Source organism: Chromobacterium sp. FG89, assembly GCF_057808735.1.
On the sequence record NZ_JBMDIQ010000013.1, the window covers coordinates 1 to 55,997 of the forward strand.

Below are 55,997 nucleotides of genomic sequence, written 5' to 3' on the forward strand. Positions count from 1 at the left end.
TCGAAAATCAGATTATTCGAGAAGTCTTATCTGGGAAATGGATGAAAAGTTTAGGCAAACCGTGAAAAAATTTTAGTAAAGCCCTATTCCGACACCTCTCACCCCCTCAGCCGGCCGCTGACGCCGCCGGGCGGGTTCAGGCTCCATTCGCTGATCAGCACCATGCCGTCGGCGGCGGCCACCAGGAGGCTCAGCGCATTGGACAGGATCAAGGAGCCCGGCGGGTAAGCGTGGCTCTCTCGCCAGCCTTGCGCGCGGTGCACGTGCACGGTGACGCCGTTGACCGCGGCCAGGCATTCGAAGTCGCCGAAGGCGCGCACTCGGCGCATGACGTCCTCCACCGGCAGGCTGAAATCCAGCACCCGTTCTTCGTCCCGCCACAGCGGCCAATAGCTGCTGTTTTCGCCTTGCGGCTGGGCCTGATCCCATAAGGAGGCGAAGTCGCCGGCCACTCGCCCCGCCAGCCGGTACAACGCCAGTTGCAGTTTCGCGTCCAGCGATTCATGGGTTTCGTCCGGCCTCAAGGCGAACTGCTCCTGCGCCAGCACATCGCCGGCGTCCATTTCCCGGGTCAATTGGTGACAGCTGCAGCCCCATTGCCTATGGCCGTCCAGGATCGCCTTCACCATGGGGTAAGGCCCGCGGCCGATGGGCAGCGGCGACGGATGGAAGTTGACCGCGTAATTCAGATAAGGCTCCCAGTCCGGCACCCGCCAGTTGTAGCTGGCCACCAGCAGGACTTCGCAATCCTGCTCCGCCAGCTCCAGCAAATCGCGCTCGCGCATCCGCGACAGCTGCACCGGCACGCCCAGGCGCTCCGCCGCCGCCAGCGACTCCTTGTGGTGATGCATGCGATGGTCCACCCGGGTGCAGAACAACTTCAACGGCTGCCAGCCGGCGTGCAGGAACACGTCCAGCACCGGCTTGAAGCGATCGGACAAGGTAATGGCAAAACGCATGACGGCATCCCGGCGGTTCAGAGGGCTGACTTGTTTATAACAAGACCATCCGAACGAGACTGATTGTCTCACGGAAATTAACAGAATCTCTCCGCAAGGCTGGCACGCCGTTTGCAACTGGCAACGGGTCAAGCCCTTGTTCTGACGCGAAAACAGGCCAAACTCGCCGCCAGACGGCAATTCTCTCCGCCACGGCGGCATGGATTGCCGCCCGCGCCGGCAAAACGTCAGAACCAGGCCGGCAATGGAAGTCGAGCTGCTCCGTGAGGCTCACGACCGACAACTCCATCATGACTTTGCGGGAGAACATTCATGTCAGTCAGCAATACCAGCGGCATCGACGCCGGCGGCAACGCCTGGCAACAACGTAAAGCCGTTCACCAGCAGCGCCGCCAGGATTTCCAGACCATGATCAACGACGTGCGGCAAGGCGATCTGGGCGGCGCGCAGCAAGCCCTCGCCAGCCTGCAGTCCGCGGCGTCCGGCGGCGCGACAAGCGGCTCAAACGCCGCCAACGCCGGCGGCCAGGACTTCGCCAGCCTGATCAACTCCATGCAGACCGACGGCAGCGTCGCCGCCGCCGGCGACGCGTCAGCCAGCAATGCCGGCGGCAACGGCGATCTGGCCGTGCTGTTCCAGCAGATGCTGAGCCAGTTGCAGGCGGCCAGCTTCGGCGGTTCGGGCAATAGCGACGCCGACGACGCCTTAAGCGCGCTGAGCGGCGCCTCCTCGGCCTCATCGCCCAACTCGCTGTTCAACAACCTGGGCCAGGATCTGGGCAGCGGCGACCTTAAGCAGGCGCAGCAGGATTACCAGCAGTTGCAGCAAAGCTTGCAGACGGCGGCGCAAAACCAGCCGCCTCACCATCGCCACCATCACCATGGCGGCGCTCAGGTTCAGGCGGCGCTGGCGGCCTACCAGGCCAATAGCGGCGACGCCGGCCAGACTCAAGCTTCCGCGGGCTGAGCGCCCTTTTCCCGCCGGACCTCGGTTTAAGCCGGGTCCGGCTTATTATTTTTACCGTTGAAATGAAAATCCATTCCACGCCGATAACGCCGCCCGCCCTCTCCCCAAGGCCCCGCGCCGCGGACACCGCCGCCTTCGACCCCGAGCTTGCGCCGGCCGCCCCGGAGCCGACGCCGGAGCCCGCTCAAACCAGCCGTCCACGCCTAGACATGGCGACGCTGGTCCGGCTGCTGCTGATGCAAATGCAGCTCAAGCTCAGCCAGTCCGGCGACGCCGCCGAGGACACGCTCAAACTCGCCACCGGACAAGACGCGCCGGCGTCTTCGTCCGGTTCACTGATAGACGACGCCGGCCAGGCCGCCGCCGCCGACGCGCAAGCCGCCGCAGTTCAAGCCGGCGGTGAAGCCATGCCGCAGACGGCCGCGTCCAGCGCGGCCCTGCAGGCCTACGCCGGCGCGGGCGCCCCGCCCGGCAAGCCGCTGAGCAGCGCCTGAGCGCGCGCCTGTACCTCTATCTACGCCACTGTGCTAACCTGCCTTATTGGCGGCGACGCCCCGTCCGCGCTTCCGCGCGCGCGGCCCGCCGCCCGACCGCCGGCCCGATAGCGGGCCGCTTGTTTACGCAGGATCTGGCGCGCCAATGAAATTGCACTTCACCAAAATGCACGGCCTCGGCAACGACTTCATGGTTGTCGACGGCGTGAGTCAAACCATTCCCTTGAGCGCGGAGCGCATCCGTCAGCTGGGGGATCGCCACTTCGGCATCGGCTTCGATCAATTACTGCTGGTGGAGCCCCCGCGCTCTCCGGACAACGATTTCCGCTACCGCATCTTCAATAACGACGGCGGCGAGGTGGAGCAATGCGGCAACGGCGCGCGCTGCTTCGCCAAATTCGTGTCCGACCGCGGCCTCACCGCCAAATCGCGGATCCGGGTGGAAACCGCCAAGGGCGTGATCGCGCCGGAGTATCTGGGCGACGGCCAGGCCCGGGTGGACATGGGCCGGCCGCGCTTCGCTCCGGACGAGATTCCGTTCCAGGCCGAGCGCGAGGCGGTATGCCACGATTTGCAAGTCGAGGATGCGACCTTGTCGGTCAGCGTGGTGTCGATGGGGAACCCCCACGCGGTGCAGGTAGTCGCAGATGTAGCCTTGGCTCCGGTGACGCGCGTCGGCGCGGCCATCGAAAACCATCCCCGCTTCCCGGAACGGGTCAACGCCGGCTTCATGCAGGTGCTCGCCCGCGATGAAATCCGTCTGCGCGTGTTCGAACGCGGCGCCGGCGAAACGCTGGCCTGCGGCACCGGCGCCTGCGCGGCGGTGGTGGCCGGCATCCGCCGCGGCCTGCTGGACCGGCGCGTGCGGGTGCACACCCGCGGCGGCGAACTGACGGTGGAATGGCCGGCCGACGACGCCGCGGTCACCATGACCGGCCCCGCCGTCACCGTGTTCCAGGGCGAAATCGAGATTTAACGGCCCGCCGCCGGCAAACGGCGGCGGGCTCGCAACAACAACACAGCCGTATAGGGGGTTATGAATCATGCAGACAGATGATGTGCTGGCGTTTTTGGACCAACACCCGGACTTTCTCGCCCACCATGCCGAAAGACTCGGCCTGAAGCCGGGCGGCGCGCCGCAAGACCGCGTGGTGGTCTCGCTGGCGGAACGCCAAATGCTGGACCTGAAGGACCGCAACCGCCAGTTGGAATCGCGTTTGCAGCAGTTGATCCGCCACAGCGAAGCCAACGACCGCATCATCGCCAGCGCCCATCAATTGGCGCTGACGCTGCAAGCCTGCCTGAGCCTGCAAGACGTGCTGAACGCGCTGCCCGCCTGCTTCGCCGAGCATTTCAAGCTGAAGCGCGTGGCGCTGCGGCTGTGGCATCCGGCGGCGGAGTCCGCCGGCCCGGCCTACGACGCCCGCAGCGAGGTGGCCGCGCTGGCGCGCAATCTGTCCGCGCCCTATTGCGGCCCCTACGTCAACGACGACGTGCTGGCCTGGTTCCCGGCCGCGCCGGTATTGCAGTCCTTCGCCCAACTGGCGCTGCGCGACAGCAAGGGTCAGGCCTTCGGCCTGCTGGCGCTGGCGTCGGACGATCCGCAACGCTTCACCTTCGACATGCACACCCACTACCTGGCCCAGATAGGCGAGCAGGTGTCCGCCGTCCTGGTCCGCGTACTGGAGGCTCAATGACGGCGACGCCCACCGGTTGGTTCCTGCTCGTTCTGGTCGCGCTGTTCTACCTGCACATTCTGTGGCGCTTGATCGCCAGCCGCGACGGCATCGCCCAGCTATGCTTCGCGGCGTCCTTCTTCATCCTGGCGCTGATCTTCCGCGCGGACCCCTTCCTCACCGTGCTGTCGCCGGTGTTGCTGCCCTTCTGTTACGCCTACGCCTGGCTGGGCATCGCCGCCGTGCTGTGGTCCGCCAGCAGCTTGCGGGTCAGCCGGCTTGGCCTGGCCTTCCCCGAACGCCAGCCGCAGCTGGCGGCGCTGATGGCCAGCCAGCTCAGCCTGCATCTGGGCATCGTCGCTTTTTCACGCTTGCTGGACTGGCGGCCGCTGCTGTCCTACCTGATGGCTCCGCCGCTGATCATGGTCGTCAGCTACGCCTGTTACCGCGCGCTCTTGTACGTGATGCGCCGTCAGCCGGAAGCGCGTCTGCCCTGGACGGTGTTCGGCGGCATGACCGTGATCAGCCCCCTGCTGGTGATGTGGCTGTCCGATTGGCTGGCCCCCATCGTGCTGGGCCTGACCTGATCCCCCGCAACGGCGTCCATAAAAAAACCCGAGTCTTTCGACTCGGGTTTTTTTGACGTCGGACAAGCGCTCCGGCGCTTTATCGAATCCACTTACTTCTTGCCGGCTTCGATGGTGATGTTCAGCTGCAGATCGTCGCCCACCGCCGGCGCGTAAGCGCCCACGCCGAACTCGCTGCGCTTGATGGTGGCGGTGGCGTCGGCACCGCACCACGGCTTCTTGGCCATCGGATGGGAATCCACGCACTTGAAGTTGGTCACCGTCAGCGTCACCGGCTTGGTCACGCCGTGCAGGCTCAGTTGACCGTCCACCGCCGCCAGCTTGTCGCCGTTGAAGGTGAATTTGTCGGATTTGAACGTGATGGTCGGGTACTTCTCAACGTCCAGGAAGTCCGGGCTGGCGATGTGCTTGTCGCGCGCCGCCCAGCCGCTGTCGTGGCTGGCGGTCTTGATCACGATGTCCACCGAACCGGTTTTCTTGGCCTGGTCCAGCACCACGGTGCCTTTGGTGTCGTTGAAACGGCCGCTCAGCGTGGAAAAGCCCAGGTGGCTCAGCGAGTAGCCGGCATGGGTGTGCGAGCTGTCCACTTCGTAAGTGACCGGGGCGGCTTGCGCGCTGCCCAGCACGCCCAGCGTCATCACGGCGGCAAACAGAGTCTTCATTTTGGTCGTCACGTCGGTTTTCTCCAGGGTAAAGAAAGGCAAGATCACTTGCCGGTCAGAACGAATTTGTATTTGACGGTCACCAGATCGGCGATCGCCTCGGTGTCGTCCCAAGCGCCGTCGCCCACCTTGAACTGCAGGCGTTGCAGCGGGAAGCTGCCTTGCAGCGTGGTTTCATTGCCCGCGCTGGCGGCGGTGAAGGTGGACACCACCTCGCGGCTGACGCCCTTCAGGCTCAGGGTGCCGCGGGTTTCAAACTTGCCGCCGCCCAGAGCCTTCACCGATTTGGCGGTGAAGGTAGCCTTGGGCAGGCTGGCGATATTGAAGAAGGACGCGCCGCGCACCGTGGTGTTGCCGTCGGCGCTGCCCACGTCCACGCTGCCCAGGTCCACGGTGAACACCGCCTTGGTGGCCTCCGGCTTGGCGGCGTCGAAGCTGACGTTGGCGGCGAAGCTCTTGAAGCGGCCTTCGGTGGGCACGTTCATCTGCTTGAAGGTAAAGCCCAGCGTGCTCTTGGCCGCGTTCAGCGTTTGCGCGGCCTGGGCCGGCGCCATGGCCAGCGCCACGGCGGCGCTCAGGGCGAGGGAAGTCAGAAATTTCATGCTTGAGGATCTCCTTTGCGACAGGACGGCAACATCCGCGCCAGTGTGGCGTCGCGATCGATAAAGTGATGTTTCAATGCCGCCAGCGCGTGCAGGCCGACAATGGCGACGATGGCGTAAGCCATCAGCGCGTGGCTCCAGCCCAGCACATGGCCCAGCGCTTCGTTCTTGTCCACCAGGTCCGGCAGTTGCACCAGGTTGAACCACACCACCGGGTAGCCCTTGGCCGAGCTCATCAGCCAGCCCACCAAGGGCATGGCCAACATCAGCGCGTACAACAGCACGTGGATCAGACCGGCGGCCTTGAGCTGCCAGGCCGGCTGCCCGGGCAAAGGCGCCGGCGCGCCGCGGCGCGCGCGCCAGACCAGGCGCAGCACGGCCAGCGCCAGCACGCTGATGCCCACCCATTTGTGCCAGGCGATCAAAGAGGCTTTCAGTTTGAAACTGGCCGGCGAAGTGATTTGCATGCTGTTGAAATACCAGCCCATGATCAGGGCGGCAATGATCAACAGCGCAATCAGCCAGTGCAGGGCTATCTGTGTCGGACTGTAGCGTTGCATCGAATTCCTTATTACAAATGAGCGGCAGATTAAAACTTATCATGCCCGTTAATCATAAAAGCGCGCCCATTGCCGTCATAGCGAAATTATTAGCGCAAAAGATTCAAATTTTCTGAACAACCACCTGGCGACGCAATGGCAGTTGAGATTGGGAATCACTATGAATAACAAACGACGGCAAGGTTCCCGTATGCGATATAAAACAAAAAACCGCCAGGGGCAAAGCCCGCTGGCGGTTTCCGACCTGGCTCAAAAGCCGGTCAACGGCTCTTGACGAAGGGAATGCCTATCGCTTTGGGCGCCACCGCGCGGCCGACGAAGCCCGCCAGCAGCAAGACGGTCAGCACATAGGGAATCACCGCGATGGCCTGGGACGGGATCTGGCCGATGCCCGGCAGCGCCACGCCTTCCAGACGGATCTGGATGGCGTCGGCGAAAGCGAACACCAGGCAGCCCAGCACCGCCGGCAGCGGCTTCCATTTGCCGAAAATCAACGCGGCCAGCGCCAGGAAGCCCTTGCCCGCCGTCATTTCCTTGATGAAGCTGCCGGTCTGGTACACGGACAGATAGGTGCCGGCGATGCCGCACAACACGCCGCCCCAGAACAAGGCGGTGTAGCGCACCCTGGCCACCGAAATGCCGGCGGTGTCCGCCGCGTGCGGGTTCTCGCCCACGGCGCGCAGACGCAGGCCGAAGCGGCTCTTGTACAACACCCAGGCCACCAGCGGCACGATCAGGAACAGAGTCAGATACACCAGGATGCTGTGGCCGGACAGCAGCTTGCTGTACAGCTGGCCCAGCAACGGCACCTCGCGCAGCTCATGGGCGAACGGCAGCGCGATCTCGTGGAAGCGGCCTTCGTCCGGCAGCTGCGGGGTATTGCCGCCCTGCTGGAACCAGGCCAGGCCCAGCACCGGGGTGATGCCGGAAGCGACGGTGTTGAGCGCCATGCCGGAAATCAGCTGATTGCCGTTGTAGGTGACGGACACGAAGGCGTGGATCATCGCCATCGCCACCGAGGCGGCGATGCCGCAGGCCATGCCTATCCACGGGTTCTGAGTGGCGAAGGCCGCGGCGGCCGCGGCAAAGGCCGCCACCAACATCTTGCCTTCCAGGCTGATGTCCACCACGCCGGAACGTTCGGAGAACATGCCGGCCATCGCGGCCAGGATCAGCGGCGTGGCCACGCGCAGCGTGGAATCGAGCAGACTGAAGAAGATTTCCATTATTTGTCGTCCTTGCGCTTGAACAGGCCGGCGATGAACGGCTCGAACAGGTTTTCCAGCGCGCCGCAGAACAGGATGATCAGACCCTGGATGAAGATGATCATCTCGCGGGTGATCATCGGCTTCTCGAAGGACAGATCGGAGCCGCCCTGGGTCAAAGCGCCGAACAACAGCGCGGACAGGATGATGCCCACCGGGTGGTTGCGCCCCATCAGCGCCACGGCGATGCCGACAAAGCCCACGCCGTTGGTGAACATCACGTTCATGCGGTGGGCGGAACCCATCAGCTCGTTGACCGCGGCCAGACCGGACAACGCGCCGGACACGCACATGGCGAGGATGATGACGCGGCTGACGCTCATGCCGGCGTAGCGGGCGGCCGGTTCGCTGGTGCCCACGGTGCGCAGTTCGAAGCCCCAGCGGCTATGCCACACCACCAGGTAGAACAGCGCGGCGGCCAGCAAGGACATCACGAAGCTCAGGTTCAGCGGCGAGGTGGGAATCTCCACGCCAAAGCGCGCCGCCACTTCATGGATGGCGGGAATCCAGGCCGCCTGGCCGAATTCGCGCGTGGTCGGGTTCTGCGAGCCGGCCTCGATCAAGTGATGGCTGATCAGGTACAACATCAAGGAGTAAGCGATGAAGTTGAACATGATGGTGGTCACCACGATGTGGCTGCCCCGCTTGGCCTGTAACCAGCCCGGCACGAAGGCCCAGGCCGCGCCGAAGCCCATCGCCGCCAGGATGGCCAGCGGCACCAGCACCGCCGGCGGCAGGCTGTGGTCGAAGCCCAGCACCACCAGGGTGACTCCCAGGCCGGCCAGATAGGTCTGGCCTTCGCCGCCGATATTGAACAGGCCGGCGTGGAAGGCGGTGGCCACCGCGAGACCGGTGAAGATGAAGCCGGTGGTGTAGAACAGCGTATAGCCTATGCCCTCGCCGTAGCCGAAGGCGCCGTTGATCAGCAGCTTCAGGCATTCCCAAGGGTCTTCGCCTATCAGCCAGGTGACCAGGCCGGTCACCAGCAGCGCCGCCATCAGATTAAGCGCCGGCAGCACCGTCAGCTGCGCCCAGCGCGGCAAGGTGGAAGGTTGTCCGAATTTCAATGCTTGTGCCCCCCCATCAGCAGGCCCAGCGAAATGGTGTCGGCGTCCTTGGCCGCCACTTCGCCGGAGATCTGTCCGCCGGCCATGACCAGGATGCGGTCGGCCAGCGCCAGGATTTCTTCTAATTCAACCGAGACCAGCAAAATGGCCTTGCCCTCGTCGCGCAGTTCCACCAGCCGCTTGTGAATGAATTCAATCGCGCCGATGTCGACGCCGCGCGTCGGCTGGCCGATCAGCAACAGGTCCGGATTGGCGTGGATTTCACGCGCCAGCACCACTTTCTGCTGATTGCCGCCGGAGAGCAGGCCCACGCGCAGCAGCGGATTGCCCGGGCGGATGTCGAATTGCTGGATGAAGTCGCGGGTGCGCGCCAGCAGCCGCTTGCGCGAATACCAGGGGCCGCGGCCCAGGCCGGTTTCGCCGTGATAGCCGAGAATGGCGTTTTCATAGCTGGAGAAGGCCTTGACCAGGCCCTCGCGCGAGCGGTCTTCCGGCACATGGGCGATGCCCAGCCTGCGGTAGAGCGCGGCGCGCGGCTCGCCGCCGCAACGGCGGCGCAGCAGGTCCTCGCCCTTGTAGACCATCTCGCCGGCGCTGGGCTCCAGCATGCCGGCCAGCACTTCCAACAGTTCGGACTGGCCGTTGCCGGACACGCCGGCGATGCCGACGATCTCGCCGGCGCGCACTTCGAAATTCAACTGGTCCAGCAGCTTGACCGCGCGCGCGTCGGTCAGGCACAGATTCTTGACGCTGAGCACCGCCGCGCCCGGCTCGCGCTCGGCCTTGTCCACTTTCAGGCTGACCTTGCGGCCCACCATCAGGTCCGCCAGCTTTTCCTTGTCCACGTCGCAGGTGGCGACATTGGCCACCACGGTGCCGGCGCGCATCACGCTGACGCCGTCGGTGATGTCCATCACCTCGCGCAGCTTGTGGGTGATCAGGATCACGGTCTTGCCCTGCGCTTTCAGCGAACGCAGGATGTGGAACAGGTGATCGGCTTCCTGCGGCGTCAGCACCGCGGTGGGCTCGTCCAGAATCAGCACGTCGGCGCCGCGGTACAGCGCCTTGAGGATTTCCACCCTTTGCTGCAGGCCCACGCCCAGATCGCCCACCAGCGCGTCCGGATCCACCTCCAGCGAGTAATTGCGGTTGAGCTCTTTCAGATGCTCGCGGGCCTCGTCCAGCCCCTTTTTTAGCACCAGGCCGCCTTCGGCGCCCAGCACGATGTTTTCCAGCACGGTAAAGGTGTCCACCAGCATGAAATGCTGATGCACCATACCTATCCCCAGCTCAATCGCCTCTTGGCTGTTGCGGATAGGCGCTTCCTTGCCGTTCACCCGGATGGAGCCGCTGTCGGCCTGGTAATAGCCGTACAGAATGCTCATCAACGTGGATTTACCGGCCCCGTTTTCGCCGATGACGCCATGGACGGTGCCCTTGGCGATTTTCATCGAGACGTCGCGGTTGGCTTTGACGGCACCAAAACTCTTGTTGATGCCCGCCAGCTCAATGGCAAACTCGGTCATGCTTATTCATATTCCCTGGTTAGGGTCAACCTGATTCCGCTCCGGCATGAACAAACAGGCACGATGGAATGCATCGTGCCTGCGTCCCCGAAACGGATCAGGGAAAACTCAGCTCAGCTTATTGCATCGGGCAACTGTTGTTGGCGCGGTAATCCACCACCTTGATCTTGCCGCCGATGATGTCCGCCTTGGCCGCGTTGATCTTCTTCTCCATCGCCGGAGTGATCACTTTGCGGTTGTTGGCGTCCAGCGCCCAATCCACGCCGGCCTCCTTCAGGCCCAGCACCTTGACTTCCGGCTTCCAGGAACCGTTCTTGGCGTCCTTGAAGGTGTTGAACACCGCCACGTCCACGCGCTTGACCATGGAGGTCAGCACCGAACCCGGGTACAGATGGTTCTGGTTGCTGTCCACGCCGATGGAGTACTTGCCGGCGGCCTTGGCAGCTTGCAGCACGCCCAGGCCGGTGCCGCCGGCGGCGGCGAACACCACGTCCACGCCGCGGTCGAACTGGCTCTTGGCCAGCTCAGTGCCACGCGCCGGGTCGTTGAAGGCCTGCGGCGTGGTGCCGGTCATGTTCTGGATCACGCTGGCGTTCTTGTTGGTGAACTTCACGCCCTGCACATAGCCACAGCCGAAGGCGCGGATCAGCGGCACGTCCATGCCGCCGACAAAGCCCACCTTGCCGCTCTTGGAGGCCATCGCCGCGGCCACGCCGGTCAGGAAGGCGCCTTCTTGTTCCTTGAACACGATGCTCTGAACGTTGGAACCTTTTGCCACGGCGTCGATCAGAGTGAACTTGACCTTGGGGAACTCCTTGGCCACGGTTTCCACCGCCTGGGTGAAGGAGAAGCCGATGGCCACCACGATGTCGGCGTCGCGGCGCGCCATATTGCGCAGCAGCTGTTCTTTCTGGGCTTCGGACGCGATCTGGCCGTCGCGGTAGTTGATCTTGAATTCCTTCTTGAAACGCTCGGCGCCGTTGTACGCGGACTCGTTGAAGCTCTTGTCAAACTTGCCGGCCATGTCGTAGACCACGGCGGGCGAGAATTCTTTGGCGAAGGCGGAAGTGGACAACACCGCGGCCGCTACGGCAAAGCTCATTCGTTTCAGCTGGATTTTCATCTCTATGACTCTATGGAGTTTGTTGGTCAACCCGCACGTCGATCACCCCCTGTGGTTCCCGTGTCGTGCAGCGAAGCAAAGCGCCCGCCAACCCTTTGTCATGTAGCGTCGCAACTACACGCCTGGTTGCGCGGATGCGGTCCTGCCGCCATCCCGTGGCAAACGGGATCGCAATCGGCACAGACGCCGCCCTGTCATTCTTGTTTGAGCGCGGCGAATTGTAATGACGCACCCATGGCCTGTAAACAACTTCCTCTCTACTTTGAAATATCATGTCGCAACGAAAGCCGGCAAAGCCCGAGTCCGCGCACAAAAACGCCAATAGCATGACAAACCGCTGTTGTTTTCGCGTAATGGAAGCGTAAGACATAAAACTACAGCACAAGGGCATCGCCCGTCGCCCGCGCGCCTTCCAAAGCCGGCCGGCAACGCCTACAATGCCGGCCTTCCCCACCCGCTTCAAGCCGCCCCATGCTGCCCATTCTTTACCGCGACGACCGGCTGATCGCCATTCACAAGCCCTCCGGCCTGCTGGTGCATCGCACCGCGCTGGACCGCAACGAAACCCGCTTCGCCGTGCAGCTGCTGCGCGACCAGATCGGCCAGCGGGTCTACCCGGTGCACCGGCTGGACAAGGGCACTTCCGGCGTGCTGCTGTTCGCGCTGGACAAGGATATGTGCCGCGAAATGAGCTGGCAGTTCGAACGCCAGCAGGTGGACAAGCGCTATATCGCCGTGGTCCGCGGCTACAGCGACGACGCCGGACGCATCGACTACCCCTTGAGCCGGCGCCCGGACGATCTGGAATGGATAGGCGAAACCGTGGACACCGCGCCGCAGGCCGCCGTCACCGACTACCGCACGCTGGCGCGCATCGAACTGCCGATCGAGGTGGAACGCTACCCCAGCAGCCGCTACAGCCTGCTGGAGCTAACGCCTCACACCGGCCGCCGCCACCAGCTGCGCCGTCATCTGAAGCACATCGCCCACCCCATCATCGGCGACGCCACCCACGGCAAGGGCCGCCACAATCGCATGTTCGCCGAACATTTCGGCAGCCGGCGCCTGCTGCTGGCCTGCGTCGCAATGCGGCTGAGCCACCCTGACAGCGGGCAGCCGCTCTGGCTGCAAGCGCCGCCGGCCGACGATTTCATGCAGCTTGCGGAACAACTGGGCTGGCGCGCCGCGCTGGAGGACGCGCTGCGCGGCCACGCCGAATCCGGTACAATTCGCGGCTGACGAACGCCATACCCCGCAGCCATGCTTAGTTACCGCCACGCCTTCCACGCCGGCAACCACGCCGACGTGCTCAAGCATCTGATCCAGATCGAGCTCCTGAACTACCTGGGCCAGAAAGCCAAGCCCTACTGGTATATCGACACCCATGCCGGCGCCGGCGCCTACTCGCTGGTGGAAGGTTACGCCACCAAGAACGCCGAATTCGAATCCGGCATCGCCCGCCTATGGCGGCGCGACGACCTGCCGGAAGCCGTCGCCAACTACGTCGACGTGGTGCGCAGCCTGAACGCCGACGGCGAACTCAAGCTCTACCCCGGCTCGCCCTGGTGCGCGGCGGAAGTGATGCCGGCCAGCGACAAGCTGCGCCTGTTCGAGCTGCACCCCACCGACCACCAGCTGCTGGCCGACACCTTCGCCGACGCCGGCCGCCGCGTGCAAATCCAGCAGGCCAACGGCTTCGAGGCGATCAAGGCGATTCTGCCGCCGCCGCCGCGCCGCGCGCTGGTGCTGATCGACCCGCCCTACGAGGACAAGCGCGATTACCAGCACGTGATCACCGCGCTGAAGGAAAGCCTGAAACGCTTCGCCACCGGCGTCTACGCGGTCTGGTATCCCTGCCTGCAGCGTGCCGAGATGAAGGAACTGCCCAAGGAAATGAAGAAGCTGGGCGCCAAGAACTGGCTGCGCGCCGAATTGCACGTGCAAAAGCCGTCCAGCGACGGCTTCGGCATGCACGGCAGCGGCATGTTCATCCTCAACGCGCCGTGGACGCTGCCGCAGACGCTGCGCGAAGTGCTGCCCTACCTCGCCCAGCATCTGGCGCAGGACGCCGGCGCCAGCTATGTGCTGGAAACCGGCGGTGACCTTTAAAGAACCTATTTACGATCTGCTGCGCGTCGTGGAGCGTTACACGGTGAGTACGGCTTCAGAATGCTCATGTACCTCTTGTACACTCCGCTTCTTCAACCGTTTTCGCCTTGTCTCCCCTTAGCTCGCGAGATCGTAAACAGGCCCTAAGCCCCAGCGAGAACCCATCGATGGCAAAACTCTTTTTCCGCTACGCCGCGATGAACAGCGGCAAGAGCACCCAGCTGCTGCAAATCGCCAACAACTACGAATCCATGGGCAAGACCGTGGCGCTGTTCACCAGCGCGATGGACGACCGCTACGGCTTCGGCAAGATCACCTCCCGCCTCAATCTGCAGCGCGACGCCCGCACCTTCTCGCCGGAGCTGAACTTCCTGGCCGAGGATTTCGGCCAGACCGCCTGCATCCTGATCGACGAAGCCCAGTTCATCACCCCGGAGCAGGTGCACCAGTTGCATGAGCTGGCCCATACCCGCAACATCCCGGTGATCTGCTTCGGCCTGCGCACCGATTTCCGCGGCGAACCCTTCGTCGGCTCCGGCATGCTGCTGGCGCTGGCCGATGAAATCGAAGAGATCAAGACCATTTGCGAATGTGGCAAAAAAGCCACCATGCACATTCGCATCGACGCCGACGGCCGCCGCGTCAAGGAAGGCCCGCAGGTGGAAATCGGCGGCAACGCCCGCTACCGCGCGGTTTGCGCCCGCTGCTTCTACCGGCTCTGAAGCCGCCGCCCGCCCGCCGAAACCCGCCCGCCTCAGCGGGCTTTTTTGCGCCCGCCGCCGGCGCGCTCAAAAAAAACTTGCCCTGGGCTTTGATAATGTACACAATCAAATCTGCTTGCATTACAGAGGATTAGCCAATGAGCCATGGGGGCAAACGCAGCGGCGCCGGCCGCAAGTCCAGCTACGGCGGCGACAAGACCGTCGCCCTCCGCGTGCCGGAACCGTTGAAACCGGTGCTGGAAGACTGGCTGCGCGATTACCGCAGCTGGCGCACCGCCCACAACGCCCAGGCCGACGACGTGCGCACCCTGGCGCGCCACCTCAGCGAGTTGTCGCTGCCGCTGTTCGCCAACAGCGTGCCGGCCGGCTCGCCGGTGGCGGCGGACGATCTCAAGGAAGACGACGTGGACCTCAACGCCAGGCTGGCGCCGCGGCCTGGCAGCACCTTCCTCGTCACGGTCAAGGGCGAATCCATGTTGGGCGCCGGCATCCACGACGGCGACCTGCTGGTGGTGGACCGCGCGACGGAGGCGCGCAACGGCAAGGTTGTAGTAGCGGCGCTCAATGGCGAACTGACGGTGAAGCGGCTGGAAAAAACCGCCAAGGGCATCCGCCTGCTGCCGGAAAACCCGGAATTTCAGCCGATTCCGGTGCCGGAAGACGCCGCCTTCCATATCTGGGGCGTCGTCACCAACGTCATCCACAAAGTGGACTGAACCTTCGGGAGAACACCATGGAACACACTCAAGCGCAGTACGACAGCATCAAGATGAAGTTCATGGACTGGCGCCGGCTGCCGCGCGCCTTCCGCGCGGTGATCCAGGGCCAGCCGCAAGTGCTGGTCAGCCGCCCGGGGCGAGACTTCTACGTGCCGGTGCAGTTTGTTTAGCCACCTTTATTAGCCACGGAAACACACGGAAGACACGGCAAAAGACAACTCCTTCGGCCAGGAAACCCACGAAACCTTCCACCGTCTTTGGTCCGTGTTTTTCCGTGTGTTTCCATGGCAAAAGCAACCACAGACCTTGCCTGCTCCCGTGGCCTTCCGTGGCAAAAGACGTTCCCCCCCTTAAGAGCGGCTAACATTGTCAGTTTCACGGCTGAGGCAAGGCGCGCCGACGCAGGCAGTACTTGAGTACGACAAGTCGGCGCAACGCAGCATCAGGGGTTTGTTAGCCGCTCTAAGCAAGCGTCACGCTTAATTGGCCTCGCCCACATCCGGCCCGCGCATCGCGTCCGCAGGCATGTTCAAACGCTCCACCTGGGCGCGCGCCGCGGCGAAGGCCGGGCCGGCCAGCTCCGCCGCCCAATCCGCCGCCTTGCCGGCCATGCGCTCCAGCCGCCGCGCCAGTTCCGGCTGCGCCGGCGGCCGCAGATGGGCCAGAATCAGATCGGTCTGCCGGGGATCGTTGCAGACCAGCACCATATCGCAACCAGCGGCCAAGGCCACGTCGGCGCGCTGAACAAAGTCGCCGGCGCCGGCCGCGCCCTCCATGTCCAAGGCGTCGGAGAAGATCACGCCGTCAAAACCCAGCCGGCCGCGCAGCACCTGCTGCAGCCACACCGGCGAGAAACCGGCCGGCTGCGCGTCCACCGCCGGGTACAGAACATGCGCCGGCATCACCGAGCCCATGCCGGCGGCCGCCAGGCGGCCGAAGGGCACCAGATCGTCCGCCTCCAGCTCGGCCAGGCTGCGGCCGTCCTCCGGCATCAGATGATGGCTGTCGCCCTCGACGAAGCCATGGCCGGGAAAGTGCTTGCCGCAAGTGGACATGCCGCCGCGCGCCAGGCCGCGCTGCAGCGCCTCGGCCAACTCGGCCACAATGGCCGGATCGCGGTGGAAGCTGCGGTTGCCTATCACCGCGCAGCGCCCCCAATCCAGGTCCAGCACCGGGGTGAAGGACAGGTCGACGCCGCAGGCGGACAGCTCGGCGGCCAACACATAGCCCACGTTCTCCGCCTGCTCCAAGGCCGCCGCGCGGTCCTGCTCCCACATCCTGCCCAGCACCTGCATCGGCGGCAGACGGGTGAAGCCGTCGAGGAAGCGCTGCACCCGGCCGCCCTCGTGATCCACCGCAATCAGCAGATGCGGGCTGCGCAAGGCGCGGATTTCCGCGGTCAGCGCCTTCAGCTGTTCGATGTCCTGGAAATTGCGGCGAAACAGGATCACCCCGCCCACCAGCGGATGCGCCAAGCGCTGTTTCTCTTCGTCCGTCAGCCGCAGGCCGGCCACGCCCGCCATTACCGGCCCGCGCGGCAAGGCCGCGCTCTGTTGAGTCTGCTGCATCGGTTTGCTCTCTCTCTTAGAACCTGTTTACGATCCGCAACGCCTTGTGGAGCGTTACACGGTGAGCACGTCTTCAAAATGCCCATGTACCGTGTGTACACTCCGCTTTTTCAGCCGCAACGCCTTGTCTCGCCCTTGCTCGCGAGATCGTAAACACGTTCTTAGCCGGGCGCGGGGCGCTCCAGCACCACAAAAGCCAGCGCGTGGCCGCGTTCGTCGCTGATGGACAGATGACGCGCGCCCACGCCGCGCCGGCTTAAAAATTCTTCCAATTCTGGGCTTAGCGCCAATAGCGGCTTACCCCATTCATCATGCTCGACCCAGATCGCCGTCAGCAACACCGGCGCGCGCACCCCGGTGCCCAGCGCCTTGGCCAGAGCCTCCTTGACCGCGAAGCGCTTGGCCAGAAAGCGCGCCGGATCGGCGCTGTCGGCGAAAGCCCGCCGCTCGGCCGGGGCCAGCATGTGCCGCCCCAGCTTGAAGCCCCAGCGCTGGAACATCCCCCGCATGCGCTCGATGTCCACCAGATCGGTGCCTATGCCGTAAATCATCGTCCGCCCTCTCCGCGTCCGCTCAGCCAAAAAGCGCGGGACAGCCACAGCAGCAGACAGGGCAGCCAGACGTAAAGCAGCTCCGAACTCAGCACACGCAGCCCCTTGGGGCCCAGCCAGCGGCCGGGCGTCAGCGGCGAGCCTTCGATAGGCCGCCAATCAAACAAGAAGCGCCCCGGATGCCAGGGCATCGCCAAAGCCGGGCCATGGGTGGCGTCGGTCCACATGTCCAGCAAGGCGTGGGAGACCACCGCCAGGCTCAGCACGACAAAAGCGCGTAGCGGCCCCAGCCCCATCCGCGACCACCAGCGGTGCCCGAGCGCGGCCAGCACGCCGCCGGCGATCAAGGCCAGCGTCAGCGAATGAGAGACGCCGCGATGCCCCCAGGGGCTGGCATAGGGAATGCCCAGCTTGAAAGTGATCACGTCCAGATCCGGCAGCATCGCCGCCGCGCCGCACAGCAGCAGCCAGCCGGCCATGCCGGGCGCGCGCAGCGGACACGGCGCGCACAGGCCGGCCAGCGTCGCGCCGGCCAGGGCGTGGGTGACGACGGTGGGCACCGGAATCAGCCGCGCGCGGCCGCCATCAGCGCCTTCATCTCCTTCACCGCCTCGGCGAAGCCGACGAACAGCGCCTGGGCGACGATGGCGTGGCCGATATTCAGTTCCGCGATCTGCGGAATGGCGGCGATCGGCTGCACATTGTGGTAGTTGAGACCGTGGCCGGCGTTGACCACCATACCCAGCTCGGCGGCGAAGGCGGCGGCGTCGCGGATGCGCGCCAGCTCGGCGTCGCGCGCCGCGGCGTCATGGGCGTCGGCGTAAGCGCCGGTGTGCAATTCCACCACGCGCGCGCCGGCGTCCCAGGCGCGCTGGATCTGCGCGCGGTCCGGATCAATGAAGATGGACACGCGGATGCCGGCGTCCAGCAGGCTGCGAGTGTAGCGGCTGACATCGGCGAAATGGCCGATGGCGTCCAGGCCGCCCTCGGTGGTGACTTCCTCGCGCTTTTCCGGCACCAGGCACACGTCTTCCGGCTTCACCGCCAGCGCATTGGCCAGCATTTCCTCGGTCATCGCCATTTCCAGGTTGACCCGGGTCTTGACCACCTGGCGCATCGCCACCACGTCGGCGTCCTGAATGTGACGGCGATCCTCGCGCAGATGCAGGGTGATCAGGTCGGCGCCGGCGGTTTCCGCCACCAGCGCGGCCTCCACCGGGCTGGGATAACGGGTGCCGCGCGCCTGGCGCAAGGTGGCGACGTGATCGATGTTTACGCCCAACAGAATCATATTCACTCCCGATAGCTTAGCCTCAATCCGACAGCGAATTGACGGCCTGTAACAGTTCGCGCGAAGCCAGCGGCTCCTCGCCCAATAAAGCGGTCAACCATACTCGCATCAGCGCCCGCGCTTCAAGCCGGGTGGCCGCAGCCGCGTAATCGTCGGCCTCTATCGCCAGCAGGCTGGCGCCGCTGAGCCGCAGCCCGCGCTCCAGGCTCTGGCCGGCGTCGCGCTCCGGCGCGGCGTTGCCCTGGCACCAATAATCAAGCCCGGCGTCCACGTCCGCGCCGTCGCCGTCGCGCAGCAGGCTGGGCGCGTAGCCCAACACCTGGATCAGCCGCAATTCGTAGCGGCGCAGCACCGCGGCCAGACCGCCTTGCCGCGCCAGGCCGCGCACCGCCGCGTCGTAAACGGCGAAGGCGCGCGGTTCGGGGTCGTCGCGCGCGGTCAGCTTCATCATCAATTCGTTCAGATAAAAGCCGCAGATCAGCGGCAGGCCGGACAGCTGCGGCACGCCGCCGTCCCAGTCTGCGCTGTGCAGGGTGCGCAGTTCGCCCTTGCCGAACCAGGACAGGGTCAAGGGCTGGAAAGGCAGCAGTAGGCCGCGCAGATCGGCCCGCGGCCGCCGCGCGCCGCGCGCCACCACCGAAAAACGGCCGTGCTCGCGGCTGAGCACCTCCACCAGCAAACTGGTTTCCCGGTAGGGCTGCGCGTGCAGCACATAGGCCGGCTGGCGATCCACCCTGCCCGGCTGGCTCATCCGGCGCCCCCGGCCGCCGGCCGCGGGCACACCGCGGCCGCGCTCACATTGAAGGCGAACACCCGATACCAGGCTTCCGGTCCGTAGCGCTGGGCGATCAGGCGCTCCGCGCACTGACGCCAGGCGGCGATGGCCTCGACGCTGTCCCAGTAGGACACGGTGTCCCGTCCCGGCTCTCCGCGCTCCAGGCCCAGGAAGCCGGCCTGACAGGCCGCCAGCCGGGCAATGCGCTCCAGCAAGTCGCGGCTGCCGGGCAAGTCCTGCCCTTGCTGCAGAGAAAAAATCACCGTCCAACAGGACGGCGCCAAATGATAGTGCATGAGGGCTTCAGTCCAGGCCGAATTCCCGCAGGAAGCGAACGTCGTCGGCCCAGCCGGATTTGACCTTGACCCAGACCTGCAGGAAGACCTTGCCGTCGAACAATTTTTCCATGTCCATCCGCGCCTCGGTGGAGATTTTCTTCAGCTTCTCCCCGCCGCGGCCGATGACGATGGGCTTCTGGTTTTCCTTGTCCACCAGCACGCCGATATGGATGCGGCGCAGCTCGCCGTCCATTTCGAACATTTCCACTTCCACGTTCATTTCGTACGGCAGCTCTTCGCCCAGGTAGCGGAACAGCTTCTCGCGCACAATCTCGGCGGCCAGGAAGCGTTCGCTCTTGTCGGTGACCATGTCTTCCGGATACAGCGGCATCGATTCCGGCAGATGCGGACGCACTTGCTCCAGCAGCTCGCTCAGGCGCTGGCCGTGCTTGGCGCTGACCACTTCCACGCCGGCGAAGGCGAATTCCGCCTGCACCTCGGCGATGAAGGCCTGCAGCGCGTCGCGGTCCTTGGCCTTGTCCAGTTTGTTCACCACCAGGATCACCGGGGTACGCTTGGGCAGCAAGGCCATCACTTCGTGGTCCGCGCCGGTGAAGCGCATCGCCTCCAGCACGAACAGCACGCAATCGACGCTGCCCAGCGAGTCCTTGACGCTCTTGTTCAGGGTTTCGTTGAGCGCGCCCTTGTGAAAGGTCTGGAAACCCGGGGTGTCGACGAAGACGAACTGGGCGTTGTTCTCGGTGTGGATGCCGGTGACGCGGTGACGCGTGGTTTGCGCCTTCTTGGACGTGATGCTGATCTTCTGGCCGATCAGATGGTTCATCAGCGTGGACTTGCCGACGTTGGGACGGCCGACGATGGCGACGAAGCCGCAGTGATATTGGATGTCAGTCATATACGTTTCTTGCTCGCAGCGAGTTTTTGTTCCAGCAGGATCAGCGCCGCTTCGGCGGCCTGCTGTTCGGCGGCGCGGCGGCTGCCGCCTTCGCCGGTGGAGCCTATCGCCAGCTCGCCCAGGTCGCATTCCACGCGGAACCATTGCTCATGGGCTTCGCCGCTTTGCGACAGTATCCGGTATTTGGGCAAGGCCAGCTTGCGCGCCTGCAGCGCTTCTTGCAAACGGGTCTTGGCGTCCTTGGCCTGGCGGCTGGTGTCGATGGAGGACACGCGTTCGGCGTAGAGCCTGCGCACCACTTGCTCGGCGCGCAGAAAATCGGAGTCGAAGCTGACCGCGGCGAAAGTGGCTTCCAGCGCGTCGGCGAGGATGGACGGACGGTTGAAACCGCCGCTTTTCAGCTCGCCCTCGCCCAGGTACAGGTAATCGCCCAGCTTCAGTTCGTGGGCGATTTCGGCCAGGGTGTTCTGGTTGACCAGATTGGCGCGCAGCCGCGACAGCTCGCCCTCGGTCAGCTTGGGAAATTGATCGAACAGCATGCGGGCGACGGTGTAATTGAGGATGCTGTCGCCCACGAATTCGAAACGCTCGTTGTTGCCGGCGCCGTAACTGCGATGCGTCAAGGCTTGACGCAGCAACTCCGGCTTCTGAAATGCGTAATCCAGCGCCTGACTCAGGCGCCGGAATCTATTGTCGGTTGGTATCACTTGGCTTATTGCGGGGGCTGGCCCGCTTGGGTATCGAATTTGAACAGCAGGCTGACATTGGAGAACAAGGGCACTTCGCGCTGATAAGCGGCGCGGATGTACACGTAATTGCCGCCGGTCACCACCACCAGGTTTTCACCCTTGATCGAGGCGATGCCGGCCACGGCGGCCCGCTGATTGAAATCCCGGCGAACGGATAGCTCGCCGACATTGCTTTGAGCGGACAAGGCGGTGATCGCCTGGCGCACCTCGGCGTACTCCGAGTACACCGGCATCACCTTCATGCCCAGCACGAGGATCGCGCCCAGCACGATCATCACCAGCAGTACGGAAAACAGCGACAGGCCCTTCTGACGACTGAAATGCATAATGCGCTCCGAGCTTGCGATCTTGCGTTTATCAGTGAATGGTTTTGCCGATGCGGGACAGGTCGCCAAAGTTCATCCAGATCATGAAGGCCTTGCCCACCATCAGCTTGTCGTTGACGAAGCCCCAGTAACGGCCGTCCAGGCTGTTGTCGCGGTTGTCGCCCAGCATGAAGTAATGGCCGGCCGGCACCTTGCAGACAAACCCATTGTCATCATAGCGGCAGTTGTCGCGGAACGGGAAGTCCTGCACCTGGCTCAAAGCCACAGTGGGCGAACCGTCGTTGTTCAGCACCGAGTACGTGCGCGACCCCATGGTTTCCTTGTAGCGCTTGGCGTTGATCATCATCAAGCCCTGCTCCAGGTATTCGTAGTTGCCGTCGTCGGCGTCCGGCAGCGGCTTGCCGTTGACGCTCAGGCGCTTGTCGCGGTACTCGACCACGTCGCCCGGCAGGCCGATGGCGCGCTTGATGTAGTTGACCTTGGGGTTGGGCGGGAAGTTGAACACCACCACGTCGCCGCGCTCCACCTTGTCCACCGGCGCGAACACGGTGTTCAGCACCGGCACGCGCAGGCCGTAGGTGAATTTGTTCACCAGGATGAAATCGCCCACCACCAGGCCCGGACGCATCGAGCTGCTGGGAATCTGGAACGGCTCGGCGATGAAGGAGCGCAGCAGGAACACCACCAGGATCACCGGGAAGAAGCCGCGAGAATAGTCGACGAAATGGCCGGCCGGGGTCTCCGCCGCGCGGCGCTTGGCCAGCACCAGCTTGTCCGCCAGCCATACCGCGCCGGTGATCAGCACGAAGACCAGCATCACCGCGGTGAAGCTCATATAGTTGGACAGCAGGCCGAAGCCGCCGATCAGCACCGCCAGGTAGCCCCATTGCACCGCCTGCGGCCAATCCTTGGCGCCCTCTTGCTTCTTGCCGCCAAAAGCGATCAGCATGCCGCCGATCGCCACCGCCACGACAAACACCCAGAACAGATTTCCGCCCACTTATTTGTCCCCTACTTGAAGGATTGCCAGGAATGCTTCCTGCGGAATTTCCACATTGCCCACCTGCTTCATGCGCTTCTTGCCCGCCTTCTGCTTCTCCAGCAGTTTTTTCTTACGGGTGATGTCGCCGCCGTAGCACTTGGCCAACACGTTCTTGCGCAAGGCCTTGACCGTCTCGCGCGCGATGATGTGGCCGCCGATGGCCGCCTGCACCGCGATATCGAACATCTGACGCGGAATCAGTTCGCGCATCTTGGACACCAGTTCGCGGCCGCGGTAGACGCTGGAGGCGCGGTGCACGATCAGCGACAGCGCGTCCACCTTCTCGCCATTGACCAGCACATCCAGCTTGACCAGATCGGCGCTCTGGAATTCCTTGAATTCGTAATCCAGCGAGGCGTAGCCGCGGCTGGTGGACTTCAGCTTGTCGAAGAAGTCCATCACCACTTCGTTCATCGGCAGATCGTAGGTGAGCATCACCTGACGGCCCATGTACTGCATATTGCGCTGTACGCCGCGCTTCTGGTTGCACAGCGTCATCACCGCGCCGACATAGTCTTGCGGCACCAGGATGGTGGAGGTGATGATGGGTTCGCGCAACTCGTCGTACTTGCCGGCATCCGGCATCCGCGACGGGTTGGACACCACTTCCACCACGCCGTCCTTCATCACCACTTCGTAGTTCACCGTGGGCGCGGTGGTGATCAGGTCCATGTCGAACTCGCGCTCCAGGCGCTCCTGCACGATCTCCAGGTGCAGGAGGCCGAGGAAGCCGCAGCGGAAGCCGAAGCCCAGCGCCTGCGACACTTCCGGCTCGTACTTCAGCGAAGCGTCGTTCAGCTGCAGTTTTTCCAGCGCGTCGCGCAGCGCTTCGTAGTCATGGCTTTCCACCGGATACAGGCCGGCGAATACCTGGGACTGCACTTCCTTGAAGCCCGGCAGCGCCTCGGTGGCCGGCTTGGACACCAGGGTGATGGTGTCGCCGACCTTGGCCGATTTCAATTCCTTGATGCCGGCGATGACGAAACCCACCTCGCCCGCGTTCAGATTCGGACGCTGGACGGATTTGGGCGTGAACACGCCCACCTGCTCGCACAGATGCTCGGCGCCGGTGGCCATGAACTTGATCTTGTCCTTGGGCTTCAGCGAACCGTCGATCACGCGCACCAGCATCACCACACCGACGTAGTTGTCGAACCAGGAGTCGACGATCAAAGCCTTCAGAGGGCCGCCCGCATCGCCCTTTGGCGGCGGAACCTTGCTGACCACTTCTTCCAGAATGTCCTCGATGCCGATGCCGGACTTGGCCGAAGCGCGCACCGCGTCCGCCGCCTCGATGCCGATAATGTCTTCGATTTCCTGGCTGACGCGCTCCGGCTCGGCGGCCGGCAGGTCGATCTTGTTCAGCACCGGCACCACTTCCACGCCCAGCTCGATAGCGGTGTAGCAGTTGGCCACGGTCTGCGCTTCCACGCCTTGCGAGGCGTCCACCACCAGCAGCGCGCCTTCGCAGGCGGACAGCGAGCGCGACACTTCATAGGAAAAGTCCACGTGTCCGGGGGTGTCGATCAGGTTCAGGTTATAGACCTGACCGTCGCGCGCCTTGTAGCTCAAGGCCGCGGTCTGCGCCTTGATGGTGATGCCGCGCTCTTTCTCGATGTCCATCGAGTCCAGCACCTGGGCGCTCATTTCGCGCATTTCCAGGCCGCCACAGAATTGAATGAAGCGGTCGGCCAGGGTCGATTTGCCATGGTCGATATGGGCAATGATCGAGAAATTTCGAATGTTTTTCATGATATCCAGCAAAAGATAAGGGCACGCTAGCGTGCCCGGAACTGCCGATGGAAGCCGCGGGCCTGATGAAAGCGGCTCATCATCAGGATTGCGACCTCTAAAGCCGTTAACAGCCCATCCAGCAAGCGGGGGCACCCAAGTGCCCCCGATATAAACTCACACTGGCGCGGATTTTAGCCGATTTCGCCCAAATGTGCAGCCAATGCGGCCTGATCCAGGCGCCAATGGCAGATTTCGGTCTCATCCGCCATCAGAACCGGCACCAGTTCGTTGAAGCGGCGCTCCAGCTTCGGGTCGGCGTCGACATCGACGACGTCCAGCTCGAAGCCGTAGCGCTCGCGCCAGGGCTGCAGCTCGGCCAGCATCTGATGGCACAAGCTGCAGTATTCGCGGAAATACAGCGTCAGTCTCACTTGCCGTCGCCCACCGGCAGCGGGATGAACTGGGTAATCCCCTGACGCAGCACTTGCAGCGCGATCGACGAGCCCTTCTTGGCCGCGGACAAGGCGGACTTCAGCTGCTCGACATTGGCCAGCGGCTCGCTGCCGATGCCCACGATCACGTCGCCCGGCTGAATGCCCGCGCGCATCGCCACATTATTGGCGCCGCGCACCAGCAGGCCGTACTTGATGCCGGCGCGCTGCAACTGCGCCGGATTCAGCACCTGCAGCCGCAAACCGATCTGCGAGAAGCTCTGCTCGGCCGGACGCTCCTGCTGCGAGCCGCGGTATTCGCGCTGCGCCAGCCTCGGGTCCTGATCCTGCTGCTCCACCGGCACCACCTTGGCCGACACCGCGGCGCGAGCGCGCCACAGGCCCAAGGTCACCGGCTTGCCGGGCGGAATGCTGCCGATCAGCCGCTGCAGATCGGAGCCGGATTCAACCGGCTTGCCGTCCACTTGCTGGATGATGTCGCCGGGCTTGACGCCGGCCTTGGCCGCCGGGCCGCCCGGCTCCACCGCGTTGATCAACGCGCCGGCCGGCTTGGCCAGGCCGAAGGAGGCGGCCAGATCCTGGCTCAACTCCTGGATCACCACGCCGATCTTGCCGCGGCTGACATGGCCCTTGGCCTTCAGCTGAGCCACCACGTCCATCGCCACGTCGATGGGGATGGCGAAGGAAATGCCCATGAAACCGCCGGAACGGCTGAAGATCTGGGAATTGACGCCCACCACTTCGCCCCTGGCGTTGAACAGCGGGCCGCCGGAATTGCCGGGGTTGATCGCGGCGTCGGTCTGAATGAAGGGCACGAAGGTTTCATCCGGCAGCATGCGGTTCTTGCCGGAGACGATGCCGGAAGTGGCGGTGTTCTCGAAGCCGAACGGCGAGCCGATGGCCAACACGCCCTCGCCCACTTTCAAGGCGTTGGCGTCGCCGCGGCGCACCACCGGCAGCTTGTCGGCCTCAATCTTCAACAACGCCACGTCGGTGCGGGCGTCGGAGCCTATCACCTTGGCCTTGTACTCGCGCTTGTCCGTCAGCTTGACGGTGATTTCATCGGCGCGGGCCACCACGTGCGCATTGGTCAGCACATAGCCGTCGGCGGAAATGATGAAACCGGAACCCAGCGACGACTCCTGCCGCTCCTGGGCGCGCGGCGGCGCGAAACGACGGAAGAATTCAAAGAAGGGGTCGCCGCTCATGCCCTCGGGCAGATCGTTGCTGACCTCGCGCACCGTGGACTTGGTGCTGATGTTGACGACGGCCTTGCCCTCGTTAGAGACAATCTGGCTGAAGTCCGGCAGTTCCGCGGCCATTGCAGCGGGCACCGCGCCCGCCATAATAGAGGCCGCCAGCATGGCGGAAACAATCAGTTTTTTAACCGGCATGAGCGCTCCATCTTGATATGTTGTGTTTGAGACGCGCCGACGGAAGCCGGCTGGGGAATTTCAGCGTCGAACCGGCCGCGCGCCAGGCGCCCGGCCGCGGCGTTCGCCGCCGAGAAAAACAGGAAAGCCGGCGTCAAGGCGCCGGCGCCACCCGGTCCGTTCCGCGCAAGCGCGCCGCCGGAGGCCGGGCCTCCGGACGGGCTTGCAGGAACGTCCACGAGCTTGGCCGTCATGGCTTGAGGCTGACTTTCAACCCTTTCAGCAGCCCCATCATCGCCGGCTCGGGCATATCGCCCACCGCGGTCAGCTGATAGCTGCCTTGCGGACCGGTGGCCATATTGATGGCGCCGTGCAGATTGCTGCTACGTTCCAGCCGCGCGCCTTCCGGCTGCGTCTCGACGAACAGCGACAGCATCACCAAGCCGTCGGAATACACCATGTGGCGCACCGACTTGCCCGCCTGGCCCGGCAGACTGCGCTGCACCGAGCGCAGCAGATGGAAGCCGTTGGGCAGCCCGGACACATCGTTGTCCACTTGCGCGCCGGCCTGCGGCGTCGACGCGCCGCCGGAGCGCAGCAGGAACTTCTGCGCGAACTTGGGCCGATAGGCTCGCTTGTCCTTGGGGCCGTTCAGGTCGATGTCGGTGAAGGTGAACTGCTCCACCGCCTCGCCCTTGGGCGACAAGGTCACCATCTTCAAAGGCAGCGAGGTCAGCGGCTCCACGCACATGCGCAGGCTGTAGCGCTGCCTGTCCTTGGGCCGCAGCTCCAGCAGATTGCAATCGCGCTGAGCCACCCGGTCGCTGCCCACGTGCTTGAGCGCATACGACTGGTTGATCTCGCTCATGTCCTCCGGCAGCAAGGCCGGAAACAGGCGCATCGCGCTGATCTTGGCCGCGTTCAAGGCTTTCTTGTCCGGCGCGAAACAGGCCAGCTCATTGCCTTTGCGGACAATTTCGCGGGAAGGCCCGTCCAAGGACGTCCGCTTTTCCCGCATGGCTTCGCCTTGGCCTTCCCTGACGATGTGGAAGGTTTCCAGCGTGCCGTTCATCTGGTGCAGATAGGTGCCGTTCAGCGCCTGCTGGCGTCCGGCAGCCGCCACATTGCGCAGCAGCTGCCAGTCATCCTCTGCATGGGCGGCAGGCGCGGCCGCCACAACCATCAAACTGATCAGAGGAATTACACGCATTTAACGGCGAGCTCCGTTTCCGTAGGATACTTTCATATTGCCTTGTTCGGAGGTCACTTCCTGATGAGCCAGCAGATAGGGGTCGTCGCGCTCGGGCTGGCTGGCTTGCGCCGGCTGGGCCACTTGCACCGGCACGCCCTTGTCCGCCACCAGCGAGGCCGGCTCGCCGCGGTGCGAGAGCTGCTGCCAGCCCACCACGGCGGCGAAGCTCACGCTGGCGGCCAGCGCCACCGCGCCTGCGGTGCGGACGCTGGCGACCAAGGCCACCCCGCCTGCGGCGCGGCCGCGCGCCGGGCGCAACCAGCGCCGCGGCGCAAGCACCGTGGGCTCGTCCGCCAGCCGGCTGGCGACCTGCTCTCGCACATTGAGCGCAACCATGCGGTTGGCGCGCATCGCGTCGCCAATCAAGTGATACTCGCCCCAGGCGGCATCCAGTTGCTTGTCAGATGAAATGGAGGCGATGGCTCTGCCTATGTCAGAGTCGTCCAGTTCGCCATCCATCATCGCGGATATCGTTTCTTTCATACCTACCACCTTCTGTTCTTGGCCGTATCCAGCAAAGGCCTGAGCTCGGCAGCAATCGCCTCGCGCGCTCGGAAAATCCGCGAGCGCACGGTGCCTATCGGGCAATCCATCACCTTGGCGATTTCATCGTAGGATAGACCGTCCATTTCCCTGAGCGAAATTGCGGTTCTTAGTTCCTCCGGCAAAGCCTCCACGGCGGCATTGACCGTTGCCAGAATCTCCTTGTTCATCAGCTCGGTTTCGGGCGTGTTCAGGTCGGGCAGCTGCGACGCCATGTCGAAGCTCTCGCCGTCCTCGTCCTCTATCTCGCTGTTGACCACCGGACGACGTCCGGAGGCGCTAAGGAAATTCTTGGCAGTATTGATGCCGATTCTGTACAGCCATGTGTAAAACGCGCTCTCGCCACGAAACGACGGCAAGGCACGATACGCTTTGACAAACGCCTCTTGCGTCACATCCTCGATGTCTGCGCCGTCGCGGATAAACCGCGACAACAACCTGGCGAGACGTCGCTGATACTTGGCAACAAGCAGATCGAAAGCTCTTTTTTCACCTCGCTGGGCACGCTCCACCAACTGTTGATCGAGATCCCGATCACTCATGTCGTTGTTATGCTCCCTGATTTGCCCACTAGTCGTGTTTGTGGTCGTTGTATGTGGACTGTGACTAGACCACCGCGCTTGCGATGAGTTCCCCCACGCGATTCAGCAGCGAAACATAACAGACCTCGAACAAAACTTGAACATTTGTTTTAACCGTATTGCCAGCGCTCAAACCAGCCCTTACACTCCTACCAAGCACTTGCTTGAATGACATAGAGATAACAATGCAAAGCCAAATAGTTTCCGACTTCACGGCTTTGCCGTTTCTCCGCAACTTTTAGGAATCCAACGCGATGAGCACTCCCGGCCAACGCTTCCGTCTGGCGGTAGCACAAGAACAGCCCTTGCAGGTGGTGGGCGCGGTCAACGCCTACGCCGCCCGGCTGGCCGAGCACTCCGGCTTCAAGGCGCTGTATCTGTCCGGCGGCGGCGTGGCCGCCTGCTCCTGCGGCATTCCGGACCTGGGCATCACCACGTTGGAAGACGTGCTGATCGACGTGCGCCGCATCACCGACGTCACCGAGCTGCCGCTCCTGGTGGACATCGACACCGGCTGGGGCGGCGCCTTCAATATCGCCCGCGCAGTCCGCAGCCTGGAGAAGGCCGGCGCCGCCGCGGTGCATATCGAGGACCAGGTGCAGCAAAAACGCTGCGGCCATCGCCCCAACAAGGCCATCGTCAGCCAGGAGGAAATGGTGGACCGCGTCAAGGCGGCGGTGGACGCGCGCCGCGACGACGGCTTCGTGATCATGGCGCGCACCGACGCGCTGGCGGTGGAGGGCCTGGACGCCGCCATCGCGCGCGCCGTCGCCTGCGTCGAGGCCGGCGCAGACATGATCTTCCCGGAGGCGATGACCGATCTGGCCATGTACCGCCGCTTCGCCGAGGCGGTGAAAGTGCCGGTGCTGGCCAATATCACCGAGTTCGGCGCCACCCCGCTGTTCAATACCCGCGAGCTGGGCGAACACGGCGTCGGCCTGGTGCTCTATCCCTTGTCCGCCTTCCGCGCGATGAGCCAGGCCGCGCTCGACGTCTACGGCGCGATCCGCCGCGACGGCGGCCAACAGGCGGTGCTGGACACCATGCAGACGCGCGCCGATCTGTACAGCCATCTGGACTACCACGCCTACGAACAAAAGCTGGACGCGCTGTTCCGCCAGGAAGGCCATGGTGCCGAATAATCTGTTTGGCGACATCCCGGCGCAGTTGCCGGAAGAGTTGCTGCAGACTTTATTCAGCGGCGCGAAAGGCTTTCGCGTCGAGCGCATCGTCTCGCGCGGCCATGCTTCGCCGGAGGGATTCTGGTACGAACAGGACGAAGATGAATGGGTTCTGCTGCTGTCCGGCGCGGCGGAACTGGAATACCAGGACCCGCCCCGGCGTCTCAGGCTGAAACCGGGCGATTGCGTGGCCATCCCCGCGCGTCGCCGGCACCGGGTGGCCTGGACCGAGCCGGAGCGGGACAGCGTCTGGCTGGCCGTTTTCTACGAAAAATAATCATTCCGCAGGTCTGCGATCAGGAGAAAAGCATGAGCGAAACCGTTGTTGGCATCAAACCCAAGAAATCCGTAGCCCTGTCCGGCGTCGCCGCCGGCAATACCGCGCTGTGCACCGTGGGCCGCAGCGGCAACGACCTACACTACCGCGGCTACGACATCCTCGACCTCGCCGGCCGTTGCGAATTCGAGGAAGTGGCCTATCTGCTGGTTCACGGCAAGCTGCCGAACAAGGCCGAGCTGGTCGGCTACAAGAAAAAGCTGAAATCGCTGCGCGGCCTGCCGGCGGCGGTGAAGGCGGTGCTGGAGGCGCTGCCGGCCAGCGCCCATCCCATGGACGTGATGCGCAGCGGCGTGTCCGCGCTGGGCTGCGCGCTGCCGGAGAAGGACGATCACAACCAGGCCGGCGCGCGCGACATCGCCGACCGGCTGATGGCCAGCCTGGGCTCAATGCTGCTGTACTGGCATCATTTCAGCCACAACGGCAAGCGCATCGAGGTGGAAACCGACGACGACAGCATAGGCGGCCACTTCCTGCACCTGCTGCACGGCGAAAAACCGTCTCAGGAATGGGTACGCGCGATGCACACCTCGCTCAATCTATACGCCGAGCATGAATTCAACGCCTCCACCTTCGCCGCCCGCGTCATCGCCGGCACCGGCTCGGACTTGTACAGCGCCGTCACCGGCGCCATCGGCGCCTTGCGCGGCCCCAAGCACGGCGGCGCCAACGAAGTGGCTTTCGACATTCAGCAACGCTATGAAAGCCCGGCCGAAGCCGAGGCCGACATCCGCGAGCGCGTGGAGCGCAAGGAAGTGGTGATCGGCTTCGGCCACCCGGTCTACACCATCTCCGATCCGCGCAACAAGGTGATCAAGGACGTGGCGCGCGAACTGTCCAAGTCCGCCGGCAACAGCAAGATGTTCGACATCGCCGAACGGCTGGAAACCGTGATGTGGGACATCAAGAAGATGTTCCCCAATCTGGACTGGTTTTCCGCGGTCAGTTACCACATGATGGGCGTGCCCACCGCCATGTTCACCCCGCTGTTCGTCATCGCCCGCACCAGCGGCTGGAGCGCGCACGTGATCGAGCAGCGCCAGGACGGCAAGATCATCCGCCCCAGCGCCAATTACGTCGGCCCGGAAGACCAGGTCTTCGTGCCGCTGGAACAGCGCTGACCGGACCGGGGGCCGTCGCGCCCCCGCCCCTGATTTTCAAATTGGCCAAGACATGATGAATTCCGCTTACCGCATTCCCCTGCCCGGCACCGGGCTCGACTATTTCGACGCCCGCGCCGCCGTCGACGCCATCCGCCCCGGCGCCTGGGAGCAACTGCCCTACACCGGCCGCGTCCACGCCGAAAACCTGGTGCGCCGCTGCGAACCGGCGCTGCTGGGCGACTGCCTGGAGCAAATCGCCCATCGCAAGCGCGAGCGCGATTTCCCCTGGTTTCCGGCGCGCGTGGTCTGTCACGACATCCTGGGCCAGACCGCCCTGGTGGACCTGGCCGGCCTGCGCGACGCCATCGCCGATCAGGGCGGCGACCCGGCCCAGGTCAATCCGGTGGTGCCGGTGCAGTTGATCGTCGACCATTCGCTGGCGGTGGAATGCGGCGGCTTCGACCCGCAGGCTTTCGAAAAGAACCGCGCGATCGAAGACCGGCGCAACGAAGACCGCTTCCATTTCATCGAGTGGACCAAGAGCGCCTTCGACAATGTCGACGTGATCCCCGCCGGCAACGGCATCATGCACCAGATCAATCTGGAGAAAATGTCGCCGGTGATCCACGCCGACAACGGCGTGGCCTACCCGGACACCTGTGTCGGCACCGACAGCCACACCCCGCACGTGGACGCGCTGGGCGTGATCGCCGTCGGCGTCGGCGGTCTGGAAGCGGAAAACGTGATGCTGGGCCGCGCCTCCTGGATGCGGCTGCCGGACATCGTCGGCGTGGAACTGTCCGGCAAGCCCGGCCCAGGCATCACCGCCACCGACGTGGTGCTGGCGCTGACCGAATTCCTGCGCCAGCAGAAAGTGGTGGGCGCTTATCTGGAGTTCTACGGCCCGGGCGCCGCGGCGCTGACCCTGGGCGACCGCGCCACCATCTCCAATATGGCGCCGGAGTACGGCGCCACCGCGGCCTTGTTCTTCATCGACGAGCAGACCCTCTCCTATCTGAAGCTGACCGGCCGCAGCGATGAGCAGGTCCGGCTGGTGGAAAGCTACGCCAAGACCGCCGGCCTGTGGGCCGACACGCTGCAAAACGTCGTGTATGAGCGAGTGCTGCGCTTCGACCTGTCCAGCGTGGGCCGCAACCTGGCCGGCCCGTCCAACCCGCACAAGCGGCTGCCGGTGTCGGCGCTGGCCGAACGCGGCATTGCCGTCAATCTGGCGCAGGCGCGCGCGGAGGAGGCCCAAGGCCTGATGCCGGACGGCGCGGTGATCATCGCCGCCATCACCAGCTGCACCAATACCTCCAACCCGCGCAATGTGATCGCCGCCGGCCTGCTGGCGCGCAACGCCAACCGGCTGGGCCTCGCCCGCAAACCCTGGGTGAAGTCCTCGCTGGCGCCCGGCTCCAAGGCGGTTGAGCTCTATCTGAAGGAAGCCGGCCTGCTGTCCGAGCTGGAACAGCTGGGCTTCGGCATCGTCGCCTTCGCCTGCACCACCTGCAACGGCATGTCCGGCGCGCTGGAGCCCAAGATCCAGCAGGAGATTGTGGAACGCGATCTGTACGCGACGGCGGTGCTGTCCGGCAACCGCAACTTCGACGGCCGCATCCACCCCTACGCCAAACAGGCCTTCCTGGCCTCGCCGCCGCTGGTGATCGCCTACGCCATCGCCGGCACCATGCGCTTCGACATCGAAAAAGACGTGTTGGGCGTCGCCGACGGCAAGGAGATCCGGCTCAAGGACATCTGGCCGGACGACGCGGAGATAGACGCGGTGCTGCGCCGGGCGGTCAAGCCCGAACATTTCCGCCAGGTCTACGAGCCGATGTTCGCCATCCGGCGCGATGGCGCCGCCAAGGCCAGCCCGCTGTACGCATGGCGGCCGCAGTCCACCTATATCCGCCGCCCGCCGTACTGGGAGGGCGCGCTGGCCGGCGAGCGCACGCTGCGCGGCATGCGTCCGCTGGCCCTGCTGCCGGACAATATCACCACCGACCACCTGTCGCCTTCCAACGCCATTCTGCTGGACTCGGCGGCCGGCGAATACCTGGCGAAAATGGGCCTGCCGGAGGAGGACTTCAACTCCTACGCCACCCACCGCGGCGACCACCTGACCGCGCAGCGCGCCACCTTCGCCAACCCCAAGCTGTTCAATGAAATGGTGTTGAACGAAGACGGCTCGGTACGCCAGGGCTCGCTGGCGCGCGTGGAGCCTGAAGGCGAGACGATGCGGATGTGGGAGGCGATCGAAACCTATATGCGGCGCAAGCAGCCGCTGATCATCGTCGCCGGCGCCGACTACGGCCAGGGCAGTTCGCGCGACTGGGCGGCCAAGGGCGTGCGCCTGGCCGGCGTCGAGGCCATCGTCGCCGAAGGCTTCGAGCGCATCCACCGCACCAATCTGATCGGCATGGGCGTGCTGCCGCTGGAGTTCAAACCCGGCGTCAACCGCAAGACGCTGGCGCTGGACGGCAGCGAGACTTACGACGTGATCGGCCAGCGCCAGCCGCACGCCGAGCTGACGCTGCTGATCCACCTCAAGGACGGCCGCACGGAGCAAGCGCCGGTGACCTGTAGGCTGGACACCGCGGAAGAAGTGTCTATCTACGAGGCAGGCGGCGTGCTGCAGCGTTTCGCCCAGGACTTTTTGGAGGGGGCGGGAGGCTGAACCCCTCTCCCCCGGCCCCTCTCCCTCAAGGGGAGAGGGGAGATACCACAGGACGGTTTTACTATCGGTATTTGTAGGGATGTCGCCGCTTAATGTAAGGCGAAAACACTCCAATCCTCTCTTGCAGGAGAGAAAAAACGCCACGAAATCGCTTTGCCGCCTGCAGTTGAGATGACAGCTTAGTTGCGGCAGAAATAGCGGCAGAGCATTAACGACTCAGCAAGCCCCTCTCCCCCTGCGGGAGAGGGGTTGGGGAGAGGGGTATGCGCCAGCTCGATTTCGCCAAGTCCTTACGGCGCAATATGACCGATGCCGAACAGCGACTCTGGAAGCAGCTCCGCGCCCACCGGCTGAACGGCGAGAAATTCCGCCGCCAACAGCCGATCGGCCCCTACATCGTCGATTTCGTCCACTTCGGCTCGCGGCTAATCATAGAGGCGGACGGCGGCCAGCATCATGAAAGCCGCGGCGACGCCGCTCGCGACGCTTGGCTGCAGGCGCAGGGCTTCAGAGTCATGCACTTCTGGAACAACGATATTCTGCACAATCAGGACGCGGTCCTAGAAGCGATCTGGCAAGCGCTAAGCGCCCGGACACAATGAACACAGCGGCGTCCCGACAACGGAACCGCCGCAAGCACAGGAAAAACAGCATATGACTCAGTCTGCCCAGATCCGCATCCCCGCCACCTATATGCGCGGCGGCACCAGCAAGGGCGTGTTCTTCCGTTTGCAGGACTTGCCGGAGGCCGCGCGCCGGCCGGGCGCGGCGCGCGACGCGCTGCTGCTGCGCGTGATCGGCAGCCCGGACCCTTACGGCAAGCAGATAGACGGCATGGGCGGGGCCAGCTCCAGCACCAGCAAGACCGTGATCGTGTCCCCCTCCTCGCGCCCGGGCCACGACGTCGATTATCTGTTCGGCCAGGTCGGCATAGACAAAGCCTTCGTCGACTGGAGCGGCAACTGCGGCAATCTGTCCGCCGCGGTCGGCCCCTTCGCCATCGCCGGCGGCCTGATCGATCCGGCGCGCATTCCCGCCAACGGCGTATGCAGCGTGCGCATCTGGCAGGCCAATATCGGCAAGACCATCATCGCCCATGTGCCCATCACCGCAGGCCAGGTGCAGGAAACCGGGGATTTCGAGCTGGACGGCGTCACCTTCCCCGCCGCCGAGATCGCGCTGGAGTTCCTGGACCCGGCCGATGAAGGCGATGGCGACGGCGGCGCGATGTTCCCCACCGGCCAGTTGGTGGACACGCTGGAAGTCCCCGGCGTCGGCGTCTTCCCGGCCACGCTGATCAACGCCGGCATCCCCACCATCTTCGTCAAGGCCGCCGACATCGGCTACAGCGGCGCCGAGTCGCAGGACGCGATCAACGCCGACCCGGCGGCGCTGGCGCGCTTCGAGGCCATCCGGGCCCACGGCGCGCTGAAGATGGGTTTGATTGAAACGCTGGGAGAAATCGCCAGCCGCCAGCACACGCCCAAAATCGCCTTCGTCGCGCCGCCGGCCGACTACACCGCCTCCAGCGGCAAGCCGGTGCGCGCCGCCGACATCGACCTCCTGGCGCGGGCCATGTCCATGGGCAAGCTGCATCACGCGATGATGGGCACCGCCGCGGTGGCCATAGGCACCGCCGCGGCCATTCCCGGCACCCTGGTCAACCTGGCCGCCGGCGGCGGCAAGCGCCGGATGGTGCGCTTCGGCCATCCGTCCGGCACCTTGCGCGTCGGCGCCGAAGCCCGTCAGGAAAACGGCGCCTGGACGGTGACCAAGGCGGTGATGAGCCGCAGCGCGCGGGTGTTGATGGAGGGGTGGGTGCGGGTGCCGGGCGACGCGCTCTGAGTCCGACTCAGACCGGCAAGGCGCGCTGCAGGATAGCCTCGATATCCAGCCGGCTTCCGTTCAGCGCGCCGGCCACCCGCCCCCATTGCCCGTCGTCCAAACGGCTGGCGATAAAACCCTGGGCCGAAGCCGACGGCGCATGGCGCGCTAACAGGCAGGCCTGCGCCGTCAGCGCCAGCAACTGGGCGAAACGCCGCCCCAAAGGCTCAAGTTCGGCCGGCCTGGCGGCCATCTGGCGCAATTGCGCCAGCGCCGCCGCCAGCGCCGGCTCACCGCCGGACAGGCCGGCCAAATCCTCCAGCAGCGCCTGCCAGGCTTCGGGCTCGCGCTGCAGCGCGCGGATCAGATCCAGGCACATCACATTGCCGGAGCCCTCCCAGATCGAATTCAGCGGCGCTTCGCGATACAGGCGCGCCATCGGTCCGTCGACATAGCCGTTGCCGCCGAACACTTCCATCGCCTCGCCGCTGAGCTCCACCGCGCGCTTGCACACCCAGAACTTGGCCGCCGGCGTGACGATGCGCTTCCAACCCCGCTGCGCCGGCGCGTCCTCTCGTTCAAAGGCCTCGGACAAGCGCGCCGCCAATTGCAGCGCCGCCTCGCTTTCCAGCGCCAGGTCCGCCAACACCGCGCGCATCAGCGGCTGCTCGGCCAGCCGCTTGCCGAAGGCCATGCGCCGCCGCGCGTAAGCCAGCGCCTGCACCGCGCCCTGGCGCAGCAGCGCGGCGCTGCCGATCACGCAGTTGAGCCGGGTGTAGCCGGCCATTTCGATGATGGTGGGAATGCCGCGGCCCTCCTCGCCGATCAGCACGCCCCAGGCGTCCTGGAACTCCACCTCGCACCCGGCGTTGCTGCGATTGCCCACCTTGTCCTTCAGGCGCTGGATCCGCACCGCGTTGCGCTCGCCGTCCGGCCGCCAGCGCGGCAGATAGAAGCAGCACGGCGCGCCGTCGGCGGTCTTGGCCACCACCAGATGGGCGTCGCACATCGGCGCCGACCAGAACCACTTATGGCCGCGCAGCAGGTATTCTCCGCCGCGGCCCCCGGCGCCCAAGGGCGTCGCCTGCGTGGTGTTGGCGCGCACGTCGGAACCGCCCTGCTTCTCGGTCATGCCCATGCCTATCCAGGCCGACGTCTTGCGTTCCAGCGGCAGATCGCGGCTGTCGTGAACGCGGCTGAACAGCTTGTCGCCCAGCTGCGCCCACAGCGCCGGCTCGCGCCGCAGCAAGGGAATGGCGGCCTGGGTCATCGTCGCCGGGCACAAGCTGCCGGCCTCCACCTGGCCATGCAGATAGAGGCCGGCCATCGCAGCGGTCCAGCGTCCCGGCCGCTGACTGTCGAAAGGCAGGCTCACCAGGCCTTGCTCACGATACAGCGCCAAGAACTGGTGCCAGGCCGGGTGGGAATCCACCTGGTCGACGCGACGGCCGCGGCGATCGAAAGCCCGCAACTCCGGCGCATGGCGGTTGGCTTGCTCGGCCAGTTCGAAGCTGTCCGCCCGCCCCAGGCGCTCGCCGTAGGCGCTGAGCCCGGCCTCGGCCCAGCCCGCGTCGGCGCGCCGCAGCGCCTCGCGCAAGGCCGGGTCGCTGTCGTACAGCGAGTAATCCGCCAGTTCTTCGTACTGGTTGCTCACTTCATGGGTTTGCCAGATCATCGTTCCGTCTCCTCGCGCCGCGCTCGCGGCCATGACGAAAGTATAAGGAAAGCGGCGATGCGACATGTTCGGGTTTCCCCCACCGCGGCGCAGCAAGCCGAACAGGCCGCGCCGGCCACGCGCCGGCGTCCGCGCCAGTCGCGTTCGCGCGCCAGCCTGATCGCGCTGCAACAGGCCTTTGTTCAGGTTTTGCTCACGCGCGGCTACGCCAAAACCACGGTGCGCGAGGTGGCCGCCGTCGCCGGCGTGGCAGTCGGCACCTTTTATCAGTACGTGCGCAATATGGACGGCCTGGCCGCACTGTGCATCCATCAGCATGTGCACGCGCTGGCCGGCGCGCTGCGCCAATGCGCCGCCGCCCGCCGCGGCGCGGATCGTCGCGATATCGCCGCCGCGCTGCTGGCCTTGCAACTGGACACGATCCAACGCCAGGCGCCGGCCTGGAACGCGCTGTTCCTGCTGGAGCGCCGGGTCTCCCCGATGGACGCCTACCGCCGCCACTACCAGCAATACGTGGACATCTGGCGCGCCGCATTGGCCGCCGCCGCCGAGCCGCCGCCGCGGCTGGACGCCGCCGCGCGCATGGCTCACTGTCTTTGCTACGGAAGCATTTCGCAGACCTTGCTGACCCAAGGGCCGACCGCGGATCTCGCGGCCCTGCGCCCGGAACTGGAGGCGGCGCTCAAGGCCTGCCTGGGCTGAAACCGCGGGAAAGGCGTCGCAATAAGGAGTAGAATCGGCCGCAGCCGCCGCCAAGGCGGCCAAGAAGAACAAAGGAAGCAAAATGACAGAACATTGGGGCAAGGTGCTGACCGCCATGGTCACGCCCTTCGACGAAGCCGGCCGGCTGAATCTGGACGCGGCGCGGCAACTGGCCAGACATCTGGCGGCCAACGGCAGCGACGGCCTGGTGGTGGCGGCCACCACCGGCGAGGCGCCGACGCTGAGCGACGAGGAACGCCGCGATCTGGTGCGCGCGGTCAGCGAGGCGGTGACCATCCCGGTGCTGGCCGGCACCGGCAGCAGCCACACCGAACACGCGATCGCGCTGACGCGCGAGGCCGCCGGCCTGGGCGCCGCCGGCGTCTTCGTGGTCGGCCCCTATTACAACCGCCCGCCGCAAGCCGGCATCGAAGCCCATTTCCGCGCGGTGGCCGCGGCCACCCGGCTGCCGCTGATGGTCTACGACGTGCCGGGCCGCACCGGCCGCCGCATCGCCGCCGACGTGCTGCTGCGGCTGTTCCGCGAGGTGGACAATATCGTCGCCTTCAAGGACGCCACCGGCGACCCGGCCGCGGCGGCCGCGCTGCTGGCCGCCGCCGGCGAGCACTTCTCGCTCTACTCCGGCGACGACGCGCTGACCCTGCCCTTGCTGGCGGTGGGCGCGGTAGGCGTGGTCGGCACCTCCACGCACTGGACCGGGCCGGAGTTCGCCCGCATGATCGCCGCCTTCGAACAGGGCGACACGGCGCAGGCGCGGCGCATCAACGCCGGCTTGCAGGAATCCTTCGCCTTCTCCAACACCGACGCTTCGGTGTTTTCGATGTCGGTGAAAGCCATGCTGCGGGTGCAGGGTCTGCCGGTGGGCCAATGCCGGCTGCCGCTGCCGCCCACCGGCGCCGCCGAGGAGGAACAGGCGCGGCTGGTATGGGAGCGGCTGCAGCTGCGCCGCGCCGCCGCCTGTTAAAGCGGAACGGCAATGAAAAAAGGAGCCTGTCGGCTCCTTTTTTCATTTCACGCGTGTTCATGTCGCGCGGCGGCGTTCAATCGCGGAAGTTGTTGAACTGCAGCGGGAAGCCGTTTTCCTTGTCGTCGGCGATTTCCTTGCGCATCAGCGCGATGCATTCCTGCAGCACGTCGCGCTTGGCGCCGGACACGCGCACCGCTTCGCCCTGGATGCTGGCCTGCACCTTGAGCTTGGCGTCCTTGATCAGCTTGACGATTTTCTTGGCCAGGTCGGACTCCAGCCCTTCTTTCACCGTCAGCACTTTCTTCACCTTGTTGCCGCTGACTTTTTCCAGCTTGCCGTACTCCATGCAGCGCACGTCCACCCCGCGCTTGGACAGCTTGTTCACCAGAATGTCGTTGACCTGGTCCAGTTGAAACTCGGCGTCGGCGTACAAGGTCAGTTCCTTGTCTCCGGTTTCGATGCGGGCGTCGCTGCCCTTGAAGTCGTAACGGGTGGACACCTCTTTATTGGCTTGCTCCACGGCGTTGCGCACTTCCACCTTGTTCACTTCGGACACGATATCGAAAGACGGCATGAAATATTCCTAATAATGCTTGATGCCGACATTTTAGAGGCTGGCTCCGCCCTTGTCACTCGGCCGCCCGTTCGTTGCCCTCGCCGCCTTCGCCCAAACGCGCCCGCATCGCCTCCACCTCCTTGAGCCGGCCGCTGATGCGGTCCCAATGCCGCGCGTTCAAGGCGGCGATCACCGCGTCCACCAGCATCATCAGCGGCGTGTTGCTGTCCCAGCCGGCCGGTCCGGCGGTGTGCGCCGCCAAGGTGTAGCGCGCCACGCGCGCCACCGGCGACAGCCACTGATCCGTGAACAGCAGCACGCTGGCCTTGCGCTGCGCCGCCATTTCCGCGATGCGCAGCGCGTCGTCCCAGTAGCGGCGGATGTCGAAGATCACCAGCACGTCCGGCCGGCCCATGTCCACCAGCGAATCCGCCCAGCTTGCCGGCACCCCGCGCAAATGCACCACGTCCGGCCGCACCACTTTCAGATGGTGGCAAAGATAGGCCGCCAGCGGATCGGTCAACCGCCCGCCCAGCAGCCAGATCCGGTGCTTGCGCTCGCCCAGCAGGTCCACCGCGCCGTCGAACTCGGCGCGCGGCACCTGGGCCGCGGTCTGGCGCATCAGCTCGGCGATGCGCTCGGCGTGGCTGGCCAGAAAATCATGATCGCCCTGCAACTGTCCCGGATCATGGCGCATCAGCGGCGATTGCAAACGCAATTCCAGTTCTGCGCGCAGCGCGGACTGGAAGGCGGCGTAATTGTCGAAACCCAGCTTGCCGATCAGGCGCAGCACCGTCGGGCCGCTGACGTCGGCGCGCTGCGCCCATTGCGCGATGGTTTCCAGGCCGGCCACCGGATAGTTGGCCAGCAGCGCCCGCCCCACCTTGCGTTCGGTGGGGGTCAGCGCTTCGAACAGTGCGCGGACTTGCTCCGCGATCGAGCGGCTTTGGCTCATTCTGTTGCCCCTTTGGCGATGCACGACTGCCCTCGTGCCGCGCAGCATAACAGCGCCAGTGTAAAAACGGCATTGTGTCATTGCGCCCACACTGCCGCCCAGATTCTAATATTTATTACAAATTTGGCTTGATTCATTTTTTTTTAACGAATAATACTACCCAAACAACATGGCGGCGACAAAAAAGCAGCCCACAAGGCAGCGATAAATCACCGCCAAAACAGACAGTTGCAAGCCAGACGATGAACGCTCGGCCGGTATCGGGGAAGTTAGACCGCGGCAATCAGGGAGAGACAGCGATGGAAGCACGCGACGTAAAGACAATCGCGGATTTGAAGGTTTTGATCGAAGAACGCCGCCTGAGTCAGATCAAGGTGGGCCTGGTGGACATGGACGGGGTGATGTGCGGCAAATACATGTCGCGCGACAAATTCCTGTGCGCCCTGGAAGGCGGCTTCGGCTTCTGCGACGTGGTGTTCGGCTGGGACGTGGGCGACAAGTTGTACGACAACACCCTGCTCACCGGTTGGGGCCGCGGCTACGGCGACGCCGAGGTGCGGCTGATTCCCGAATCCTGCCGCGACCTGCCGCTGGAAGGCGATATGATCTTCGTCCAGGGCGAGGTGGTGGGCCGGCTGGAAAGCCTCTGTCCGCGCGGCCTGCTGCGCCGGGTGCTGGAGCGCGCGCGCGACATGGGCTTCGACGTGCTGGCTGGCTTCGAATACGAGTTTCTGGCGGTGGACGAAGACAACGACGCGCTGCAGCAGCGGCTGTACCAACACCCCAAGCCGCTGGGCAGCGGCGCCTTCGGCTACTCCATTCTGCGCAGCTCGGTGAACACCGACTTCTACCGCGCGCTGCTGGACCTGTGCGAACGGATGCAGATGCCGATCGAAGGCCTGCACGAGGAAACCGGACCCGGCGCGCTGGAAGCCGCGCTGTGCGTGGACAACGCCTTGCGCGCCGCCGACAACGCCGTCTGTTTCAAGACCTTCTCCAAGGTGCTGGCGGAGAAACAGGGCCGCATGCTCTGCTATATGGCCAAGTGGCACCAGGAGCAATCCGGCCAGGGCGGCCACATCCATATCTCGCTGCGCCGCCGCGACGGTGGCGACAGCGCCTTCCACCAGCCGGGCCGCGAACACGCGATCAGCGACGCGATGCGCCACTTCATCGGCGGCATCCAGCGGCTGATGCCGGAATTCATGAGCCTGGCCGCACCCACGGTCAACAGCTTCCGCCGGCTGGTGCCCGGCTATTGGGCGCCCACCAGCTCGCTATGGGGCGTGGACAACCGCACCGTGGCCATCCGCGCGATTCCCGGCAGCGCCAAATCGCAACGCGTCGAATACCGCCTGCCCGGCGCCGACAGCAACCCCTATCTGGCGCTGGCCAGCGGCTTGGCCGCCGGCCTCTACGGCATTGAACACCGGATCGAGCCGGAAGAACCGGTCAGCGCCAACGGCTATCTGCTGGACGCCCCGCCCCATTTGAAACTTCACCGCACCTTGTGGGAGGCCGCTCAGGCGCTGCGCGGCTCCGCCGCCGCCCGCGACTGGTTCGGCGACGACTTCGTCGATCACTTCGCCGCCACCCGCGAATGGGAGGAACGCGAGTTCCAGCGCCATGTCACCGACTGGGAATTGAAACGCTACTTCGAGATCATCTAAATGAGCGAAAACTACTCCGTCATCACCCCGCTGGACGGTTCCACCCTGCTGCAGCGCAGCTACACCAGCCCGGTCCAGACCCAGGCCGCGCTGGACGCCGCCCGCGCCGCCCAGGCCGGCTGGCGCGCCACGCCGCTGGCCGAACGCAAGGCCTTGATCGGCCGGGCGGTGGACTGGCTGATCGCCCACAAGAGCGACTGCGCCGACGCCGTCACCCGCCAGATAGGCCGGCCCATTCGTCAGTCCCCCGGCGAGATCGGCGGCCTGGCCGAGCGCGCGCGCCATATGCTGGACATCGCCGAGGAGGCCCTGGCCGACCTCCACCCCGCGCCCAAGCCCGGCTTCGAGCGCTGGCTGCGCCGCGAACCGCTGGGCACGGTGCTGGTGCTGGCGCCGTGGAACTACCCCTTCCTCACCGCCATCAACACTATCGCGCCGGCGCTGGCCGCCGGCAACTGCGTGCTGCTCAAGCATTCCTCGCAAACCCCGCTGATCGCCGATCTGTTCCGCCAGGCCTGCGCCGCCGCCGGCCTGCCCATCGGCGTGTTCCAGACCCTGGAGCTGGACCATGCCGCCACCTTGAAACTGACGGCCGCGCCGGAGATCGACTTCGTCGCCTTCACCGGCTCGGTGAGCGGCGGCCGCGCGGTGCAAAGGGCGGCCGCCGAGCGCTTCATCGGCGTCGGCCTGGAACTGGGCGGCAAGGACCCGGCCTATGTGCGCGCCGACGCCGACCTGCCGGCGGCGATAGAAAACCTGGTGGACGGCGCTTTCTTCAATTCCGGCCAGTCCTGCTGCGGCATCGAGCGCATCTATGTGCAGCGCCAGCGCTACCGCGACTTCGTTGACGGCTTCGTCGAGCTGACCCGGACCTATCGCTTCGGCCATCCGCTGGACCCGGACACCAATCTGGGGCCCATGGTGCGCGCCGGCGCCGCAGACTTCGTGCGCGGCCAGATCCAGGCGGCGCTGGCCGCCGGCGCACGCGCGCTGATTCCGGCCGGCCATTTCGCCGCCGACGCGCCGGGCAGCGCCTATCTGGCGCCGCAGGTGCTGGTGGACGTGGACCACGCCATGAGCGTGATGCGCGAGGAAAGCTTCGGCCCGGTCATCGGCATCATGGCCGTGGACTCCGACGAGGAGGCGCTGCGGCTAATGAACGACAGCGCCTACGGCCTGACTGCCTCGATCTGGACTGCGGACCGCGATGCCGCCGTCCGCCTGGGCCAGCAACTGGAGACCGGCACCGTGTTCATGAACCGCTGCGACTACCTGGACCCGGCGCTGGCCTGGACCGGGGTCAAGGACACTGGCCGCGGCGTGTCCTTGTCCGTGTTGGGCTATCAGCAGCTGACCCGGGTCAAATCCTTCCATCTCAAGGGGTAAGGCGATGCAACTGCAAGGCAACTGGAATTATCCGACCAGCATCCGCTTCGGCGCCGGCCGCGCCGCCGAACTGCCGGCGCTGTGCCGCGAACTGGGCATGCGCCGCCCGCTGCTGGTCACCGACCCCGGCCTGGCCCGGCTGCCAATGCTGGCCCGGCTGCGGAGCTTGCTGAGCGACGCAGGCCTGGAGACGGCCTTGTTCAGCGATATGCGCCCCAATCCGGTGGGCCGCGACGTCGACCCCCGCGTCGACGCCTTCCGCGACGGCCGCCACGACGGGGTGGTCGCCGTCGGCGGCGGCAGCGCGCTGGACGTTGGCAAGGCCATCGCTTTGATGTCCGGACAAAAACGCCCGCTGTGGGACTTCGAGGACGTGGGCGACAACTGGCTGCGCGTCGATCCCGCCGGCGTCGCGCCCACGCTGGCGGTGCCCACCACCGCCGGCACCGGCTCCGAGGTGGGCCGAGCGTCCCTGATCATCGACGAAGCCGCGCATCGCAAGGTCATCATCTTCCATCCGGCCATGCTGCCCAAGCTGGTGCTGGCGGACCCGGAACTGACCGTCGGCCTGCCGCCGGCGCTGACCGCCGCCACCGGCGTCGACGCGCTGGTGCACAATCTGGAAGCCTTCTGCTCCCCGTTCTATCACCCCATCGCCCAGGGCGTGGCGCTGGAAGGCATGCGGCTGGCGCACGACTGGCTGCCGGCGGCCCACGCCGACGGCGGCAATCTGGAAGCCCGCGCCCAAATGCTGTCCTGTTCCATCATGGGCGCCACCGCCTTCCAGAAAGGCCTGGGCGGCGTGCACGCGCTGGCGCATCCCATCGGCGCGGTGTTCGACACTCACCACGGCCTGGCCAACGCCGTGCTGCTGCCCTATGTGCTGGTGCGCAACCGGCCGGCGATAGCCGAACGGTTGAGCGCCGCCGCCCGCTACCTGGGCCTGGCCGACGCCGGCTTCGACGGTTTCCTGGCCTGGGTGCTGCAATTGCGCGCCGGCCTGGGCATTCCGCACACCCTGGCGGAGATCGGCATCGGCGCGGACGCCGCCGCCGACATCGGCCGCATGGCCAAGGCCGACCCCAGCGACGGCGGCAACCCCTTGCCCCTGTCCGCCGACGACTACCGCGCGATCTTCCTCGCCGCGCAGCAAGGCAGGCTGTGATGAGGCGCCCGCTGATCGGCCTGACCACCTACCCGGCCACGCCCGAGCACGGCTACCACACGCCGCTGGAATACGTGGCGGCGGTGGTGCGCGCCGGCGGCGCGCCGGTGCAATTGCCGGCGCTGGGCCCGGAGATGGTGGACGGCTGGCTGGACAAGCTGGACGGCGTGGTGCTGATCGGCGGCGGCGACATCGATCCGGCCCGCTTCGACCGCGACGGCCACCCGACCATTTACAACCTCAGCCCGGAGCGCGACGCCACCGAAATCGCGCTGGCGCGCGCGCTGCTGCAGCGCAAGCTGCCGACGCTGGCGATCTGCCGCGGCCTGCAAATCCTCAACACCGTGCTGGGCGGCAGCCTGCACCTGCACCTGCCGGACGTGGTGGGCGAGGCCGTGCCCCATCGCGCGCCGCCGCGCGTGCCGACGCCGCACCCGGTGCGCGTCGCCGCCGATTCCTGCCTGGCGGGCCTGATCGGCACCGAAGTCCTCACCCAGTCCTGGCACCACCAGGCGATAGACCGCCCCGGCCACGGCGTGGTGCCGGTGGCCTGGGCGCCGGACGGCGTGATCGAGGCGATAGAAATCGCCGACTTTCCCCAGTTGATCGCGGTGCAATGGCACCCCGAGCTCTCCGCCGAGCGCGACAGCGGCCAGCAAAGGCTGTTCGACGCGCTGGTCACCATGAGCGGAACGCCGCCGCCCGGCTGAGCGCCGCCGCGCCTCGCTTCTGAAATAGACACGAAGCCCGGATCACCGGGCCAGGGCCCGGCCGGCCTCCGCCGCCGTTCGGGCGCCGGCGCGTACGCGCGCCTAGGCGGAAAACCACAGACATGCACAATGAGAGAGGAACATCATGGAACCAGTTCGGCATGAGTCCGCGCCCGTCGGCGAGGACGAGAAACTGTTGCACAGCATGGGTTACGCTCAGGAGTTGTCCCGACGCATGAGCGGCTTTTCCAACTTCGCCATCTCCTTTTCCATCATCTGCGTGCTGGCCGGCGGCATCACCGCCTTCCCGGCCGGACTCAGCGCCGGTGGCGGCGCGGCCATCGGCATAGGCTGGCCGGTGGGCGCGCTGTTCGCCGCCATCGTCGCCGCGGCCATGGCCCAGATCGCCTCCGCCTACCCCACCGCCGGCGGGCTTTACCACTGGGCGTCCATTCTGGGCGGCAAGGGCCTGGGCTGGACCACCGCCTGGATCAATCTGCTGGGACTGATCTTCGTCACCGCCGCGGTCAATTTCGGCGTTTACGACCCCTTCTTCAAAACCCTGGTCGCGCCGCTGCTGGGCCTGAATCCGGAACAGCTGGGCTGGGGCCATCAGACCTTGTTCCTCGCCGTGGTGGCGCTGAGCCAGGCCTGGCTCAACCATCTGGGCATCAAGCTCACCACCCGGCTGACCGATCTGTCCGGCTATCTGATCTTCGTCGTCACCCTGGCCCTGGTGGTGTCGCTGCTGATCTACGCGCCTGGACCGCTGGACTTCTCCCGCCTGTGGACCTTCCACAATTACAGCGGCGCCGACGGCGGCGCCTGGCCGCGGATGGACAATACGGTGATGGTGTTCCTGGCCGGCCTGCTGCTCACCGTCTATACCCTGACCGGCTACGACGCCTCCGCCCACACATCGGAGGAGACCCGCGAAGCGGCGCGCAATGTGCCCAAGGGCATCTTGCGCTCGGTGCTGTGGTCCGGCGTGTTCGGCTATCTGATGATCTGCGCCTTCGTGCTGGTGCTGCCGGACCTGGGCGCTGGAGTCAAGGCCGGCATGGGCTTTTTCGATCTGCTGCTGAGCGCGCTGCCGCCGGCCTTGAAGGCGGCGCTGGGCATAGGCATCTTTCTGGTCAACTATCTGTGCGGCCTGGCCTGCCTGACCTCCACCTCGCGCATGATGTACGCCTTCGCCCGCGACGGCGGCCTGCCGGCCTCGCGCTGGCTGCGCCAGGTGCATCCGCAACACCGCACTCCGGGCCCGGCGATCTGGGTCAGCGCCGCGCTCGCCATCGCCGCCACCTTGTACGGCGACGCCTTCCTGGTGCTGTCCACCGGCGCCGCGGTATTCCTGTACATTTCCTACATCCTGCCGTCCGCCGCCGGCCTGTTCGCCGAGGGCCGCAGCTGGACCCACAAGGGGCCGTTCGATCTGGGCCGGGCGTCCAAACCCATCGCCGCGCTGGCCACGCTGGGCGGCGCGGTGCTGGTCTTCGTCGGCATCCAGCCGCCGAATGAGAAGGTTCTGTACCTGACCGTCGCGCTGCTGCTGGTGCTGGCCTTGTTCTGGTTCGCGCTGGGCGTGCGCAAGCAATTCAAGGGACCGCCCACCGGCCAGCGCATCCAGGGCCATCAAGCGCATATCCGCGAAATCGAAAGCGCGCTGGACGAGGCCGGCTGAACGCGCAGTCCAAAGGGAGACCGGCGCGGCCGGACAAAGCGCTTGTCTCCCGGCGGCAAATGCGGAATCATCCGGACACGAACCACCGCCAGAGAAGCCCATGCTCGTCACCCCGGAACAATTGCTCGCCTTCACCGCCGCCGCGATGCTGATCACGCTGTCGCCCGGCCCGGACAATCTGATGGTGCTGAGCCAGGGCATCGCCCGCGGCCGCCGCCAGGGCATGGCCTTCGGCCTGGGCTGCGCCTTGGGCTGCCTGAACCACACGGTGCTGGCCGCGCTCGGCGTCAGCGCGCTGATCGCCGCCTCCCCGCTGGCCTTCACGCTGCTGAAGTTCGCCGGCGGCGGCTATCTGATCTATCTGGGCTGGCAGGCGCTGCGCAGCCCCGGCGCCAGCTTCCAGGCCGGCGCCGCCGGGCGGGACGCCGCGCCGCTGGCCGCCACCTTCCGCAAAGGCCTGATCGCCAATGCGATCAACCCCAAAGTGGTACTGTTCTTCCTCGCCTTCCTGCCGCAATTCGTCAACCCGGCTCAGGGTCCGGCCGGGCTGCAGATCGCCGCGCTCGGCCTGGTCTTCACGCTGCAAGGCGCGCTGATCTTCGGCTGCCTCGGCTATTTCTCCGGCACCATCGGCCAATGGCTGTCCAAGAGCCGCCGCACCAGCCAGTGGCTGGACCGCATCGCCGGCAGCGTGTTCATCGCGCTGGGCTTGAAGCTGATACTGGACCGCGGTCACTAGAGGCGTCGCACGCTTTCCGTAGGCGATAAAAAAGCCGGCAAGCGCGCTTGCCGGCCGTTCGCTGTCTCGCGAGCCTTCATTTCTGGATCAGGAACTCCACCAGCACGTTCTTGAACAGGAAGCCGGACACGCCGAAGCCCAGCACCAGGAACAGGATGAACATGCCCATCTTGCCGGCCTGAGCCTTCTTGCCCAGGTCCCAGATGATGAAGCCCATGAAAATGATCAGGCCGCCCAGGCACACGATCATGGAAATATTGGTGAATTGTTCTTCCGACACTTGTTATCCTTTGCATCCACAGCAGATCACGGACCGGCGGGGTCTTAGCGATGCGCCCCGCCTGGCCGTAATAAGATACTCGCCATCGCTCTCCGGCTCAATGCCCGCGCGCGCCTATCGGCGCCAGCGCAACCTCTGCAACACCAGGGCGACGCCCAGCGCGGCCAACAACATGCCGCCCACCGCCAGCAGACTCAATTGCTCGTCGAACAGCCACCAGGCCTGCACCGCGGCCAGGCCCGGCGTCAGGTAGAAATAGCTGGCCACCTTGCTGACATCGCCGTCTTTCAGCATGCGCATCAGCAGCAGGATGGCGAGCACCGACAGCGCCAGCACGCTCCAGCCCAGGGCCAGCGCCAGTTGCGCGTTCCAGTGGATGGCCTCGCCGCGCTCCAGCCCCAGGGCCAGCGCGCTGGTAATCAGGAAGGCCGCCAGGTATTGATGGAAGGCGCCGGTCAGCGGATGCACGCCCTGGCCGAAGCGTTTCTGGTACAAGGTGCCGGCGGTAATCGCGCACAAGGCCAGCGCGGTCAGCCACAGGCCGGGATTGGCGCCTAACTGCAAGCCCTTGCCGCCCAGCACCACCAGCAGCGCGCCGCCAAAACCTATCGCCAGGCCCAGCCATTGCATGCGGCTCAGCCGCTGCTCGCCCATCAGCCAGCTCAGTATCGCAGTCAGTATCGGCTGCAGGCCGACGATCAGCGCGGTGATGCCGGCCGGCACCGCCAGCTTGATGCCGGCGAAGCTGGCACCCAGATAAAGGCCGTGCAGCATCGCGCCGCAAGCCCATTGGTGCTTGGCCGCCGCCAGCCCGGGCCAAGCGGGCCGGAAGCAGGCGATCAGCGCGCCGAAGCACAGCAGGGTCAGACCCATCCGTATCGCCAAAAAGGTGAACGGGCCGATGAAAGGCAGGCCCAGCTTGGCGCCGATGAAGCCGGTGCTCCACAGCAGCACGAAGGCCCAGGGGATCCAGGCATTGGATCGATGATTGGTTTCCATATTTTGCGTCATTAAAAAAAGCCCCCTGCGGGGGCTTTGGGGGTCCAACGCGGCGCTTTAGCCGCGTTTCTGTTTGGCGTTGCCGGCAATCCGCATCCGCAACGCGTTCAGGCGGATGAAACCGGCCGCGTCGGCGTGATTGTAGGCGCCGCCGTCTTCGTCGAAGGTGGCGATGGCGGGGTCGAACAGCGAGTCGGTCTTGGATTCGCGGCCCACCACGATCACATTGCCCTTGTACAGTTTCAGCCGCACCCAACCGTTGACCGTGGCCTGGGAGGCGTCGATCATGCCTTGCAGCATCAGGCGCTCCGGACTCCACCAGTAGCCGGTGTAGACCAGCTTGGCGTACTTGGGCATCAGTTCGTCCTTCAGGTGGGCCACTTCGCGATCCAGGGTGATGGATTCGATCGCGCGGTGCGCCTTCAACATGATGGAGCCGCCCGGGGTTTCGTAGCAGCCGCGGGACTTCATGCCCACATAGCGGTTTTCCACGATGTCCAGCCGACCGATGCCGTGCTTGCCGCCCAGGCGGTTCAGCTCGGTCAGCACCTGGGCCGGGCTCATCGCCACGCCGTTGATCGCGGTGATGTCGCCCTTCTCATAGCTCAGCTCGAGGTATTCGGCCTGGTCCGGCGCGTTCTCCGGGCTCACCGTCCACAACCACATATCTTCTTCCGGCTCCGCCGCCGGGTCTTCCAGCACCGTGCCTTCATAGGAGATGTGCAGCAGGTTGGCGTCCATCGAATACGGGCTGCCGCCGTTCTTCTTCTTGCTGATGTCGATGCCGTGGGTTTCCGCGTAGTTCAGCAGTTTTTCCCGCGACAGCAGATCCCATTCGCGCCACGGCGCGATCACCTTGACGTCCGGCTTCAGCGCGTAATAGCCCAGTTCGAAGCGCACCTGATCGTTGCCCTTGCCGGTGGCGCCGTGAGACACCGCGTCGGCGCCCACCTGATTGGCGATCTCGATCTGGCGCTTGGCGATCAACGGCCGCGCGATCGAGGTGCCCAGCAGGTACTCGCCTTCGTAAACGGCGTTGGCGCGGAACATCGGGAACACGAAATCGCGGACGAACTCCTCGCGCAGATCGTCAATGAAGATGTTTTCCGGCTTGATGCCCAGCGACACCGCCTTCTTGCGCGCCGGTTCCACTTCTTCGCCCTGGCCGATGTCGGCGGTGAAGGTCACCACCTCGCATTGATAGGTATCCTGCAGCCACTTGAGAATTACCGAAGTATCCAGACCGCCGGAATAAGCCAGTACCACTTTCTTGATGTCAGACATTTTGTATTCTTTCAAATCCATTGATTTCCGGATCCGGCCCGCGCCTGGCGCGGCCTTGCCGAATCGCGTAAACGGCGGGCTCGCCCGCGTCGTCAGTTCAGTCGTAGCGCTGGCCCAGCAGCAGGAACTCGATCAGCGCCTTCTGCACGTGCATGCGGTTTTCCGCCTCGTCCCAGACCACGCTCTGCGGCCCGTCTATCACCGCGGCGGCCACTTCCTCGCCCCGGTGCGCCGGCAAACAGTGCATGAACAAGGCGTCCGGCTTGGCCAGCTTCATCAGCTCCGGCGTCACTTGGTAGTCGCGGAAGGCTTCCAGCCGCGCTTCCTTCTCCGCCTCGAAACCCATGCTGGTGAACACATCGGTGGTCACCAGGTCCGCGCCGGTCGCCGCATGGCTGGCGCTGTGGCTGGGTTCGAAGTGCTCGGGGCCGTAATGCTGGCCGTCCAAGGCCTTGAGCTCGAAGCCCACCGGCGTCGCCACCTTGAGCTTGAAGCCCAGGATGCGAGCCGCCTGCAGCCAGGTGCGGCAGACATTGTTGCCGTCGCCTATCCAGGCCACGGTCTTGCCCTTGATCGAGCCGCGCTGCTCGATATAGGTGAAGATGTCCGCCAGAATCTGGCACGGGTGGTATTCGTTGGTCAGGCCGTTGATCACCGGCACCTTGGAATGCGCGGCCAGCCGCTGCACCAGCGCCTGCTCATAGGTGCGGATCATGATGATGTCGCTCATCCGGGACAGCACGCGGGCGGTGTCCTCAATGGGCTCGCCGCGGCCCATCTGCGAGCTTTGCGAGTCCAGGAACATCGCGTGGCCGCCCAGTTGCGCCATGCCCGCTTCGAAAGAAACGCGGGTGCGGGTGGAGTTCTTCTCGAACACCATGGACATCACCTTGCCGACGAGCGGCTGGTACAGCTGGCCGTCGCTACGTCGTCGTTTCAGGACCTTGCTGCGCTCGAAGAGATGGCGGTATTCCTCGTGGGTCAGGTCGCTGAATTGCAAGTAATGCCTAGGGGACGTCATGGTGCTCCATTTCAAAAAAAAAGCCACCGCGCGTTCGACACCGTTTCAGTGTCCTTCATGCGCGATGGCACATTACTACACGCTGGTCTCAAGTCATTCACAGGCGTCGCAAGCATGCCTACGCAAAGCGCATGATTTACATAATTGCGACAAGACTTATATTTATCGGAAATCAGCCTGTCTGACAAGCATTCATTTGAACAAGGCGCGTCCAGGCAGTTGCGCCAGCTCCCCTTCTTTGAGCACTCGCAGCAAAAACTCGCCGCCATCCTCGGCCAAGCCGTGCATTTCTATGGATTTCTGGGTTTTTTGCAGCCGCGCCAAATACGCGAGAATGGTGTCGTCTATCACCTGGCCGGGCACCAGCACCGGAATGCCGGGCGGATACGGCACGATCTGGTCGCAGCAGACCCGTCCGACCAGGGCTGCGTTGGGGCGGCCGTCGTCGTCCAGCAGCGGCAAGCGCTCGCCGGCCTCGTAAAAAGCGTCGCGCGGCAAGCTGGCCAGACGGGAGAAACGCGGAATCTCCGGCATCCTTCCCAGCGGTCGCGGCGGACGCTTTTCCTTGGCCAAACGCAGCATGGCGTCATACAGCCGCGACACCTTGCTGCGGGTGGTACCCAGGGTCAGCAGCAGGGTGATGGTGCTGAACGTGGATTTCTCCACCTGGATGTTGTAGCGCTCGAACAGCGCCTGCTGCAATTCGTCCGCGGTGAAGCCGGACTGGGTGATGTCCACGGTCAGCTTGGTCGGGTCCAGCTGGATGCCGTCCTCCCTCACCTCCTCCGGCAATAGGTCCGACAGTTCCAGCACCCGGAAAGCGCCGGTGGAGTTGATCTTGTCGCGCAACTCCTGCGCCAGTTTCAGCGTGCGGTCCAGCAGCCGGTAGCCCTCCATCACCGCCTGTTTGCGCGCCACGTCCAGGCTGGCGATCAGGTTGTACTGCGGGCTGGTCGACGCGTGCATATTGAAGTTCTCGCGGAACAGATGCGCGTCGAAGCCGGGGTCGTTGACGTGGATCATGCTGGCCTGGGAGAACGCCGACAGCACCTTGTGCGTGCTCTGGGTCACATAGTCGGCGCCGGACTCCAGCGCCGTCGGCCGGAACGCCGGGTGGAAACGGGCGAAGCCGTACCAGGCCTCGTCGACGATGACCTTGATGCCCTGCTCGTGCGCGGCTTCGATGATGGGCTTCAGATCGTAACGCAGCCCGTCGTAGGTGCAGGAGGTCAGGATCAGCACCCGCGCGTCGGGGTTGGCGTCGATCGCGGCGAAGATGGTTTCCTTGGGCACCGGTCCGAAAATGCCGAACTGCTTGTTGATCGAGGAATCCAGATACACCGGCAGCGCGCCGGACAGAATCACGCCGTGATGCACCGATTTGTGACAATTGCGGTCCAGCAGCAGCTTGTCGCCGGGCGCCAGCAAGGTCTGGAAGATCACCTTGTTGGAGGTGGAGGTGCCGTTGGTGGCGAAGTAGGTGCGCTTGGCGCCGAAGGCCTTGGCCGCCAGCATCTGCGCCTCCTCTATCACCCCGGTGGGGTGCAGCAGCGAATCCAGCATCGGCACCGACACCGACAGGTCGGCGCGCAGCATGCTCTCGCCGACGAAATCATGGAAATCGCCGACCCAGGGGCTGCCTTTCAAGGAGTCGCCGCCGGAATGGCCCGGCGTGTGCCAGGAATCCTTGGCCATGCGCACGTATTGCTTGAGCTTGTCGTAGAACGGCGTTGCCGACTTTTCCGCCAGCTCCGCCGACAGAATGCGGAACCAGCCGTGGAAATCCAGCTCGTCGCGGTAGAAATAGCCGTCCACCGCGTGGCTGGCCAGGTCTTCCACCAGCGCGCGCTCGTCGTCGTCGAACAATAAGACATACAGCGAAATTTCCGGACGGAAGGCGCTGATGCGGTTGGCCAGCTGCGCCGCCGCCTGACTGACGCCCTTCTCCTGCAACTGCTTGTCCACCAGCACCACCTGGACGTCGCCGTCTCGGGCGATCTGATCCAGCGCGTCCTGACTGCGCGCGACGCCGACGAAAGTCAGGCCGTAGGGGTTTTCCAGCCGCACAGCGGCGGCGCCCAGGCCGGCCAGCACATCGGCCTGCCATTTGGCGTCGTCGCTGACCACCAGCACTCGGCTAACGGGTGTCATGATCGGGTTTCTCCTGTTGATATTGCTTTGCGCTGTTATTGATGGATTTGTCTGCCTAAGTCGCTCGCGCAATTTCGCTTGTTTTTATATTTGCCTATCCTATCCACATCCGCGCGTCGCCGTCATTTTGCAGTCGCACATCAGGATTTCCCCATATTCGACGCCCGGCTTGGCGCGGCCAGACAAGGCCGCCCCCTTGCGGTACAATCGCCGCCATGCTGACCCCTGCTGAAAAAGACGCGATTCGCGACCATTACCGGACCATAGCCGACAACTTGCCGGGCTTCCGCCCGCGCGCCGCGCAACGCCGCATGCTGGCGGAGATCGCCAACGCGCTGTCGCGCAGCAAGGACAAGGAAGGCGACGACTGGCCGGAGCGCGCCGGCGAAAGCATCGCCGTGATCGAAGGCCCCACCGGGGTCGGCAAAAGCCTGGCCTATCTGCTGGCCGGCGGCGTGATGGCCAAATCCCGCGCCAAGAAACTGGTGGTCACCAGCGCCACCGTCGCCCTGCAAGAGCAGCTGGTCAACCGCGACCTGCCCTTCGTTGTCGAAAACAGCGGCCTGCCGCTGACCTTCGCCCTGGCCAAGGGCCGCGGCCGCTATCTGTGTCCGCAGCGCATTTACGCGCTGACCGCCGAGAACGCCCAAGGCCAGCTGCTGGACCTGGACCCGACGCTGGCGCTATGGGACCGCAAGCCGGAAGCCGGCGAAATCGAAACCCTGCGCCAGCTGGCCGACGCCTTCTATTACCGCCGCTGGAACGGCGACCGCGACGCCTGGGAAAGCGTGATAGAGGACGGCCTGTGGTCGCGCGTCACCAACGACCGCCACGGCTGTTTGAAAGCCGCCTGTCCCAACCGGCCGGAATGCCCGTTCTATCTGGCGCGCGACGTGCTGGAAAACGTGGACGTGGTGGTGGCCAACCACGACCTGATGCTGGCCGACGTGTCCATGGGCGGCGGCGTCATCCTGCCGGCGCCGGAAGAAAGTTACTACTGTATCGACGAGGCGCACCACCTGGCCAAAAAGGCGGTTAACCAGTTTTCCGCCGAACATTCGCTGGCTCAGGCCATGTCCTGGCTGGACAAAGTGGCCGCCGCCGCCATCCGCGTGGAGGCGCTGACCGACAAGGTGGACATCGTCAGCCAGGCGATAGAAGCCGCCAGCGCCTGTTCCGAAACGCTGACCGAGTGGCTGTGGCTGCTGGAGGGCGAAGACGCGCTGGCCGCCTCCAGCGACAATCTGGAGCCCACCTGGCTGATAGAGGACGGCGTGCTGCCGGAACGCTTCCAGGGCCCCACCGCCAATATGGCCACATCGGCGCGCTCGCTGTTCAAACAGCTGAGCCTGCTAACCGACGCGCTGGGCGAGGCGCGCAAGGACAAGGGCGGCGAAGCGGCGCAAGTCGACAAGACCGCCTCCGACCTGGGCTTTCTGACCGCGCGCGCCGAGCAACTGCTGGCGGTGTGGGAGTTGTTTGAAAAAGAAACCGAGCCCGCCAGCCCGCCCATCGCCAAATGGATCACCCGCCGCGCCGAGGGCAAGGGCGATTACCTGTTCTCCGCCTCGCCAGTCAGCGCCGCCGCCAGCCTGGCCGCCACGCTGTGGCGCCGCGCCGCCGGCGCCATCCTGACCTCGGCCACGCTGCGCTCGCTGGGCGAATTCGACCTGCTGCTGTCGCAGACCGGCCTGAAATGGATGCCGGAAGTCAGCTGCGTGGCGCTGGATTCCCCTTTCAATTTCGACGAGCAGGGCGAGCTGTATCTGCCGCCGATGCTGGCCAGCCCCAAGGACGCCGGCGGCCATACCCGCGAAATCGTGGAATGGCTGCCCAAGCTGATCGATGTGAAAGAACCGGTCGGCACCCTGGTGCTGTTCTCCTCCCGCAAACAAATGCAGGAGGTCGCCGCCGGCCTGCCGGCCGCGCTGCGCGAGCGGCTGCTGATTCAGGGCGAAATTCCCAAGAGCCTGCTGATCGAGCAACACCATCAGCGGCTGAAACAGAGCGAACCCAGCGTGATCTTCGGCCTGGATTCCTTCTCCGAAGGCCTGGACCTGCCCGGTGAAAGCTGCGTGCACGTGATTATTGCCAAACTGCCGTTCGCGATGCCGGACGATCCGGTAGGCAAAACCCTGTCGCGCTGGATAGAAAAACGCGGCGGCAATCCCTTCATCGAGATCACGGTGCCGGAAGCTTCGATCAAGCTGGTGCAGGCCGTGGGCCGGCTGATCCGCACCGAACGCGACTACGGCCGCGTCACCATTCTGGACAACCGCTTGCAAAAACAAAGCTACGGCAAGCGGCTGCTCGCCTCGCTGCCGCCATTCAAGCGCATCTGATTTTCGGGTAAAATACTAAATATTCAGCAACAAACAAAACGCCTGAACATAAAACGCCAAGCGCAAATCGCTTAGCAGACGATAAAAAACAGGCTAA

At 65.0% G+C, this 55,997-nt stretch carries 57 protein-coding genes; 25 read left to right on the top strand and 32 right to left on the bottom strand.

Going from position 1 to position 55,997, the window contains the following annotated elements; all coding sequences use genetic code 11:
* Window positions 1-98: 98 nt before the first annotated feature.
* Window positions 99-959 (bottom strand): methionyl-tRNA formyltransferase, encoded by an 861-nt coding sequence (locus ACODRW_RS13970; protein WP_488905997.1) that lies wholly within the window; start codon window positions 957-959, stop codon window positions 99-101.
* 312 nt (window positions 960-1,271) lie between these two features.
* Here ACODRW_RS13970 and ACODRW_RS13975 point away from each other — a divergent pair, with 312 nt between their 5' ends.
* The 5 genes from ACODRW_RS13975 (at window position 1,272) to ACODRW_RS13995 (ending at window position 4,682) form a co-directional block, all read left to right on the top strand.
* Window positions 1,272-1,925, top strand: coding sequence for a hypothetical protein (locus tag ACODRW_RS13975; RefSeq protein WP_488905998.1), 654 nt, complete (start codon window positions 1,272-1,274; stop codon window positions 1,923-1,925).
* A 209-nt stretch (window positions 1,926-2,134) separates the two neighbouring features.
* Window positions 2,135-2,419 carry a hypothetical protein gene (locus ACODRW_RS13980; protein ID WP_107799384.1) on the top strand — a complete coding sequence of 95 codons (285 nt, stop codon included), beginning with the start codon at window positions 2,135-2,137 and terminating at the stop codon, window positions 2,417-2,419.
* 145 nt (window positions 2,420-2,564) lie between these two features.
* On the top strand, window positions 2,565-3,395 hold the full coding sequence (gene dapF / locus ACODRW_RS13985) for a diaminopimelate epimerase (protein WP_107799385.1): 831 nt from the start codon (window positions 2,565-2,567) through the stop codon (window positions 3,393-3,395).
* A gap of 67 nt (window positions 3,396-3,462) precedes the next feature.
* The gene (locus tag ACODRW_RS13990; protein ID WP_488905999.1) at window positions 3,463-4,116 is read left to right on the top strand and encodes a DUF484 family protein; all 654 of its coding nucleotides are present in this window, start codon (window positions 3,463-3,465) and stop codon (window positions 4,114-4,116) included.
* A complete protein-coding gene (locus tag ACODRW_RS13995) occupies window positions 4,113-4,682 on the top strand; it encodes a hypothetical protein (RefSeq protein ID WP_107799387.1) in 570 nt (189 codons plus the stop codon). Before ACODRW_RS13990 ends, ACODRW_RS13995 begins: the two co-directional genes overlap by 4 nt.
* Before the next feature lie 92 nt (window positions 4,683-4,774).
* Here ACODRW_RS13995 and ACODRW_RS14000 read toward each other — a convergent pair whose 3' ends face one another.
* The 7 genes from ACODRW_RS14000 to ACODRW_RS14030 all read right to left on the bottom strand — a co-directional run bounded on the left by ACODRW_RS14000 (window position 4,775) and on the right by ACODRW_RS14030 (window position 11,466).
* A complete protein-coding gene (locus ACODRW_RS14000) occupies window positions 4,775-5,356 on the bottom strand; it encodes a YceI family protein (RefSeq protein ID WP_233246675.1) in 582 nt (193 codons plus the stop codon).
* 32 nt (window positions 5,357-5,388) lie between these two features.
* Window positions 5,389-5,946 carry a YceI family protein gene (locus tag ACODRW_RS14005; protein WP_227107992.1) on the bottom strand — a complete coding sequence of 186 codons (558 nt, stop codon included), beginning with the start codon at window positions 5,944-5,946 and terminating at the stop codon, window positions 5,389-5,391.
* Window positions 5,943-6,506, bottom strand: coding sequence for a cytochrome b (locus ACODRW_RS14010; protein ID WP_107799389.1), 564 nt, complete (start codon window positions 6,504-6,506; stop codon window positions 5,943-5,945). Before ACODRW_RS14010 ends, ACODRW_RS14005 begins: the two co-directional genes overlap by 4 nt.
* Window positions 6,507-6,766: 260 nt before the next feature.
* Complete coding sequence (locus ACODRW_RS14015; RefSeq protein ID WP_107799390.1) at window positions 6,767-7,732, bottom strand: ABC transporter permease; 966 nt, start codon at window positions 7,730-7,732, stop codon at window positions 6,767-6,769.
* Window positions 7,732-8,838 carry an ABC transporter permease gene (locus tag ACODRW_RS14020; RefSeq protein ID WP_233246676.1) on the bottom strand — a complete coding sequence of 369 codons (1,107 nt, stop codon included), beginning with the start codon at window positions 8,836-8,838 and terminating at the stop codon, window positions 7,732-7,734. Before ACODRW_RS14020 ends, ACODRW_RS14015 begins: the two co-directional genes overlap by 1 nt.
* Window positions 8,835-10,364, bottom strand: coding sequence for an ABC transporter ATP-binding protein (locus tag ACODRW_RS14025; RefSeq protein WP_488906000.1), 1,530 nt, complete (start codon window positions 10,362-10,364; stop codon window positions 8,835-8,837). The genes ACODRW_RS14020 and ACODRW_RS14025 overlap by 4 nt, the downstream gene beginning before the upstream one ends.
* A 118-nt stretch (window positions 10,365-10,482) precedes the next feature.
* Window positions 10,483-11,466: a BMP family lipoprotein gene (locus tag ACODRW_RS14030; RefSeq protein ID WP_107799392.1), complete on the bottom strand. Its 984-nt coding sequence runs from the start codon at window positions 11,464-11,466 to the stop codon at window positions 10,483-10,485.
* A 492-nt stretch (window positions 11,467-11,958) separates the two neighbouring features.
* Between ACODRW_RS14030 and ACODRW_RS14035 the strand changes: the two genes are divergently transcribed.
* The 5 genes from ACODRW_RS14035 to ACODRW_RS14055 all read left to right on the top strand — a co-directional run bounded on the left by ACODRW_RS14035 (window position 11,959) and on the right by ACODRW_RS14055 (window position 15,207).
* On the top strand, window positions 11,959-12,726 hold the full coding sequence (locus ACODRW_RS14035) for a tRNA pseudouridine(65) synthase TruC (protein WP_488906001.1): 768 nt from the start codon (window positions 11,959-11,961) through the stop codon (window positions 12,724-12,726).
* Between the two features lie 21 nt (window positions 12,727-12,747).
* Window positions 12,748-13,596 carry a 23S rRNA (adenine(2030)-N(6))-methyltransferase RlmJ gene (locus tag ACODRW_RS14040; protein WP_488906002.1) on the top strand — a complete coding sequence of 283 codons (849 nt, stop codon included), beginning with the start codon at window positions 12,748-12,750 and terminating at the stop codon, window positions 13,594-13,596.
* 167 nt (window positions 13,597-13,763) lie between these two features.
* Window positions 13,764-14,318 (top strand): thymidine kinase, encoded by a 555-nt coding sequence (locus ACODRW_RS14045; protein ID WP_107799395.1) that lies wholly within the window; start codon window positions 13,764-13,766, stop codon window positions 14,316-14,318.
* Window positions 14,319-14,455: 137 nt separating this feature from the next.
* Window positions 14,456-15,034: a LexA family protein gene (locus tag ACODRW_RS14050; RefSeq protein ID WP_107799396.1), complete on the top strand. Its 579-nt coding sequence runs from the start codon at window positions 14,456-14,458 to the stop codon at window positions 15,032-15,034.
* 17 nt (window positions 15,035-15,051) lie between these two features.
* Window positions 15,052-15,207 (top strand): hypothetical protein, encoded by a 156-nt coding sequence (locus tag ACODRW_RS14055; RefSeq protein ID WP_167604380.1) that lies wholly within the window; start codon window positions 15,052-15,054, stop codon window positions 15,205-15,207.
* 309 nt (window positions 15,208-15,516) lie between these two features.
* Here ACODRW_RS14055 and nagZ read toward each other — a convergent pair whose 3' ends face one another.
* The 16 genes from nagZ to rpoE form a co-directional block, all read right to left on the bottom strand.
* Window positions 15,517-16,605, bottom strand: a complete 1,089-nt coding sequence (nagZ, locus tag ACODRW_RS14060) for a beta-N-acetylhexosaminidase (RefSeq protein ID WP_107799397.1) — start codon at window positions 16,603-16,605, stop codon at window positions 15,517-15,519.
* A gap of 161 nt (window positions 16,606-16,766) precedes the next feature.
* Window positions 16,767-17,156, bottom strand: a complete 390-nt coding sequence (gene acpS / locus ACODRW_RS14065) for a holo-ACP synthase (RefSeq protein ID WP_488906003.1) — start codon at window positions 17,154-17,156, stop codon at window positions 16,767-16,769.
* Complete coding sequence (locus ACODRW_RS14070; RefSeq protein ID WP_488906004.1) at window positions 17,153-17,716, bottom strand: metal-dependent hydrolase; 564 nt, start codon at window positions 17,714-17,716, stop codon at window positions 17,153-17,155. Before ACODRW_RS14070 ends, acpS begins: the two co-directional genes overlap by 4 nt.
* Window positions 17,717-17,721: 5 nt before the next feature.
* A complete protein-coding gene (pdxJ, locus tag ACODRW_RS14075) occupies window positions 17,722-18,447 on the bottom strand; it encodes a pyridoxine 5'-phosphate synthase (protein WP_107799399.1) in 726 nt (241 codons plus the stop codon).
* A 22-nt stretch (window positions 18,448-18,469) separates the two neighbouring features.
* Entirely contained in the window at window positions 18,470-19,198 is a 729-nt protein-coding gene (gene recO, locus ACODRW_RS14080) for a DNA repair protein RecO (RefSeq protein WP_486637048.1), read from the bottom strand.
* A complete protein-coding gene (locus ACODRW_RS14085; protein WP_107799400.1) occupies window positions 19,195-19,518 on the bottom strand; it encodes an antibiotic biosynthesis monooxygenase family protein in 324 nt (107 codons plus the stop codon). Before ACODRW_RS14085 ends, recO begins: the two co-directional genes overlap by 4 nt.
* A gap of 7 nt (window positions 19,519-19,525) precedes the next feature.
* Complete coding sequence (gene era, locus ACODRW_RS14090; RefSeq protein ID WP_488906005.1) at window positions 19,526-20,416, bottom strand: GTPase Era; 891 nt, start codon at window positions 20,414-20,416, stop codon at window positions 19,526-19,528.
* Entirely contained in the window at window positions 20,413-21,132 is a 720-nt protein-coding gene (gene rnc, locus ACODRW_RS14095; protein WP_370445214.1) for a ribonuclease III, read from the bottom strand. The genes era and rnc overlap by 4 nt, the downstream gene beginning before the upstream one ends.
* On the bottom strand, window positions 21,129-21,491 hold the full coding sequence (locus tag ACODRW_RS14100) for a DUF4845 domain-containing protein (protein ID WP_107799402.1): 363 nt from the start codon (window positions 21,489-21,491) through the stop codon (window positions 21,129-21,131). Before ACODRW_RS14100 ends, rnc begins: the two co-directional genes overlap by 4 nt.
* A 31-nt stretch (window positions 21,492-21,522) precedes the next feature.
* Complete coding sequence (gene lepB, locus ACODRW_RS14105; protein WP_199225869.1) at window positions 21,523-22,491, bottom strand: signal peptidase I; 969 nt, start codon at window positions 22,489-22,491, stop codon at window positions 21,523-21,525.
* Window positions 22,492-24,285 carry a translation elongation factor 4 gene (gene lepA / locus ACODRW_RS14110; RefSeq protein ID WP_107799403.1) on the bottom strand — a complete coding sequence of 598 codons (1,794 nt, stop codon included), beginning with the start codon at window positions 24,283-24,285 and terminating at the stop codon, window positions 22,492-22,494. It abuts the gene before it with no gap.
* 173 nt (window positions 24,286-24,458) lie between these two features.
* Window positions 24,459-24,698: a glutaredoxin family protein gene (locus ACODRW_RS14115; RefSeq protein ID WP_488906006.1), complete on the bottom strand. Its 240-nt coding sequence runs from the start codon at window positions 24,696-24,698 to the stop codon at window positions 24,459-24,461.
* Window positions 24,695-26,113, bottom strand: a complete 1,419-nt coding sequence (locus ACODRW_RS14120) for a DegQ family serine endoprotease (protein WP_107799405.1) — start codon at window positions 26,111-26,113, stop codon at window positions 24,695-24,697. Before ACODRW_RS14120 ends, ACODRW_RS14115 begins: the two co-directional genes overlap by 4 nt.
* A gap of 229 nt (window positions 26,114-26,342) precedes the next feature.
* Complete coding sequence (locus ACODRW_RS14125) at window positions 26,343-27,302, bottom strand: MucB/RseB C-terminal domain-containing protein (protein WP_107799406.1); 960 nt, start codon at window positions 27,300-27,302, stop codon at window positions 26,343-26,345.
* Window positions 27,303-27,827 (bottom strand): sigma-E factor negative regulatory protein, encoded by a 525-nt coding sequence (locus ACODRW_RS14130; protein WP_107799407.1) that lies wholly within the window; start codon window positions 27,825-27,827, stop codon window positions 27,303-27,305.
* A 2-nt stretch (window positions 27,828-27,829) separates the two neighbouring features.
* On the bottom strand, window positions 27,830-28,429 hold the full coding sequence (gene rpoE, locus ACODRW_RS14135) for an RNA polymerase sigma factor RpoE (protein WP_043641588.1): 600 nt from the start codon (window positions 28,427-28,429) through the stop codon (window positions 27,830-27,832).
* A gap of 293 nt (window positions 28,430-28,722) precedes the next feature.
* Here rpoE and prpB point away from each other — a divergent pair, with 293 nt between their 5' ends.
* From prpB to prpF, 6 genes are all read left to right on the top strand, one after another.
* Entirely contained in the window at window positions 28,723-29,610 is an 888-nt protein-coding gene (prpB, locus tag ACODRW_RS14140) for a methylisocitrate lyase (RefSeq protein WP_488906007.1), read from the top strand.
* Complete coding sequence (locus ACODRW_RS14145; RefSeq protein ID WP_107799409.1) at window positions 29,597-29,926, top strand: cupin domain-containing protein; 330 nt, start codon at window positions 29,597-29,599, stop codon at window positions 29,924-29,926. The genes prpB and ACODRW_RS14145 overlap by 14 nt, the downstream gene beginning before the upstream one ends.
* 32 nt (window positions 29,927-29,958) lie before the next feature.
* On the top strand, window positions 29,959-31,107 hold the full coding sequence (gene prpC / locus ACODRW_RS14150; protein ID WP_253314898.1) for a bifunctional 2-methylcitrate synthase/citrate synthase: 1,149 nt from the start codon (window positions 29,959-29,961) through the stop codon (window positions 31,105-31,107).
* Between the two features lie 55 nt (window positions 31,108-31,162).
* Complete coding sequence (gene acnD, locus ACODRW_RS14155; protein ID WP_488906061.1) at window positions 31,163-33,769, top strand: Fe/S-dependent 2-methylisocitrate dehydratase AcnD; 2,607 nt, start codon at window positions 31,163-31,165, stop codon at window positions 33,767-33,769.
* A gap of 263 nt (window positions 33,770-34,032) precedes the next feature.
* Window positions 34,033-34,371, top strand: coding sequence for an endonuclease domain-containing protein (locus tag ACODRW_RS14160; protein ID WP_488906008.1), 339 nt, complete (start codon window positions 34,033-34,035; stop codon window positions 34,369-34,371).
* 52 nt (window positions 34,372-34,423) lie between these two features.
* Window positions 34,424-35,614 (top strand): 2-methylaconitate cis-trans isomerase PrpF, encoded by a 1,191-nt coding sequence (prpF, locus tag ACODRW_RS14165; RefSeq protein ID WP_488906009.1) that lies wholly within the window; start codon window positions 34,424-34,426, stop codon window positions 35,612-35,614.
* Between the two features lie 7 nt (window positions 35,615-35,621).
* Here prpF and ACODRW_RS14170 read toward each other — a convergent pair whose 3' ends face one another.
* The gene (locus ACODRW_RS14170) at window positions 35,622-37,268 is read right to left on the bottom strand and encodes an acyl-CoA dehydrogenase family protein (RefSeq protein WP_488906010.1); all 1,647 of its coding nucleotides are present in this window, start codon (window positions 37,266-37,268) and stop codon (window positions 35,622-35,624) included.
* A gap of 57 nt (window positions 37,269-37,325) precedes the next feature.
* Here ACODRW_RS14170 and ACODRW_RS14175 point away from each other — a divergent pair, with 57 nt between their 5' ends.
* Both ACODRW_RS14175 and dapA read left to right on the top strand, forming a co-directional pair.
* Window positions 37,326-37,970 (top strand): TetR family transcriptional regulator, encoded by a 645-nt coding sequence (locus ACODRW_RS14175; protein ID WP_227107964.1) that lies wholly within the window; start codon window positions 37,326-37,328, stop codon window positions 37,968-37,970.
* Between the two features lie 82 nt (window positions 37,971-38,052).
* Window positions 38,053-38,955, top strand: coding sequence for a 4-hydroxy-tetrahydrodipicolinate synthase (gene dapA, locus ACODRW_RS14180; RefSeq protein ID WP_488906011.1), 903 nt, complete (start codon window positions 38,053-38,055; stop codon window positions 38,953-38,955).
* A 76-nt stretch (window positions 38,956-39,031) separates the two neighbouring features.
* Here the strand turns inward: dapA and ACODRW_RS14185 are convergent, their stop codons facing one another.
* Both ACODRW_RS14185 and ACODRW_RS14190 read right to left on the bottom strand, forming a co-directional pair.
* On the bottom strand, window positions 39,032-39,532 hold the full coding sequence (locus tag ACODRW_RS14185) for a YajQ family cyclic di-GMP-binding protein (protein ID WP_019099884.1): 501 nt from the start codon (window positions 39,530-39,532) through the stop codon (window positions 39,032-39,034).
* 55 nt (window positions 39,533-39,587) lie between these two features.
* On the bottom strand, window positions 39,588-40,469 hold the full coding sequence (locus ACODRW_RS14190; protein ID WP_235088962.1) for a MurR/RpiR family transcriptional regulator: 882 nt from the start codon (window positions 40,467-40,469) through the stop codon (window positions 39,588-39,590).
* Between the two features lie 299 nt (window positions 40,470-40,768).
* Here ACODRW_RS14190 and ACODRW_RS14195 point away from each other — a divergent pair, with 299 nt between their 5' ends.
* The 6 genes from ACODRW_RS14195 to ACODRW_RS14220 all read left to right on the top strand — a co-directional run bounded on the left by ACODRW_RS14195 (window position 40,769) and on the right by ACODRW_RS14220 (window position 47,823).
* A complete protein-coding gene (locus tag ACODRW_RS14195; RefSeq protein ID WP_488906012.1) occupies window positions 40,769-42,139 on the top strand; it encodes a glutamine synthetase family protein in 1,371 nt (456 codons plus the stop codon).
* A complete protein-coding gene (locus tag ACODRW_RS14200) occupies window positions 42,140-43,525 on the top strand; it encodes an aldehyde dehydrogenase family protein (RefSeq protein WP_488906013.1) in 1,386 nt (461 codons plus the stop codon).
* A gap of 4 nt (window positions 43,526-43,529) precedes the next feature.
* On the top strand, window positions 43,530-44,690 hold the full coding sequence (locus ACODRW_RS14205; protein WP_488906014.1) for an iron-containing alcohol dehydrogenase: 1,161 nt from the start codon (window positions 43,530-43,532) through the stop codon (window positions 44,688-44,690).
* Window positions 44,690-45,400, top strand: a complete 711-nt coding sequence (locus ACODRW_RS14210) for a gamma-glutamyl-gamma-aminobutyrate hydrolase family protein (protein WP_107799420.1) — start codon at window positions 44,690-44,692, stop codon at window positions 45,398-45,400. The genes ACODRW_RS14205 and ACODRW_RS14210 overlap by 1 nt, the downstream gene beginning before the upstream one ends.
* Window positions 45,401-45,545: 145 nt before the next feature.
* A complete protein-coding gene (locus ACODRW_RS14215; protein ID WP_199225871.1) occupies window positions 45,546-47,084 on the top strand; it encodes an amino acid permease in 1,539 nt (512 codons plus the stop codon).
* 100 nt (window positions 47,085-47,184) lie between these two features.
* Window positions 47,185-47,823, top strand: coding sequence for a LysE family translocator (locus ACODRW_RS14220; RefSeq protein ID WP_488906015.1), 639 nt, complete (start codon window positions 47,185-47,187; stop codon window positions 47,821-47,823).
* A gap of 76 nt (window positions 47,824-47,899) precedes the next feature.
* Here ACODRW_RS14220 and ACODRW_RS14225 read toward each other — a convergent pair whose 3' ends face one another.
* The 5 genes from ACODRW_RS14225 to ACODRW_RS14245 all read right to left on the bottom strand — a co-directional run bounded on the left by ACODRW_RS14225 (window position 47,900) and on the right by ACODRW_RS14245 (window position 53,558).
* Window positions 47,900-48,103, bottom strand: a complete 204-nt coding sequence (locus ACODRW_RS14225) for a DUF2788 domain-containing protein (protein WP_019099892.1) — start codon at window positions 48,101-48,103, stop codon at window positions 47,900-47,902.
* 114 nt (window positions 48,104-48,217) lie between these two features.
* Entirely contained in the window at window positions 48,218-49,102 is an 885-nt protein-coding gene (locus tag ACODRW_RS14230) for a DMT family transporter (RefSeq protein ID WP_488906016.1), read from the bottom strand.
* Window positions 49,103-49,159: 57 nt separating this feature from the next.
* On the bottom strand, window positions 49,160-50,386 hold the full coding sequence (locus tag ACODRW_RS14235; RefSeq protein ID WP_474456347.1) for an argininosuccinate synthase: 1,227 nt from the start codon (window positions 50,384-50,386) through the stop codon (window positions 49,160-49,162).
* A gap of 97 nt (window positions 50,387-50,483) precedes the next feature.
* Window positions 50,484-51,407, bottom strand: coding sequence for an ornithine carbamoyltransferase (argF, locus tag ACODRW_RS14240; protein ID WP_107799423.1), 924 nt, complete (start codon window positions 51,405-51,407; stop codon window positions 50,484-50,486).
* 192 nt (window positions 51,408-51,599) lie between these two features.
* Window positions 51,600-53,558 (bottom strand): aminotransferase class I/II-fold pyridoxal phosphate-dependent enzyme, encoded by a 1,959-nt coding sequence (locus tag ACODRW_RS14245; protein WP_107799424.1) that lies wholly within the window; start codon window positions 53,556-53,558, stop codon window positions 51,600-51,602.
* Window positions 53,559-53,773: 215 nt separating this feature from the next.
* Here ACODRW_RS14245 and dinG point away from each other — a divergent pair, with 215 nt between their 5' ends.
* The gene (gene dinG / locus ACODRW_RS14250; RefSeq protein ID WP_253314920.1) at window positions 53,774-55,900 is read left to right on the top strand and encodes an ATP-dependent DNA helicase DinG; all 2,127 of its coding nucleotides are present in this window, start codon (window positions 53,774-53,776) and stop codon (window positions 55,898-55,900) included.
* Window positions 55,901-55,997: the final 97 nt, after the last annotated feature.

Coding starts and splice junctions, on each gene's coding strand:
- ACODRW_RS14015 (WP_107799390.1), bottom strand. CDS start 7,732: ATGGAAATCTTCTTCAGTCTGCTCGATTCCACGCTGCGCGTGGCCACG.
- ACODRW_RS14175 (WP_227107964.1), top strand. CDS start 37,326: ATGCGACATGTTCGGGTTTCCCCCACCGCGGCGCAGCAAGCCGAACAG.
- prpB (WP_488906007.1), top strand. CDS start 28,723: ATGAGCACTCCCGGCCAACGCTTCCGTCTGGCGGTAGCACAAGAACAG.
- dapF (WP_107799385.1), top strand. CDS start 2,565: ATGAAATTGCACTTCACCAAAATGCACGGCCTCGGCAACGACTTCATG.
- ACODRW_RS14230 (WP_488906016.1), bottom strand. CDS start 49,102: ATGGAAACCAATCATCGATCCAATGCCTGGATCCCCTGGGCCTTCGTG.
- ACODRW_RS14030 (WP_107799392.1), bottom strand. CDS start 11,466: ATGAGCTTTGCCGTAGCGGCCGCGGTGTTGTCCACTTCCGCCTTCGCC.
- dinG (WP_253314920.1), top strand. CDS start 53,774: ATGCTGACCCCTGCTGAAAAAGACGCGATTCGCGACCATTACCGGACC.
- rpoE (WP_043641588.1), bottom strand. CDS start 28,429: ATGAGTGATCGGGATCTCGATCAACAGTTGGTGGAGCGTGCCCAGCGA.
- ACODRW_RS14200 (WP_488906013.1), top strand. CDS start 42,140: ATGAGCGAAAACTACTCCGTCATCACCCCGCTGGACGGTTCCACCCTG.
- ACODRW_RS13980 (WP_107799384.1), top strand. CDS start 2,135: ATGGCGACGCTGGTCCGGCTGCTGCTGATGCAAATGCAGCTCAAGCTC.
- ACODRW_RS14145 (WP_107799409.1), top strand. CDS start 29,597: ATGGTGCCGAATAATCTGTTTGGCGACATCCCGGCGCAGTTGCCGGAA.
- ACODRW_RS14195 (WP_488906012.1), top strand. CDS start 40,769: ATGGAAGCACGCGACGTAAAGACAATCGCGGATTTGAAGGTTTTGATC.
- recO (WP_486637048.1), bottom strand. CDS start 19,198: ATGAGCCAGCCGGGCAGGGTGGATCGCCAGCCGGCCTATGTGCTGCAC.
- ACODRW_RS14185 (WP_019099884.1), bottom strand. CDS start 39,532: ATGCCGTCTTTCGATATCGTGTCCGAAGTGAACAAGGTGGAAGTGCGC.
- ACODRW_RS14160 (WP_488906008.1), top strand. CDS start 34,033: ATGCGCCAGCTCGATTTCGCCAAGTCCTTACGGCGCAATATGACCGAT.
- ACODRW_RS14220 (WP_488906015.1), top strand. CDS start 47,185: ATGCTCGTCACCCCGGAACAATTGCTCGCCTTCACCGCCGCCGCGATG.
- ACODRW_RS14025 (WP_488906000.1), bottom strand. CDS start 10,364: ATGACCGAGTTTGCCATTGAGCTGGCGGGCATCAACAAGAGTTTTGGT.
- ACODRW_RS14100 (WP_107799402.1), bottom strand. CDS start 21,491: ATGCATTTCAGTCGTCAGAAGGGCCTGTCGCTGTTTTCCGTACTGCTG.
- acnD (WP_488906061.1), top strand. CDS start 31,163: ATGAATTCCGCTTACCGCATTCCCCTGCCCGGCACCGGGCTCGACTAT.
- argF (WP_107799423.1), bottom strand. CDS start 51,407: ATGACGTCCCCTAGGCATTACTTGCAATTCAGCGACCTGACCCACGAG.
- ACODRW_RS14010 (WP_107799389.1), bottom strand. CDS start 6,506: ATGCAACGCTACAGTCCGACACAGATAGCCCTGCACTGGCTGATTGCG.
- ACODRW_RS14045 (WP_107799395.1), top strand. CDS start 13,764: ATGGCAAAACTCTTTTTCCGCTACGCCGCGATGAACAGCGGCAAGAGC.
- ACODRW_RS14245 (WP_107799424.1), bottom strand. CDS start 53,558: ATGACACCCGTTAGCCGAGTGCTGGTGGTCAGCGACGACGCCAAATGG.
- prpC (WP_253314898.1), top strand. CDS start 29,959: ATGAGCGAAACCGTTGTTGGCATCAAACCCAAGAAATCCGTAGCCCTG.
- ACODRW_RS14085 (WP_107799400.1), bottom strand. CDS start 19,518: ATGCACTATCATTTGGCGCCGTCCTGTTGGACGGTGATTTTTTCTCTG.
- ACODRW_RS14215 (WP_199225871.1), top strand. CDS start 45,546: ATGGAACCAGTTCGGCATGAGTCCGCGCCCGTCGGCGAGGACGAGAAA.
- era (WP_488906005.1), bottom strand. CDS start 20,416: ATGACTGACATCCAATATCACTGCGGCTTCGTCGCCATCGTCGGCCGT.
- ACODRW_RS13990 (WP_488905999.1), top strand. CDS start 3,463: ATGCAGACAGATGATGTGCTGGCGTTTTTGGACCAACACCCGGACTTT.
- ACODRW_RS14210 (WP_107799420.1), top strand. CDS start 44,690: ATGAGGCGCCCGCTGATCGGCCTGACCACCTACCCGGCCACGCCCGAG.
- ACODRW_RS14040 (WP_488906002.1), top strand. CDS start 12,748: ATGCTTAGTTACCGCCACGCCTTCCACGCCGGCAACCACGCCGACGTG.
- ACODRW_RS14050 (WP_107799396.1), top strand. CDS start 14,456: ATGAGCCATGGGGGCAAACGCAGCGGCGCCGGCCGCAAGTCCAGCTAC.
- lepA (WP_107799403.1), bottom strand. CDS start 24,285: ATGAAAAACATTCGAAATTTCTCGATCATTGCCCATATCGACCATGGC.
- ACODRW_RS14035 (WP_488906001.1), top strand. CDS start 11,959: ATGCTGCCCATTCTTTACCGCGACGACCGGCTGATCGCCATTCACAAG.
- ACODRW_RS14205 (WP_488906014.1), top strand. CDS start 43,530: ATGCAACTGCAAGGCAACTGGAATTATCCGACCAGCATCCGCTTCGGC.
- pdxJ (WP_107799399.1), bottom strand. CDS start 18,447: ATGATTCTGTTGGGCGTAAACATCGATCACGTCGCCACCTTGCGCCAG.
- ACODRW_RS14120 (WP_107799405.1), bottom strand. CDS start 26,113: ATGCCGGTTAAAAAACTGATTGTTTCCGCCATGCTGGCGGCCTCTATT.
- ACODRW_RS14190 (WP_235088962.1), bottom strand. CDS start 40,469: ATGAGCCAAAGCCGCTCGATCGCGGAGCAAGTCCGCGCACTGTTCGAA.
- ACODRW_RS14125 (WP_107799406.1), bottom strand. CDS start 27,302: ATGCGTGTAATTCCTCTGATCAGTTTGATGGTTGTGGCGGCCGCGCCT.
- ACODRW_RS14235 (WP_474456347.1), bottom strand. CDS start 50,386: ATGTCTGACATCAAGAAAGTGGTACTGGCTTATTCCGGCGGTCTGGAT.
- dapA (WP_488906011.1), top strand. CDS start 38,053: ATGACAGAACATTGGGGCAAGGTGCTGACCGCCATGGTCACGCCCTTC.
- ACODRW_RS14130 (WP_107799407.1), bottom strand. CDS start 27,827: ATGAAAGAAACGATATCCGCGATGATGGATGGCGAACTGGACGACTCT.
- prpF (WP_488906009.1), top strand. CDS start 34,424: ATGACTCAGTCTGCCCAGATCCGCATCCCCGCCACCTATATGCGCGGC.
- ACODRW_RS14055 (WP_167604380.1), top strand. CDS start 15,052: ATGGAACACACTCAAGCGCAGTACGACAGCATCAAGATGAAGTTCATG.
- acpS (WP_488906003.1), bottom strand. CDS start 17,156: ATGATTTACGGCATAGGCACCGATCTGGTGGACATCGAGCGCATGCGG.
- ACODRW_RS13970 (WP_488905997.1), bottom strand. CDS start 959: ATGCGTTTTGCCATTACCTTGTCCGATCGCTTCAAGCCGGTGCTGGAC.
- ACODRW_RS14170 (WP_488906010.1), bottom strand. CDS start 37,268: ATGATCTGGCAAACCCATGAAGTGAGCAACCAGTACGAAGAACTGGCG.
- nagZ (WP_107799397.1), bottom strand. CDS start 16,605: ATGCAGCAGACTCAACAGAGCGCGGCCTTGCCGCGCGGGCCGGTAATG.
- ACODRW_RS13975 (WP_488905998.1), top strand. CDS start 1,272: ATGTCAGTCAGCAATACCAGCGGCATCGACGCCGGCGGCAACGCCTGG.
- ACODRW_RS13995 (WP_107799387.1), top strand. CDS start 4,113: ATGACGGCGACGCCCACCGGTTGGTTCCTGCTCGTTCTGGTCGCGCTG.
- ACODRW_RS14005 (WP_227107992.1), bottom strand. CDS start 5,946: ATGAAATTTCTGACTTCCCTCGCCCTGAGCGCCGCCGTGGCGCTGGCC.